Annotated in this window: 53 protein-coding genes and 2 tRNA genes (1 of these 55 only partly in view); 28 read left to right on the forward strand and 27 right to left on the reverse strand. The window is 69.7% G+C overall.

Going from position 1 to position 54,604, the window contains the following annotated elements; translation table 11 throughout:
* From GTY58_RS27105 to GTY58_RS27115, 3 genes are all read left to right on the forward strand, one after another.
* A protein-coding gene (locus GTY58_RS27105; protein WP_010986589.1) for a DUF445 domain-containing protein crosses the window boundary here: on the forward strand, positions 1-530 show its final stretch. Its footprint begins 838 nt before the window's first position; 530 of the gene's 1,368 nt are visible here — the last part of the coding sequence; its start codon lies beyond the left edge, outside the window; it ends in the stop codon at positions 528-530.
* Positions 531-593: 63 nt separating this feature from the next.
* Positions 594-2,099, forward strand: coding sequence for an MFS transporter (locus GTY58_RS27110; protein ID WP_010986590.1), 1,506 nt, complete (start codon positions 594-596; stop codon positions 2,097-2,099).
* A gap of 93 nt (positions 2,100-2,192) precedes the next feature.
* Positions 2,193-2,657 carry a hypothetical protein gene (locus GTY58_RS27115; RefSeq protein ID WP_037649874.1) on the forward strand — a complete coding sequence of 155 codons (465 nt, stop codon included), beginning with the start codon at positions 2,193-2,195 and terminating at the stop codon, positions 2,655-2,657.
* A gap of 84 nt (positions 2,658-2,741) precedes the next feature.
* On the opposite strand, the gene GTY58_RS27120 is transcribed toward GTY58_RS27115, so the two are convergent.
* Together GTY58_RS27120 and GTY58_RS27125 are read right to left on the reverse strand one after the other, a co-directional pair.
* Positions 2,742-3,251: a hypothetical protein gene (locus GTY58_RS27120; RefSeq protein ID WP_010986592.1), complete on the reverse strand. Its 510-nt coding sequence runs from the start codon at positions 3,249-3,251 to the stop codon at positions 2,742-2,744.
* Between the two features lie 10 nt (positions 3,252-3,261).
* Positions 3,262-3,711, reverse strand: a complete 450-nt coding sequence (locus GTY58_RS27125) for a membrane protein (RefSeq protein ID WP_010986593.1) — start codon at positions 3,709-3,711, stop codon at positions 3,262-3,264.
* A gap of 270 nt (positions 3,712-3,981) precedes the next feature.
* On the opposite strand from GTY58_RS27125, the gene GTY58_RS27130 reads away from it, so the two are divergent.
* Entirely contained in the window at positions 3,982-5,007 is a 1,026-nt protein-coding gene (locus GTY58_RS27130) for a helix-turn-helix domain-containing protein (RefSeq protein ID WP_010986594.1), read from the forward strand.
* Positions 5,008-5,083: 76 nt separating this feature from the next.
* On the opposite strand, the gene GTY58_RS27135 is transcribed toward GTY58_RS27130, so the two are convergent.
* The 4 genes from GTY58_RS27135 to GTY58_RS27150 all read right to left on the reverse strand — a co-directional run bounded on the left by GTY58_RS27135 (position 5,084) and on the right by GTY58_RS27150 (position 7,621).
* A complete protein-coding gene (locus GTY58_RS27135) occupies positions 5,084-5,386 on the reverse strand; it encodes a hypothetical protein (RefSeq protein ID WP_037649873.1) in 303 nt (100 codons plus the stop codon).
* 157 nt (positions 5,387-5,543) lie between these two features.
* Positions 5,544-6,488, reverse strand: a complete 945-nt coding sequence (locus GTY58_RS27140; RefSeq protein ID WP_037649872.1) for a hypothetical protein — start codon at positions 6,486-6,488, stop codon at positions 5,544-5,546.
* A complete protein-coding gene (locus GTY58_RS27145; protein ID WP_010986597.1) occupies positions 6,485-6,859 on the reverse strand; it encodes a peptidase inhibitor family I36 protein in 375 nt (124 codons plus the stop codon). The genes GTY58_RS27140 and GTY58_RS27145 overlap by 4 nt, the downstream gene beginning before the upstream one ends.
* 216 nt (positions 6,860-7,075) lie before the next feature.
* Positions 7,076-7,621 carry a helix-turn-helix transcriptional regulator gene (locus GTY58_RS27150; protein WP_048894321.1) on the reverse strand — a complete coding sequence of 182 codons (546 nt, stop codon included), beginning with the start codon at positions 7,619-7,621 and terminating at the stop codon, positions 7,076-7,078.
* Between the two features lie 486 nt (positions 7,622-8,107).
* Here GTY58_RS27150 and GTY58_RS27155 point away from each other — a divergent pair, with 486 nt between their 5' ends.
* The 3 genes from GTY58_RS27155 to GTY58_RS27165 are packed head-to-tail and all read left to right on the forward strand — an operon-like array spanning position 8,108 to position 9,687.
* Positions 8,108-8,302, forward strand: a complete 195-nt coding sequence (locus GTY58_RS27155; RefSeq protein ID WP_010986599.1) for a hypothetical protein — start codon at positions 8,108-8,110, stop codon at positions 8,300-8,302.
* Entirely contained in the window at positions 8,277-8,810 is a 534-nt protein-coding gene (locus GTY58_RS27160) for a DUF6879 family protein (protein WP_010986600.1), read from the forward strand. Before GTY58_RS27155 ends, GTY58_RS27160 begins: the two co-directional genes overlap by 26 nt.
* A gap of 25 nt (positions 8,811-8,835) precedes the next feature.
* A complete protein-coding gene (locus GTY58_RS27165) occupies positions 8,836-9,687 on the forward strand; it encodes a helix-turn-helix transcriptional regulator (RefSeq protein ID WP_010986601.1) in 852 nt (283 codons plus the stop codon).
* 42 nt (positions 9,688-9,729) lie between these two features.
* Here GTY58_RS27165 and GTY58_RS27170 read toward each other — a convergent pair whose 3' ends face one another.
* The 3 genes from GTY58_RS27170 to GTY58_RS27180 form a co-directional block, all read right to left on the reverse strand.
* Complete coding sequence (locus GTY58_RS27170) at positions 9,730-10,206, reverse strand: hypothetical protein (protein WP_010986602.1); 477 nt, start codon at positions 10,204-10,206, stop codon at positions 9,730-9,732.
* Positions 10,207-10,367: 161 nt separating this feature from the next.
* Complete coding sequence (locus tag GTY58_RS27175) at positions 10,368-10,544, reverse strand: DUF397 domain-containing protein (protein ID WP_059198944.1); 177 nt, start codon at positions 10,542-10,544, stop codon at positions 10,368-10,370.
* Between the two features lie 32 nt (positions 10,545-10,576).
* Positions 10,577-11,425 carry a helix-turn-helix transcriptional regulator gene (locus tag GTY58_RS27180; RefSeq protein ID WP_010986604.1) on the reverse strand — a complete coding sequence of 283 codons (849 nt, stop codon included), beginning with the start codon at positions 11,423-11,425 and terminating at the stop codon, positions 10,577-10,579.
* A 224-nt stretch (positions 11,426-11,649) separates the two neighbouring features.
* Here GTY58_RS27180 and GTY58_RS27185 point away from each other — a divergent pair, with 224 nt between their 5' ends.
* Entirely contained in the window at positions 11,650-12,294 is a 645-nt protein-coding gene (locus tag GTY58_RS27185) for an ATP-binding protein (RefSeq protein WP_037649871.1), read from the forward strand.
* A gap of 3 nt (positions 12,295-12,297) precedes the next feature.
* Here GTY58_RS27185 and GTY58_RS27190 read toward each other — a convergent pair whose 3' ends face one another.
* Positions 12,298-15,453 (reverse strand): DEAD/DEAH box helicase, encoded by a 3,156-nt coding sequence (locus GTY58_RS27190; RefSeq protein ID WP_037649949.1) that lies wholly within the window; start codon positions 15,451-15,453, stop codon positions 12,298-12,300.
* Between the two features lie 171 nt (positions 15,454-15,624).
* On the opposite strand from GTY58_RS27190, the gene GTY58_RS41715 reads away from it, so the two are divergent.
* Positions 15,625-16,683: a YDG/SRA domain-containing protein gene (locus GTY58_RS41715; RefSeq protein WP_078234507.1), complete on the forward strand. Its 1,059-nt coding sequence runs from the start codon at positions 15,625-15,627 to the stop codon at positions 16,681-16,683.
* A gap of 47 nt (positions 16,684-16,730) precedes the next feature.
* Here GTY58_RS41715 and GTY58_RS27200 read toward each other — a convergent pair whose 3' ends face one another.
* Together GTY58_RS27200 and GTY58_RS27205 are read right to left on the reverse strand one after the other, a co-directional pair.
* Positions 16,731-17,744, reverse strand: coding sequence for an SEC-C domain-containing protein (locus GTY58_RS27200; protein WP_010986608.1), 1,014 nt, complete (start codon positions 17,742-17,744; stop codon positions 16,731-16,733).
* A 202-nt stretch (positions 17,745-17,946) separates the two neighbouring features.
* Positions 17,947-19,422 carry a glycoside hydrolase gene (locus GTY58_RS27205; RefSeq protein WP_010986609.1) on the reverse strand — a complete coding sequence of 492 codons (1,476 nt, stop codon included), beginning with the start codon at positions 19,420-19,422 and terminating at the stop codon, positions 17,947-17,949.
* A 278-nt stretch (positions 19,423-19,700) separates the two neighbouring features.
* Between GTY58_RS27205 and GTY58_RS27210 the strand changes: the two genes are divergently transcribed.
* From GTY58_RS27210 to GTY58_RS27225, 4 genes are all read left to right on the forward strand, one after another.
* Positions 19,701-20,519: a class E sortase gene (locus tag GTY58_RS27210; RefSeq protein WP_010986610.1), complete on the forward strand. Its 819-nt coding sequence runs from the start codon at positions 19,701-19,703 to the stop codon at positions 20,517-20,519.
* A gap of 193 nt (positions 20,520-20,712) precedes the next feature.
* On the forward strand, positions 20,713-21,021 hold the full coding sequence (locus GTY58_RS27215; RefSeq protein ID WP_037649868.1) for a DUF6412 domain-containing protein: 309 nt from the start codon (positions 20,713-20,715) through the stop codon (positions 21,019-21,021).
* A 112-nt stretch (positions 21,022-21,133) separates the two neighbouring features.
* Positions 21,134-21,865 carry a YidC/Oxa1 family membrane protein insertase gene (locus GTY58_RS27220; protein ID WP_010986612.1) on the forward strand — a complete coding sequence of 244 codons (732 nt, stop codon included), beginning with the start codon at positions 21,134-21,136 and terminating at the stop codon, positions 21,863-21,865.
* A gap of 142 nt (positions 21,866-22,007) precedes the next feature.
* Positions 22,008-22,865, forward strand: coding sequence for a fumarylacetoacetate hydrolase family protein (locus GTY58_RS27225; RefSeq protein WP_010986613.1), 858 nt, complete (start codon positions 22,008-22,010; stop codon positions 22,863-22,865).
* A gap of 159 nt (positions 22,866-23,024) precedes the next feature.
* Here the strand turns inward: GTY58_RS27225 and GTY58_RS27230 are convergent, their stop codons facing one another.
* Positions 23,025-23,534 carry a heme-degrading domain-containing protein gene (locus GTY58_RS27230; RefSeq protein WP_107083048.1) on the reverse strand — a complete coding sequence of 170 codons (510 nt, stop codon included), beginning with the start codon at positions 23,532-23,534 and terminating at the stop codon, positions 23,025-23,027.
* A 50-nt stretch (positions 23,535-23,584) separates the two neighbouring features.
* A complete protein-coding gene (locus GTY58_RS27235; protein WP_010986615.1) occupies positions 23,585-24,679 on the reverse strand; it encodes a Gfo/Idh/MocA family oxidoreductase in 1,095 nt (364 codons plus the stop codon).
* Positions 24,680-24,738: 59 nt separating this feature from the next.
* Here GTY58_RS27235 and GTY58_RS27240 point away from each other — a divergent pair, with 59 nt between their 5' ends.
* The 6 genes from GTY58_RS27240 (at position 24,739) to GTY58_RS27265 (ending at position 31,165) form a co-directional block, all read left to right on the forward strand.
* Positions 24,739-26,025, forward strand: a complete 1,287-nt coding sequence (locus tag GTY58_RS27240; RefSeq protein ID WP_010986616.1) for an ROK family transcriptional regulator — start codon at positions 24,739-24,741, stop codon at positions 26,023-26,025.
* Positions 26,026-26,436: 411 nt separating this feature from the next.
* A complete protein-coding gene (locus tag GTY58_RS27245) occupies positions 26,437-27,306 on the forward strand; it encodes a hypothetical protein (protein ID WP_048894319.1) in 870 nt (289 codons plus the stop codon).
* Positions 27,307-27,407: 101 nt separating this feature from the next.
* Positions 27,408-28,187, forward strand: coding sequence for an HAD-IIA family hydrolase (locus GTY58_RS27250; protein WP_010986618.1), 780 nt, complete (start codon positions 27,408-27,410; stop codon positions 28,185-28,187).
* 205 nt (positions 28,188-28,392) lie between these two features.
* The gene (locus GTY58_RS27255; RefSeq protein ID WP_010986619.1) at positions 28,393-29,040 is read left to right on the forward strand and encodes a hypothetical protein; all 648 of its coding nucleotides are present in this window, start codon (positions 28,393-28,395) and stop codon (positions 29,038-29,040) included.
* Between the two features lie 116 nt (positions 29,041-29,156).
* On the forward strand, positions 29,157-29,822 hold the full coding sequence (locus GTY58_RS27260; protein ID WP_010986620.1) for a class F sortase: 666 nt from the start codon (positions 29,157-29,159) through the stop codon (positions 29,820-29,822).
* Positions 29,823-30,148: 326 nt separating this feature from the next.
* Positions 30,149-31,165 carry a glycoside hydrolase family 6 protein gene (locus tag GTY58_RS27265; RefSeq protein WP_010986621.1) on the forward strand — a complete coding sequence of 339 codons (1,017 nt, stop codon included), beginning with the start codon at positions 30,149-30,151 and terminating at the stop codon, positions 31,163-31,165.
* A gap of 120 nt (positions 31,166-31,285) precedes the next feature.
* Here the strand turns inward: GTY58_RS27265 and GTY58_RS27270 are convergent, their stop codons facing one another.
* From GTY58_RS27270 to GTY58_RS27285, 4 genes are all read right to left on the reverse strand, one after another.
* On the reverse strand, positions 31,286-33,223 hold the full coding sequence (locus GTY58_RS27270) for a kelch motif-containing protein (RefSeq protein WP_010986622.1): 1,938 nt from the start codon (positions 33,221-33,223) through the stop codon (positions 31,286-31,288).
* Complete coding sequence (locus GTY58_RS27275; RefSeq protein WP_010986623.1) at positions 33,220-35,214, reverse strand: cellulose synthase catalytic subunit; 1,995 nt, start codon at positions 35,212-35,214, stop codon at positions 33,220-33,222. Before GTY58_RS27275 ends, GTY58_RS27270 begins: the two co-directional genes overlap by 4 nt.
* A gap of 324 nt (positions 35,215-35,538) precedes the next feature.
* On the reverse strand, positions 35,539-36,240 hold the full coding sequence (locus GTY58_RS27280) for a FadR/GntR family transcriptional regulator (RefSeq protein ID WP_037649864.1): 702 nt from the start codon (positions 36,238-36,240) through the stop codon (positions 35,539-35,541).
* Between the two features lie 64 nt (positions 36,241-36,304).
* A tRNA-Lys gene (locus GTY58_RS27285) sits at positions 36,305-36,378 on the reverse strand.
* 229 nt (positions 36,379-36,607) lie between these two features.
* Between GTY58_RS27285 and GTY58_RS27290 the strand changes: the two genes are divergently transcribed.
* The 5 genes from GTY58_RS27290 to GTY58_RS27310 all read left to right on the forward strand — a co-directional run bounded on the left by GTY58_RS27290 (position 36,608) and on the right by GTY58_RS27310 (position 42,109).
* Positions 36,608-37,807 carry a peptidoglycan-binding protein gene (locus tag GTY58_RS27290; protein ID WP_010986625.1) on the forward strand — a complete coding sequence of 400 codons (1,200 nt, stop codon included), beginning with the start codon at positions 36,608-36,610 and terminating at the stop codon, positions 37,805-37,807.
* Positions 37,808-37,853: 46 nt separating this feature from the next.
* The gene (locus tag GTY58_RS27295; RefSeq protein WP_010986626.1) at positions 37,854-39,050 is read left to right on the forward strand and encodes an SPFH domain-containing protein; all 1,197 of its coding nucleotides are present in this window, start codon (positions 37,854-37,856) and stop codon (positions 39,048-39,050) included.
* Positions 39,051-39,159: 109 nt separating this feature from the next.
* Complete coding sequence (locus GTY58_RS27300) at positions 39,160-39,816, forward strand: lytic polysaccharide monooxygenase (protein WP_010986627.1); 657 nt, start codon at positions 39,160-39,162, stop codon at positions 39,814-39,816.
* A gap of 104 nt (positions 39,817-39,920) precedes the next feature.
* The gene (locus GTY58_RS27305; RefSeq protein ID WP_010986628.1) at positions 39,921-40,391 is read left to right on the forward strand and encodes a DUF3592 domain-containing protein; all 471 of its coding nucleotides are present in this window, start codon (positions 39,921-39,923) and stop codon (positions 40,389-40,391) included.
* 68 nt (positions 40,392-40,459) lie between these two features.
* Entirely contained in the window at positions 40,460-42,109 is a 1,650-nt protein-coding gene (locus tag GTY58_RS27310; protein WP_037649860.1) for a long-chain-fatty-acid--CoA ligase, read from the forward strand.
* Between the two features lie 58 nt (positions 42,110-42,167).
* Here GTY58_RS27310 and GTY58_RS27315 read toward each other — a convergent pair.
* The 6 genes from GTY58_RS27315 to ehuB all read right to left on the reverse strand — a co-directional run bounded on the left by GTY58_RS27315 (position 42,168) and on the right by ehuB (position 46,399).
* Positions 42,168-42,241: transfer RNA gene (locus GTY58_RS27315), tRNA-Lys, on the reverse strand.
* 131 nt (positions 42,242-42,372) lie between these two features.
* Entirely contained in the window at positions 42,373-43,131 is a 759-nt protein-coding gene (locus tag GTY58_RS27320; RefSeq protein WP_037649859.1) for an IclR family transcriptional regulator C-terminal domain-containing protein, read from the reverse strand.
* Between the two features lie 176 nt (positions 43,132-43,307).
* Positions 43,308-44,123: an ectoine/hydroxyectoine ABC transporter ATP-binding protein EhuA gene (gene ehuA / locus GTY58_RS27325; RefSeq protein ID WP_010986631.1), complete on the reverse strand. Its 816-nt coding sequence runs from the start codon at positions 44,121-44,123 to the stop codon at positions 43,308-43,310.
* On the reverse strand, positions 44,113-44,763 hold the full coding sequence (gene ehuD / locus GTY58_RS27330) for an ectoine/hydroxyectoine ABC transporter permease subunit EhuD (protein WP_010986632.1): 651 nt from the start codon (positions 44,761-44,763) through the stop codon (positions 44,113-44,115). Before ehuD ends, ehuA begins: the two co-directional genes overlap by 11 nt.
* Entirely contained in the window at positions 44,760-45,509 is a 750-nt protein-coding gene (gene ehuC / locus GTY58_RS27335) for an ectoine/hydroxyectoine ABC transporter permease subunit EhuC (RefSeq protein ID WP_010986633.1), read from the reverse strand. The genes ehuD and ehuC overlap by 4 nt, the downstream gene beginning before the upstream one ends.
* Positions 45,506-46,399 (reverse strand): ectoine/hydroxyectoine ABC transporter substrate-binding protein EhuB, encoded by an 894-nt coding sequence (gene ehuB / locus GTY58_RS27340; protein ID WP_237528895.1) that lies wholly within the window; start codon positions 46,397-46,399, stop codon positions 45,506-45,508. The genes ehuC and ehuB overlap by 4 nt, the downstream gene beginning before the upstream one ends.
* Before the next feature lie 162 nt (positions 46,400-46,561).
* Between ehuB and GTY58_RS27345 the strand changes: the two genes are divergently transcribed.
* Positions 46,562-47,050, forward strand: coding sequence for a DUF3830 family protein (locus GTY58_RS27345; RefSeq protein ID WP_010986635.1), 489 nt, complete (start codon positions 46,562-46,564; stop codon positions 47,048-47,050).
* Positions 47,051-47,079: 29 nt separating this feature from the next.
* Here GTY58_RS27345 and GTY58_RS27350 read toward each other — a convergent pair whose 3' ends face one another.
* Together GTY58_RS27350 and GTY58_RS27355 are read right to left on the reverse strand one after the other, a co-directional pair.
* Positions 47,080-48,522: an amidase gene (locus tag GTY58_RS27350; RefSeq protein WP_010986636.1), complete on the reverse strand. Its 1,443-nt coding sequence runs from the start codon at positions 48,520-48,522 to the stop codon at positions 47,080-47,082.
* 28 nt (positions 48,523-48,550) lie between these two features.
* Positions 48,551-49,510, reverse strand: a complete 960-nt coding sequence (locus GTY58_RS27355) for a D-2-hydroxyacid dehydrogenase (RefSeq protein ID WP_010986637.1) — start codon at positions 49,508-49,510, stop codon at positions 48,551-48,553.
* Positions 49,511-49,684: 174 nt separating this feature from the next.
* On the opposite strand from GTY58_RS27355, the gene GTY58_RS27360 reads away from it, so the two are divergent.
* The 3 genes from GTY58_RS27360 (at position 49,685) to GTY58_RS27370 (ending at position 52,514) form a co-directional block, all read left to right on the forward strand.
* Positions 49,685-50,488 carry an aspartate/glutamate racemase family protein gene (locus GTY58_RS27360; protein ID WP_010986638.1) on the forward strand — a complete coding sequence of 268 codons (804 nt, stop codon included), beginning with the start codon at positions 49,685-49,687 and terminating at the stop codon, positions 50,486-50,488.
* A complete protein-coding gene (locus GTY58_RS27365) occupies positions 50,485-51,219 on the forward strand; it encodes an aspartate/glutamate racemase family protein (RefSeq protein WP_010986639.1) in 735 nt (244 codons plus the stop codon). Before GTY58_RS27360 ends, GTY58_RS27365 begins: the two co-directional genes overlap by 4 nt.
* Positions 51,220-51,437: 218 nt before the next feature.
* Complete coding sequence (locus GTY58_RS27370; protein WP_037649940.1) at positions 51,438-52,514, forward strand: LLM class flavin-dependent oxidoreductase; 1,077 nt, start codon at positions 51,438-51,440, stop codon at positions 52,512-52,514.
* A 51-nt stretch (positions 52,515-52,565) separates the two neighbouring features.
* Here GTY58_RS27370 and GTY58_RS27375 read toward each other — a convergent pair whose 3' ends face one another.
* Entirely contained in the window at positions 52,566-54,428 is a 1,863-nt protein-coding gene (locus GTY58_RS27375) for an EAL domain-containing protein (RefSeq protein WP_010986641.1), read from the reverse strand.
* Positions 54,429-54,604: the final 176 nt, after the last annotated feature.

Raw genomic sequence — 54,604 nt, forward strand, 5'->3', positions numbered from 1 at the left:
TCGTCACGGAGATGCGCGACGCCCCCGCGCACCCGGCCCGTGGCACCCTCGACCGTTTCCTCACCGACTTCGCCTCCGACCTCCAGTCCGACACGGACACCCGCGTCCGCGTGGAGCGCCTCAAGGGCGAGGTGCTCGGCCGCGGCGAGGTCCAGGACCTGATCGCGTCCGCCTGGACGGCCGTACGCTCCATGATCGTGTCGGCCGCCGAGGACGAGCGCAGCGAGCTGCGGCTGCGCGTGCGGGCCTCGCTGCTGAAGCTGGGTGCCCGGTTGGCCACGGAGTCGAAGTACCAGACCAAGGTGGACGGCTGGCTGGAGGGCGCGGCGGTGTACGTGGTGACGACGTACCGGGACGAGATCACCTCCCTGATCACGGACACGGTCGCGAGCTGGGACGCCGAGCACACGACGAAGAAGATCGAGGCGCACATCGGCCGTGACCTGCAGTTCATCCGGATCAACGGCACGGTGGTGGGATCGCTCGCGGGACTGCTGATCTATACGGTGTCGCGCCTTCTGGGGGCGTGAAATACGCCGTCGAGGGCATCCGGGAGTGCGTCACACAGGAGTGGTCACTCGAGGGAGAGAGCCATGTCGGCTTCAGCGCCACAGGCCCATGGTCCGGCCGCCACCGGAACCGTCACGACGGACGTACCGGCCCGCTTGGACCGGCTGCCGTGGTCCCGCTGGCACTGGATGATCGTCATCGGCCTGGGAACCGTATGGATCCTGGACGGCCTGGAGGTCACCACGGTCGGCAACATCGCGGGCAGGTTGTCCGAGGACGGCAGCGGCCTGTCCATCACCTCGGCCCAGGTCACCGGTGTCGCTGCGGCGCTCTATGTGGCGGGCGCCTGCGCGGGCGCCCTGTTCTTCGGCTGGCTGACCGACCGCTTCGGCCGCAAGAAGCTCTTCATGGTCACTCTCGTGGTCTACCTCTCGGCGACCGCGCTGACCGCGCTGTCCTTCAATTCCTGGTGGTTCTTCACCTTCCGGTTTCTGACCGGCTTCGGCATCGGCGGCGAGTACGCGGCCATCAACTCGGCGATCGACGAACTCATCCCCGCCAAGTACCGCGGCCGCGTCGACCTGATCATCAATGGCAGCTACTGGCTGGGCGCGATCGGCGGAGCGCTGTTGTCCATCGTGATGCTGGACACGTCGATCTTCCCCAAGGACCTCGGCTGGCGGCTCACCTTCGCCCTCGGCGTCGTCCTCGGGCTGGTGATCCTGCTGGTCAGGCGGCATGTGCCGGAGAGCCCGCGGTGGCAGTTCATCCACGGCCGCGGCGAGGACGCCGAGGCGCTGGTGTCCTCCGTGGAGCGGGAGATCGAGCAGGAGAAGGGGGAGCCGCTGCCCCGCGCGGAGAGCGAGATCACCATCGAGCAGCGCAAGAGCATCGGCTTCGGCCTCATCGCGAAGACGGTCTTCGGGCGCTATCCGAAGCGTGCGGTGCTCGGCCTCGCCCTCTTCATCGGACAGGCGTTCCTCTACAACGCGATCACCTTCGGCTTCGGCGCCATCCTCACCACGTTCTACGACGTGCCGACCGGCGGCACCGGCTACTACTTCGCCGTCATCGCGGCCGGCAACTTCATCGGCCCGCTGCTGCTCGGCAAGCTCTTCGACACGGTCGGCCGCCGGATCATGATCGCGTCGACGTACCTGCTCTCCGGTCTCCTCCTGTTCGGCACGGCCTGGCTCTTCGACCGGGGCTCGCTGAGCGCGATGACGCTGACGGCCTGCTGGTGCGCCGTGCTGTTCTTCGCCTCGGCGGGCGCCTCCAGCGCCTATCTGACGGTCTCCGAGGTCTTCCCGATGGAGACCCGCGCGATGGCCATCGCCTTCTTCTACGCGCTCGGCACGGCCGCCGGCGGCATCAGCGGCCCGCTGGTCTTCGCGGACCTCACGGAGTCCGGCGTGGTCGGCGACACGGTGCTCGCCTTCCAGATCGGTGCGGGGCTGATGTGTGCGGCGGGCCTGGTCGCCGCGTTCCTCGCGGTGAACGCGGAACGGCGCTCGCTGGAGGACATCGCGGAGCCGCTGTCGGTGGCGCAGACGACGGCGCCCGCGCCCGCGTCGGCGTCGGGGACCTGAGGGCCTGAGGGCCTGAGGGCCTGAGGTTCTGAGTACGTGAGGTGAGTACGCGTACTCTGTCGGCCCGGCGCCCGCACCGTGACCCTCGTACGTATGACCGAGAAGCTGTTGAGCCCTCTGCACACGCGCCCCTGGCCCGAGCGCTGGCTGACCCGCGTGCTCGGCGCCGCCCTCGCCTCGGCGGCGTATCTTCTCTGCCTGCCATGGGACCTGAACAACCGGGCCCCGTCACCGGGGGCCGTCGAGGAGACGACCCCGGTGACGGGTGTGGGCGTCGTCGCGCTCGCCGTGATCCTGCTGGCCCTGGCGGCCTACTTCGGCCACCGGGACTCGCTGGGCTGGCCGGTGCTGCTGGTGGCCGTACCGCCGGCGGCACTGCTGTACGTCTCCCTGCGCACGCACCCGGGGCCGCCGGACGGGTTCGCGGGTGTGTGGCCGCTGGTCTGGGGGTTCTTCACGCTGCTGATCGGGGTCGGAGTGCTGGTCGCGGCGGCGGTGGCGCGGGAGTTCAGGGCAGACTTGGTGGACGAGGAGCTGAGCCTCGCTCACCGCCGGTGACGGCGGGCTACGGGCCGTAGAAGTACCGGGTTACTGGCCGAGATGTACCGGGCCACGGGCCGAGAGGCACCGCTCCACCGGCGCCTACTGGCCGTAGAAGTACTGCGACCCCTTCTCGATGAAGTGCGAGGCGTAGACGCGTCCGAGGGCCGGCTTGCCGCGGTACATCGCCACGTACCGGCGCGCGCTGTCGACCACGACGGGCCGTGTCATGCAGGCGAACTTGAGGCGCTGCTGCTCCTCCGCCCACTGGACGGCGGCCGGGTCGATCCGGTCGCTGACCAGCACGGGGAAGGCGCCGACCCCGTTCTGCAGGCCGACGGGGAGACCGCCCTTGGTGTCCTTGGCGTACTTCATCACCTGGTCGGTGAAGGTGGAGATGACGGGAACGGTCACCTCCGGGACCGCCGCGGCGACGGTGAACAGGTGCAGCCTCGTCGCCATCCAGCTCAGCCGGAAGTCGGCCCGCCGCCCCACCAGGACGGGCACCCCGGCCCAGTCCTCCCACCGGGTGGTACATCCGTCGGCCGACAACTGGCGCTCCACGAACGTCAGGTAGGCCCCCGGCGTCGACTGCTCTTGCTGTGCGTACATGGGCGGGATCCTATGCGCCCGTGGTGGACCCCGGTCGAATGATCATCAGGATGGTGACGGTGGCCCACAGAAGGTTGAAGATTCCGGTGAACATGGCCAGCTGAACCGTCGCCGCGCGGTCTCCCGCGCCCTCCATGATCGCGCTCTGCCGGGGCAGCACCAGCGCGCCGAGGACCACGGCCGCGAGCGCGGTCAGCGCGATCGAGACGATCAGCCAGGCGTCCCCGAGCACACCCATGCTGCTCGCCGTGGCGAATCCGAAGACGGGGACGACGACGCCGACGGTGGCGTACACGCGGCAGATGCTGTGCAGCAGCCGGGTGGTCGCGAGAGCTTGCGCGTCGTCCGGCGCGGCGAGGGCCTTGCGCGCGGTCGGCGGGAACATGCTCGCGGCGACCGTGACGGGCCCGATGGCGACGATCGCGGCGATGACGTGGACGGCGAGGAGGAACTTGGTCACGGGGTGACGGTAGGGGCGGGGAGGATCTTGCAGAAGTGGCGGTTCTGCCAGTAGTCAACGGATTCCCGCCATGCCGGGCGCGCCAGGCTTTTCCCGACAGGATGCTGCACGCGGTTTGCCGGGATGTCCGGGATTTCTGTTTTTCCGGGGCTCCCGGGGCTCCCGGTGGGGGCGCGCGGGCGCGGGCAGGCGGCTTGCGGGTGCCGGCAGGTGGCTTTTCGAGGGCCTGACCCGGCTGACCGTAATCCGTTGTGCGCCTACGCTTCAGCCATGCACACCGTGGCCGTACTGGCGCTCGACCAGGTCATCCCGTTCGACCTCTCCGCCCCGATCGACACCTTCGGCTGGGCCCGGCTGCCGGACGGCCGGGCGGCGTACCGGATCCGGGTCTGCTCGGCTTCGGCGGACGACGAGGTGAGCGCGGGCCTGTTCGCGCTGCGTGCCCCGTACGGTCTGGAGGCGCTGGCCGAAGCGGACACGATCATCCTGCCGGGCGTCGCCGACCCGACCGTCCCGCTCCCGCCGGGCGTGGCGGAGGCGCTGTGCGCGGCGGCCGCGAACGGCACGCGTATCGCCTCGGTCTGCGTCGGCGCCTTCGTCTTCGCCGCCACCGGCCTGTTGGACGGGCTGCGCGCGACCACCCACTGGGTCGCGGCCCAGGACCTGGCGGCCAGGTACCCCGCCGTGACCGTCGACCCGAACGTCCTCTACGTCGACAACGGCCAGTTCCTCACCTCGGCGGGCGCGGCCGCGGCCCTCGACATGTGTCTGCACATGATCCGCATGGATCACGGTTCCGCCGTCGCCGCGCATGCCGCCCGGATGTCCGTCATGCCGCTCGAACGGGAGGGCGGACAGGCCCAGTTCATCGTCCACGACCAGCCGCCGGTACCGGCCGGCACGACCATGGAGCCGCTCCTCGGCTGGCTGGAGGAGAACGCGGGCCGTGATCTGACCCTGGACGACATCGCCGCCCACGCCGGCATGAGCACCCGTACGCTCAACCGCCGCTTCCGCGAGCAGACCGGCACGACTCCGTTGCAGTGGCTGCACCTGGCGCGGGTGCGGCGGGCGCAGTATCTGCTGGAGGCGACGACGTACCCGGTCGAACGGATCGCGTCGCAGGCGGGGTTCGGCTCACCGACGGCGTTCCGGGAACGGTTCCGGCGGGTGGTGGGGACGAGTCCGTACGCGTACCGCAAGGCCTTCCGGGGAGCCGACGACGGCCGGCCCGGACCGCGGGGCGCGCTCGCGGCCCCCGGCGCCCACTCGTCGTCCGGCAGCTCCTCGACGTAGCCCTGTCGCCGACCTCGGGACACCCTGGCCGGACCCGAGGGGCGTTCCGCACCGGAGGCCAGGAGGGGGCAGGAGGTCAGGCGCGCCGGTCCGCGACGGCCCAGGAGGCCAGCGCCACGGCTCCGGCCACCCCGAACACGGCGGGCCACGCGCCCACCTTCTTGGCGAGCGGGTGGGACCCGGCGAAGGCGGCGACATACGCGGCGGTGAGCGCCCCGGCGGCCTTCCCGCCGGCCTGCCGCCGCCACTGCTGCGCGGCCGCGGCCCCGGCGGTGGCCAGGACGACTCCGCCCAGCTGCCGCTTCTTGGTCCAACGGGCCACCCCGTACCCGCCGACGAGCCCGCTCGCGGCGACCACTGCCGTAGGAACCTTCGCCATCACTGCCTCCTGCTGCCGCGTCGCCGCGCCTGTGCCGGTGTTGTTCGGGACGAACCGAGGCTAACGCGCCGGTTCTGACCTTCCGGCGCGACCCCCGGCGCGACGCTTGAGCCGGAGGTTGTCATCGCGATGACTCACCTCTGTGTACGGAGGTGCGTCATCGGCCTGACCTGGACGCCCCCGATGTCATCGAGGCCTTGAGCACGTCGCGTTTCGCGGCGACATGGCGTGCGACGACACCCCTCTCGGCCGCGCTGAGCACGCGCTTCTCCACCGACCGCTGCACCCTGCCGATGGTCTTCGCGAGCTCCGCCCGCGCCTGGCACCGGGCGTCCGCCGTCGCCGTACGGATCTCCTCGCGGCCGAGTGCCCGCAGCGACGTCGGGTCGGCAGCGGCCTTCGCCAGACGACCGTTCAGCCGGGCCCGCGATGCCTGCGGATCGTCGGCGGGGTGTCCCGTCTCCGCCATGCAGGCGGACCAACGCCGGATCGCCGCACGGTAGTCGGGGTCCTTCTCGACGGCGGCCAGAACCCGGGTCGACAGTGCCGCGACCACAGGTTCGGTCCGGTCCCAGTCCGCGCCGTACACCTCGGCGCGCGCCCGGGCCACGCAGCCGTCCGCGAAGTACTCGACGCGGGAGCCGTCCGGCAGCCGGACCGACACCCGGTGCTTCGCGGTGCCGGTCAGCGCCCGTCGCCACGCGGGGGCGCGGGACTCGTCGCCGGAGGGAGGCGGGGAGGACCGGAGGTACAGGTACTCGCCCACGATGCCGTACCCGTCGGCGGCCGCCTTGCGCGGCCCCAGCAGCCCGTACGGATTCGTCTCCTCGCTCCGCGCGGAGGCGACCCGGGGCTGCGGCGTGTAACGCTGACCGCGCGCCGCCATGCACGGTGCGATGGCCTGTTCCTCCAGGTCGTGGAGGCGTACGGCTTGGGCGTGGCTGAAGGAAGCGGCGCCGGACAGCGGACGTACATCGGGCGGCTCGGACGCGGCCGGCCCGTGACCGGCCGCTCCGTCGAGAGAGCAGCCGGCCAGGACCGAGGCGAACAGCACTGCCAGCGCCGTCGGCACTGCGGCACGCCGCGCGGGGAGTGTGCTCACACGCACCAGTCGTTCGAGGCCACGTTGTGCCAGTACACCGTCCCGGCCAGGGTGGGATTCGTGTAGCCGCGGTCGAGAACGTAGCTGGATCCGGTCTTGTTGAGGCCGGAGAAGATGCGCACGTTGCAGCTGTTGCCGTGGTTGTAGAGCGACTCGGCGTTGTTGAACTTGTTGTACTGGAGGAGGTTGTTGTTGTCGCCGGACACGGTTCCGGGGTCCCCCGAGCCGTTGGTGCCGAGGTAGGCGCACAGCGACCCGGCGGGACAGTCCGACCACGCCGCGTTCGCGGGGCCGGCCGTCGCGAGGGCCCCGACAGCGGCCAGCGCCGCACCTCCGAGGGCAATACCGCTCCGCACGAGAATCCGATGCATAACGAGTTCCTTCCACGTAGGGAAAGCTCTGCGACGACGCCACAGTGGATGGCAGCCATGGGCAGCCGGTGGCAGTCATGGGCAGCCGGCGGCAGCCATGGGCAGCCGGTGGCGGTCGATGGCGGTCGTTCGGCAGCAGACTCGCCCAGAAGCGGATGTCCCATCAGGGGAAGGGCGTGGGATGAGACGTCCTGGGACGCTCGCGCCCCTCCTGCCTCAGACGTGGTACGTACGCGACTGCCAGATCGGGAAGCGGGGGACGGCGGAGGGACAGATACACCCGTCGCACGGTCTGCGCGCCGCGGCACCCCGTTCCGACAGGAGGCCGGTGACAGCCGCGGCCAGCGCGCCCACGGCCACCCCGGCGACGAAGGCGCCGAGCGTGACCGGCCGACCGCGCGCACCGCCGCGGTTGCGTCCGCGGTCGTGGGCGGGGCCCTCGTCGGCGGGGCTGTCGGCGGTGAGGCCGCGCCCGGCCACCGCGGACTCGGGGGCCGCCTCCGGGGCACTGCCTCCGCTCAGCAACAGGCTGCCCGCCTCGTCCCCCAGCGCGGAGGCGAACTGCTCCACCGCCGCGCGGGGCACCGGCTTCTTCCCGTTGAGGAACCGCTCCCACGACGACCGGCTGTAGTGCGTTCTCGCGGCGAGCTTGCTGAAACTGAGGCCGGACACCTCCTTGAGCCGGCGCATCTCCCCGGCGACCCGCTCCCGATCCTGCTCCAGGGCCCACCGTTGCGACGGCAGCCGGTCGACGTCTCTCATACGTCCCCCTGTGTCCTACGTGTCCCGCGTAGTACCGGTCGCGGGGACCGAGGCCCCCGCAGCCAGCAAACAGGGAATGGGACAGAAGGGACAGACGTTTCACGGCCGATTCCACTGGCATATGGAGCTGATCCGGCAAGGCGCCCAGAACGCGTCCATTGCCTGCTGTGTCGCCATTCCCGCCTGCCTCCAACGGAGTTACTCCCTCGACCCATGACGCGGCCTGCGCAGGGACCGAGAGACACGGTGCTTGTCACCGGTCACGACGCTAGAGACACCGAGTCAGCCGCCTCCAGCAGTGTGCATAAATGTGCATGGATTCACTCTCCAGCAAGTGAAGGCCACCTCACGCCTCTTGACGACGCACTCGAAGAGGAGGACTTTGATGCACATCAGTGCACATGCAGAAGAAGAGAGGCAGTCATGGCCTTACGGCTCATCGGTATCGATCCCGAGACAGGATAGAGCGGATCACCCACGGCCTGGGTGGACCTGGCGAACGCCGACATCGTGCTGCAGAGCTACATTGCCGACGACCGGACACGAACCGAGTGCGTGGGGAACACCGCTCCGGGGCACGACAAGGGCATCCCCGAGCACGAGACAGTGATCCGCCTTCCCGTGCATCTGGTGCCGCTGCTGAGGGAGGCCTGCGATGCCGCAGAACGAGCTGCGCTTTGACGATCTCCTCGAAGCGGCCCGGCACTCAGCCGTCCACCTGGAAATGCGAGACGCGTATGGAGTCGGCGATGAGGACGCCGATTTCAACGAGTGGCAGCGCAGCGGCAACCGAGACTCCGACCCCAGCTCCCCATACTGGGCGCCCTGGGTTGACCTGATCTCCCGCGCAAGGGACCGCGGAGTCACCGTCCGCAGGGCGCGTATCGTCTCCGAACCCGTAACGGACTACATCCGTTACGAGCACGCCGGAACCCCCGTCAACATTCAGGCAGGCGAGCAGGTCCGCTGGCTGTCGAGGCGAAACGCCAGCGACCTGATGCTTCCCGGCTGTGACCTATGGATCTTCGACGGCGCGCAGGTGCTGTTCAACCACTTCACCGGCAGCGGAGACTGGGCGGACCCGCCGCTCGAGCTGCGCACCGAGCCAGGCATAGTCAAACAATGCGCGGACGCCTTCGAGGCGGTGTGGGAGCGCGCCATCCCGCACGATCAGTACGAGATCCACTAACAGGAAGCACCGGACAGGCCAGTTCATGCCCATCTCCCCCTCGTCATCGGCTCAAGAGGCTCGCAAGAACGTCGCGAGCCGACTGCGCGAGCTGCGGAAGGAGGCGGGGCTCACGGTCGTAGAGCTGGCCGGCCGGTGCGGCTGGCACCACGCCAAGACGTCACGCATCGAGAACGCCAAGACGCCTCCGTCACCGATGGACATCCGCCGATGGTGCTCCGCCTGCCGAGCCGAGAACCGCGCGGACGACTTGATCGCCGCATCGCGGGACGCGGAGTCCATGTACATGGAGTGGCAGCGGCAGGTCCGTCAGGGGCTGCGGCAACTGCAGGACAGCTACGTAAAGCTGTACCGCTCGACCCACCTCTTCCGTGTCTACTCGCCCACCCTGGTCCCGGGCCTCCTGCAAACCGAGGGATACGCGCAAGCCGTACTCAGCACCAACGCCCAACTGCTCGACGTCCCCAACGACGCCGAGCAGGCCGCAGCCGCCCGCCTCGAACGCTCCCAGATCATCCACGAACCAGGCCGTCGGTTCGTGATGCTGATCGAAGAAGCCGTCCTCTACTACCAGTTGGGCGACGGTGACGCGATGGCGGCCCAGCTCGGCTACCTGCTCACCGCCGGAGCCCTCCCCGCGGTCTCGCTCGGCATCATCCCCAGGGCCACGCCGGCCCGTGCCCTGTGGCCACAGGAACTGTTCCACGTGTACGACGACAGCCTCGTATCCGTGGAACTCCTCTCCGCCCAGGTCAACATCACCCAACCATCCGAAGTCGAGCTGTACTTGAAGGCCTTCGAGCGGCTGCGCGGCATGGCGGTCTACGGAGCAGACGCACGCGCCTTGATCTTGCAGGCGATAGAGGCACTGCAGTAGTCGTGAGTCGCGTCGCGAGGCGAACTCGTCCTCCGGTACCGCTCAGTCGCCGGAGCACCCGAAGATGCCCAAGTGGGTCGGCTTTTCATCGGTGTACAGAACGACGTACACGCCGGTCCACCGCATGCGGCACTCGTCGAGAAGCGTCTCCTCAGAGCTGGACGGACCGGTGAGAGCCGCCTCGGCCTGTTCGAGCAGCTCCTGGAACCGGGCGGGCGACGGCCGGTCGGTCCCGAAGTGATGCACGAGACGTTCGCGCCCCAACGGGCGCAGGGTTCCGTAGTCCTTGTCGCTGTGCTCCGAGGGGGCGGCGGTCGTGTGGACGACGCGGTCGATGTCGAGGATCGAGTGGGTCCCCTCCTCGCCCATGAACTCCTCGTCCTCCCACAACTCCGCAAGGCTCCGGTAATCGTCGTCGTCCCCGTACAGCTCCTCGAAGACCTGCGCGTGCAGAGCCTCCAGAGACTCCTCGACACTGCCTTCGTACGCAGTGACGTACTCCCAACCACTGGCACCCATCGCGCCGCCCCTCCCGGTTTGAGATCCATGAGATCGACGCCACCTTAGGGAGGACCACTGACATCGGCAGCCAGCGCTTGTGTGGCGAGCCCGGCGGGGCAAGCGGTCGACGAGGGGCCCAGCCGTCACGCGGTACGCCACCGGCATGGACCCCCTCTGACTCAGCCCAGCTCCCCCCGCTTCAACGCCCGTACAAAGGCGTGCCAGGCCAGTCCTGGAACACCGACGACCGGCCCTCCGAGGCGCTTTGAGTCGCGTATGAGGGCGTTGTCATCGGAACTGGCACACTCGACGCATTCACCACCGGCGCCGTTGCTGTACGACGACGTGAACCACATCGAGCTGTCGTCGACCTTGGACTCTGCAATGCTCACCTGGCGTATTCCTTCAGAACAGATTTGATCAGCCGGCTGGAACGTTGAGGACTCAGGGCCGCTGCCCGCAGACCGTCGAAGGCCCTGGTGTACTCACGTACATGGTGCTCGCCTTCCAGATAGACGGCATCGGTGATGCCGTCCCGGTACACGATGTCCGGGTCTTCCTGATCAGGGAAGCCAAGCATGGTGAACGAGCCGGTGGCCGGATAGGTGCCCGAGTCGAAGGGGAGTACTTGCAGGGTCACGCTCGGCAAATCAGCTGCATCCAGCACGCGTTCGAGCTGTTCCCGCATGAGAGAGCTGTCCCCGATGACATTGCGCAGCGCGCCCTCGTTCACCACGAACCAGGCGTCCGGGGCGTCTGATCGCGTCAGCATGGCCTGGCGCTCCATGCGTACCCGTACCGCCCGGTCGATGACCTCGGCGGACAGGTGCGCACCGGTCTTGTGGAGTTCACCGGCGTAGGCCGCAGTCTGCATGAGGCCGGGCAGCAACTCGCACTGGTACTGGCGAAACGTGGAAGCGTCCTGCTCCAGGCCGATGTAGATGTTGAACCATTCCGGAACACCGGCACCGTGCACCTGCCACCAGCCGCGCGTCTTGGCCTGTCGGGCCAGCGACATGAGGAATTCGCGCAGCTCGTCACTCGTGTCGTAGAACCGACACAAGGCGTCGATGTCGGACGGTTGGACCCGGCCGCTGCCCGTTTCCATCCGGTTGACCTTGGAGCCGCTCCAGTCCAGCGCCTCGCCGACCTGGGCGCAGGTCAGCGCGCCCTTCTCGCGGAGCTTCTTCAGCTCGATCGAGAGACGGCGACGTCGTGCCGTCGGTGAACCGGCCATCTCAACCCTCTTTCGAGTAACGGGTGTTCAGTCTCGCGCCAAGGGGGATGATTGCCAATCACTCAGAAGTGGGAATCCCGCCGTGCACATTGCATGGCGGGATGCGTTCCCGTCATCCTGCCAGTGACGCAACTCGCTGTGAGTGTGCGTAACGCTCCGCTGATCAGGCTGAGTCAGGGGAGACGACATGCGAGGAAGGGGTCTTCGTGATCCAGGAAGCGTGTATGTCACGAAAGCCGTGGGACTTGGCCTTCACGGCTGAACCTGAGGAAGTAGCCGGCCTGCGCCGCGTCATGCGGCTACACCTGAGGGCCTGGGGCCTGTATGAGCTCATCGACGAGGCTCAACTCTGCGTGAGCGAACTCGTGTCGAACGTCATCACTCACGTCGGCCGCGGCACCCCTGCAACGCTCGCCGTGTCCATGAACGGCACCCACCTGCGCATCGAAGTCCACGACCCAGACACGCGTGCCCTGCCGACCCTCGTCCAGGCCGAAGCCGACTCTGAAGGCGGACGTGGCATGGCTCTCGTTGAGGCTGTCGCGGACCGCTGGGGCGTCCAACTCCAACCCGACCGCAAGGTCACCTGGTGCGAGCTGTCCACCAACCTGAGCTCGCCGCATGGCCATAGTGGGGGTGTTCGCGTGGCAAGAGCAGGAGCGATGCTCGGTCTCTACCGGGCAGCGCAGTTGCCGCGCATCACGGGGTCGAGCGCGTTAGGGGTGGGTGTGGCCGTAGCGGAGGAGACGGCGATCAACGTCATTGCCGACGTCCTCCGCTGGCTTCAAGCTCATGGCCGTGACGTGGATGAGGCGTTGGACCGTGCTCAGATGCACTGTGAGGCTGAGCCGGGCGGGGGCGCAGAGTGAGGCTCATCCAGGAGTAATGGCCGAGTACGTCCACACGTCGGCTGGGAGCTCATGCTGAAGACGCCAGGTGATGGCCATCGGCTTGCTGCCGGTGTGCTCCACGTACGTTGCCGGGCCTAGAAGCATCCATGGCTGAGACTTACCGATATCGGTGCTCTTGTAGCGGCGCATGAACAACAGGACGTGGCTGCCTTGTTGCTCGTGCTGTTGGTAGCGCAATCCCGTGCGGGAGTTCGCGGCGATCGCGTTCTGCGACTCCCAGTGGAAGAGCGTGGGGCTCAATGCGTAATCCTTGTAGCGAATGGTGGGAGAGAAGTCCTTCTCGTTCTTCTCCGAGGTGATCAACAGGGCGTCTGTCTTAATCTCCTCGACCCATTGGACTCCTTGCGCAAACGACCGAGGCATCTGGCCGCCGAAACGCGCAACACCAAGGGCGGCCAGGATCTCCGATCGGTTGTAAGAGCTGTGGACCTTCAGAGGGACGCTGCTGTGCGGACCCGACAGCGGGATCGGGAAGTGGTCGGACTGCTCCATGACGTACGACAGCACCTGTCGGAGCTCGTCGCGGAACACCCGCTGAGCGCGCAACGATTCAAGACCCTGCTGGAAGCTGGTGAAGCCTCCGGCGTTATCCCAGAGGTTGAAGAAGAGCATGGCGGCGTACGTCTGCTCGGTCGGAGTGAGCGACTCGTACGGGGGAGCGTCGTCCGCGAGTAGGCGAAGGTAGGCGCGGGCGCGGTCTGGGTCATCGACATGGAGAAACGAGTGGACGCGCTTGAGTAGCTCCGTCTCGCCAGACGGTGCTGCTGCATCAATCAGGCCTGCCCTGCGGAGAATCGTCGTCCAGGAGTTGTCGCTCTTGTAGAGCTCCTTGATCTCTCGGCGACTCTCGCGAAGGTAATCCGATAGACGGGGCGTGCCGTAGTCCTTCACCTCCTTTACCAGCGTCTTGACAGTCGCGCCCAGCTGGGTGCGGATGTTGTCGAGGACGAGGTCCTTGGACTTGCCCTCCAAGATGATCTGGCAACCGGAGGGGAGCTGTGGAAAGTCGTGCTCGATGTGGTCGACGAGTCGATTGCGGGAGAGGTTCGTCAAGGCCCGGAACTGCTCCTCGAAGCGGAACTCCGCTCTGTGTTGGCCAATGAAGTCGAGGACGGTGAGCACAGGCTTCGACTCGGTGCGGCGGAGGCCCCGCCCCAGCTGCTGTAGGAAGACCGTGGCGCTGCCTGTGGGGCGCAGAAGCAGCAAGGTGTCGACGTCAGGTATGTCGAGACCTTCGTTGAACAGGTCGACGGAGAAGATGACTTGGAGCTTTCCGTTGCGCAGGTCGGACAGAGCCTGCGCCCGCACACCGGCGGGTGAGTCGCTGTCCAGTGCCGCTGCCTGGAAGCCGGCCTCCCGGAAGAAGTCAGCCATGAAGTGCGCGTGAGCCTTGTTCACGCAGAAGCCGAGGGCACGCATCGCCCCCGGGTTGGAGACCTTGTCCTGGATCTGCTTGACCACGATGCGAGCGCGCGCATGGTTGCCCGTATAGAGGTTGCCAAGGTCGCGATCGGCGTACGCGCCCTGCTTCCATCCAATGCTTGTGAGGTCAGTTCCGTCCGGGATGCCGAAGTAGTGGAAGGGGCACAGCAGGTCGTTCTCTAGGGCTTCCCACAGCCGCAGTTCGGCTGCGATGCGCCCTTCAAAGAACTCGTCCTGCACGTTGAGGCCGTCCATCCGCTCAGGGGTGGCAGTAAGGCCCAACAGTTGCTTCGGCTTGAAGTGCTTGATGACCCGCCGGTAGGTGGCCGCCGTAGCGTGGTGGAACTCGTCGATGACGATGATGTCGAAGTGATCGGGAGCGAGCTGCTCCAGCCGCTGGACGTTCAACGACTGGACGCTGGCGAACACATGCTGCCAGCGACGAGGATCCTCGCCTGTGTAGAGCAGCTCTCCGAAGGACGCGTCGTCGAGCACCTCTTGGTACATGCGCAACGACTGATTGAGGATCTCCTTGCGGTGCGCCACGAAGAGCAGCCGCGGGGCGCCGCCGTCGTGTTTCTGGCACAGGGCCCGATAGTCCAGGGCCGCCATGACCGTCTTGCCGGTGCCAGTGGCCGCGACCAAGAGGTTGTGGTTCCGGCCGCGGATTTCACGCTCGACACGCAACCGTTCGAGCATGTCGCGCTGGTGCGGAAACGGGCGTACCTCAAGGCCGGACAGGTTGATCCTCAGGTCCGCCGTGCTGCTGGTACCCCCTGCCTGCGACAGGGCTTGGTCGAGCCGCTCACCGTCGTCATCAGGGTTGTATGCCTCAAACGCACTGTCATTCCAGTACGCATCGAAGGTCGCCTCGAACTTATTGAGTACGGCGGGAGTGGCGACCGACGACAGGCGTACGTTCCACTCCAGGCCATCGAGCAATGCGGCCTTGGAAAGGTTGGAGCTGCCGACATACGCGGTGTCGAAGCCGCTGTTCCGCCGGAAGAGCCACGCCTTCGCATGCAGCCGCGTGGACCGGATTTCGTAGTTGACCTTTACCTCAGCACCGAAGTCACGCACCAGGCGGTCAAGGGCATGCCGATCGGTGGCGCCGATGTACGTGGTCGTGATGACACGGATGGGCACGCCACGTTCTTTGGCAGCGCGGAGCGAATCTTCCAGCACGCGCAGGCCGTACCACTTCACGAAGGCGCAGAGCAGGTCAATCCGGTCGGCCGTAGCCAGTTCAGCGCGCAACTCGCTTCCAAGACTGGGATCCTCCGGCGAGTTGGTGATCAGGGCAGTCTCGGAGAGCGGTGTCAGTGGTCGTACGGCGTAGACACCAGGAGCTTCCTGCTCGGCCACAGCCAGGAGCTGGCGAGGTCCGTCAGCGATGAGCTCGACAGCGTCGCTGGTGTTGGGCCAGGGAGGGGCGGCCGTGTCGGCAGCGAGTGACGCCATGATCTGGTTGGCAAGGGCGACCCGTTGGTCGTGCGGCACTTGCTCAAGTCGTTGCGCTATGGCCTGGCTTAGGTGTCGAGCGATCACATGAGGAGAAGATTCCTCGCTGACATCGGCGTCGATGGTCTTCCAACCAGCCGCACTCAGCTGCTTCATCTGTACCTGCATGCGCTGGGTGATGAGCTCCTCGTACACCCCCGCGACAGGCTGCGACAGATTTCCCGCTTGACTCACGCTGGCCCCCCTGATTGCTGATGCGGCTATGACCAGTTGTAACAGGGGCCACTGACACACGGGTGTCGATCCAACGTCATTACGACGCAAGTCGGTCGGAAGTAGGTAGAGAACCGGTCTGCTCTGGACCAATGAGTGACATGAGTGATCGATCCGCTCCAGTATGGCTGAGTGGGAGAGCGAAGAATCGGTCACATAGAAGGCATCGCCCCGGCGGCGGAGTTTCACAGGCGGAAGCAGGTGAAGCGAAACAATCTGCATCGAGACACCATGAGAGGCATCTCGTGGCTCGCCGATGAGGATGGCAGCGATGTCGCCGACGCCATCGTCCTGCACGGGGGCTACGACGACGACAAGGACGACTGGTCTTGGGTGCGGTACACGGGAGCGTCGCCCGACAAGGAAAAGTACAAGGATGGGGGCGTTCCGAAGCTCCGCTGTAGCCAATCTTGGACGTATCAAGACAATGCTGCACTTAAGCGGAGCTATGAGCGCCGACACCCCATTCGTGTTATTCGTGGCTGGAAAGGGGATTCGCGATACTCCCCGATCGATTGCTATCGATATGACGGATTGTACGAGATTACGGAAATTCGTACGGCGCTATCGAAGTGGCCGGCGCCGGATGGCACGCCCATCGAGATATGTCAGTTTGATCTGAGGCGGCTCCCTGATGAGCTTCAAGACCCGACCTCGGTGGAGCAACAGATCGCCGACTTGTTGGACGAGCAGGAAGAGCTGGACCTGCCGCAAGAGCAACTGGAAGCGGCTGAAGGCGAGTCCGAGGAGGAATCGGAGGAAGAGTCCTCACAAGGGGAGAAGTTCCCCAAGACACGTGCTGCGCGGATCCAGCGACTGGTGCGTGACGCTGCGGTGTCAAGGAACGTCAAGGACCTCTATGGCGGGGAGTGCCAGGCGTGCGGTCTGCGATTGGTGGGTCCGGACGGGCGGCCGTATAGCGAGGGCGCTCATATCCGACCCCTTGGCAAGCCGCACTGTGGCCCTGACGTGGAGCCCAACGTCCTCTGCCTCTGCCCCAACTGCCATGTGCGCCTTGATATCGGGGCCATCATCATCGAAGACGACTGGTCGATCATCGTGCGTGCCGGGGAGCTCGGCGGAAACGTTCTGTCAAAGCTCAAGAGGAAGAAAGAGCACCACGTCCACTTGGACTACGTCCGCTATCACCGCGAGTGGTGGCTGGAGAAGGGTGACCCCAGCCAGGAGTAGGGCTGGGGTCGCGGCCGGCTGAGGGGCACGGGGTCGGAGCGGGTTCTCTACTCCGCCCCGTGACACTCCCCATAAACCCGCCCAGACCCACACCAACACTCACCCGTCCGCTGCGGCGGCCAAGCCACTGCCAGTCCGCGCGCCGCCAGTGTCGTCGCGTACTGCGGTAGGAGTGAGCCGTCTGCCGGGGACGAGGCCTCCGAGGCCGCGAACGCCTCGTACGACGGGACCGTGCCCGTGACGATGCCCAGGTTCGGGGTGCCGGAGGCGGACAGTTCCCTCAGGGACGCTTCTATCGTCGCGAGGTGCTGCTCGTGGGACGGGTACTCGGCGGACAGGGACGGGAACGCCGCCAGCAGTTCCGTGAGTTCCTGGGCCGGCCAGTGCAGGACGGCCACCGGGAACGGGCGGGAGAGGGCCTCCCGGTACACGCCCAGTTCCGCTCGGAGGCGGCTGATCTCCGCCTCCAGTTCCGCCGGGTTGTTCGAGCCCAGGGACCAGATCCGCTTCGGGTCGTGGAGTTCGTCCAGGGAGACCGAGGACGAGTTGAGCGTGTCCGCCCGGGTGTCCCACTCGTCGTGCGGTGCGCCCAGCATGCGGCGGACCCGGTGGCGGCCGAAGAGGAGGGGGAGGGTCGAGTACGGGGGTTCCGGTACGTCCGTCAGCAGGAGGGTCACCCCCTGCGTGAACGTTTCTTGCGCCGCCTCCAGCTCGTCGTGCTGCTCCAGCGCCTCGGCCACGATCACCCACGGGGCCGGGTCCCGCGGGGACGCGGCGCGGATTCCGTCGATGATCGCTCGCGCCTCGGCCTCGTGGCCGTACTCCCACAGGTTCGACGCCTTCAGGGCTCGTACCAGGTGGGGGTTCTCCAGGGGTGTGGAAGAGGAGAGCAGGCTGTCGTACAGCGACGTGGCGCGTGGGCGGTGGCCGGCCAGTTCCAGATGGGCCGCGGCCTGCAACAGCAGGTGTTCCGCGTCCTCGGGATACAGGCCGGCGGTCCGCTCCAGGCGTGCCGCTTCGGCGTGGTGGTCGACGTTCTCGGCAGGCGTGTCGGGGCGCATGGTTGACACCGTACTGCCGTCGGCCCGGGAAGAAGAGAGAAGTGCAGGCCAGTGGGGCCACGGGGGCACGCCTTCACACCGGCTCCGGCGGGGCCAGGGAGCGCACCGTCACTCGTGCCGGGCGGGCTCACGGGTCGCACCGTCACTCCGGAGCGGCGTGACCGTGGGTCGTACCGTCACTCCGGGCCGGCGGGGCCACCGGTCATACCGTCACTCCGTCCACCTCCAGCGTCTGCACCGCGCCCGCCGCGAACGGCACGCTCAGTGACTTTCCGCTCAGGTAGGTGTCCGAGTGCGCGGCGTAGAGGTCGCCACCGCCGCCCGTGACCGTGTTCCAGCGGCGGACCAGGCCGCCCGTGCCGCCCGTCACCGTGCTGAAGCGGGAGAGGTCGAAGGTCAGGGTCTGGGCCGACGTCGAGGTGTTCACGGCCACGATCACCAGGCGTCTGGCCGTCGCGTCGTACGCCGCCGCCGCGTAGCCGACCCCCGTGTCGACGATCGTCATCCCGGCGCGGATGTGGCGGCTGAACTGGGCCATCACGTAGTACTTCGTCTGCACCGCGCCCGGCTGGAGCGTGCTCGCGTCGTACGCGATCATCGCCCAGCCGGAGCTGGGGTCCATCACCTGCCAGTAGACCCAGGCCGTCGGGTGCAGCCAGCGGAAGTCCAGGCACAGGTTGCTCGCCAGGGTCAGGCCGGTCCCGTCGCTGTCGCCCGTCTCCGAGTTCCACAGGGCCTTGCCCGCCGTCGTCACCACGTCCGTGTACAGGAGGTCGCGGCGGCCGCCCGAGCCCTGGTAACCGTGCACGTTGACCCGGTTGACCAGCGCCTTCGTCGACGAGCCGAACGAACCCCAGGTCGTGCGGGCCAGGTCGTAGCTCGTCTCGTCCGATGCCGAGATCTTCGTACCCGTCAGGCCCCGCCTGTCCAACTCGCTGCGCAGATACGGGAGTACGGCCGCCTGGACCGACGCGTCCATGTGGCAGCCCTCCTGGGTGCCGGTCGCCGTCCACCAACTGGAGGAGGGTTCGTTGAAGGGGTCGACCGTCGCGAAGTTCACGCCCCAGTTCGACTTCGCGTACAGGGCCACGGCGGCCAGGTGCGAGGCGTGCTGGCGGTAGTTCCAGGACTGGAGGTTGTTGCCGCCGCCGGACGCGCCCGACGGGTTGTGGTTCAGGCACATCCACCACATCGGGGAGTTCGCGAACAGTTCGGTGGTCGCGCCCCGCGCCGTCGCCTTGACCAGCATGGTGCGTTGCGCCGCGTCCGCCGTCCACTTCCAGGCCGAGGACGTCGGGTCCTCGTTGTTCCAGTCCTGCCAGTAGCCCTCGATCTGCTTGAAGGCCGGGATGTTGGCGGAGGCGACCATGCTTTCGCCGCTCACGCTGTTCCAGCTGCACGCGCCCAGGTTGTAGCGGGCGATGTTCAGGCCGAGGCCCGGGAGCGTCCTGCCGTTGTACGTGACCGACTTGGTGGTGAAGAAGAGGTCGGCGAAGTCGTCCCGCGCCCCGAAGACGTTCGCCCACCACGCCAGCGACGTGCCCCAGCCCTCCCACTTCCCGTACGTCGTCGAGGGGTTGACGGCGATCGTCGCGTCGGCCCGTGCGGTGCCTGTCGCCAGTGCGCTGCCGAGGAACGTACCGCCGGCCGCGGCCAGCAGTGTCCTGCGTCGGATCATGACCTCTCCGTCCTGAATCCGTCCTGAATCCGTGCTGGGTCCGTGCTGGGTCCGTGCTGAGTCCGTCCTGAATCCCGTGAGATCGAAGCCTGGATTCGTCGTGGGCATGACGAAGCATCGGGTGTGCCGGGTGAGGTTGTCGAGGGTTGTGACAGCCCTTTCCCTAACCTGTGTATGAAGAGCCCGTCGACGAAGACATGGGGGGTGCGGAGGCGTACGGGGCTGGTGACTTGAAGGGGCAGCCCTTATCGTGCGGGCCCGGTGAAGGAGGCGTACGCATGCGGGCTCCCGGTGTGCCGGTGGTGCAGCAGCGCACTCGGCGGCGACGTGACCTCCGCCGGCGCACGCTCTGGACCGGCGGGGAACTCCTCGTCACCGTAGGGGTCGTCCTCCTGCTCCTCGTCGTCCACCAGTTGTGGTGGACCAACCGGCAGGCCCAGCGGGACGCCGAGCGCGGGGTGCGGGCGCTGGAGCGGGAGTGGGGCAGTCCGTCGGCACCGGAGTCCGCGAGCACGGCGGCGGCGGACGGCGACAGGTCCGGGCGCGACGGGGGCGACGGGGGCGACGGGTCCGCGAGCGCCGGCCCGTCCCGGGACGGAAACGCGGCCCACGCGACCCCGGCCCCCCAGCCCCGTCCCTCCCAGGCGTACGCCGTCCTCACCATCCCCCGCCTCTCCCTCCGGGTCCCCGTCGCCGAAGGCATCGGCAAGGCGAGCGTGCTCAACCACGGGTACGTCGGCCACTACCCGAAGACGGCGCAGCCGGGCCGGGCCGGGAACTTCGCCCTCGCCGGGCACCGCAACACCCACGGCGAGCCCTTCCGGTATCTCAACCGGCTCCGCCGCGGTGACACCGTCGAGGTGGAGACCAGGACGGCCACCTACACGTACGTCGTCGACCGGACCCTCCCGCAGACCTCGGCGAGCGACGGGGGCGTCATCGCGCGGGTGCCCCGCAGCACCGTCCGGCCCGCGTACGGCTACCGCAGCCCCGGCTACTACCTCACGCTCACCACCTGTACCCCCGAGTTCACCTCCCGCTACCGCCTGGTGGTGTGGGGCAAGCTCGCCTCCATGCGTCCTCGGGCTCCTCGCTAAGTCCCGCTCGTGAACCGGCTGGACCCCGTCGTCCTCGGGCTCCCGAAGCCCCGCCACGCTGAACGCCGCTGCCGCCGGCGCCGACAGCGCCGGCGGAGACGACGACCGGGTGGAGCGGATCCTCTGCCGCGGATCCTGTATAAACGGCAGGGAGCCTCAAAAGGATGTGCGAGCAGGAGGGGAGGGGCAGTTCATGATCCGGACCTGGGTCGCCATGCGCCCCGCCGCCGTGCTGCTCGTGCTCCTCCTCGAGCTGGCCGTCCTCGACGCCGGCAGTCTCTCCGCCGCCGTCGCCTTCGCCGCGACCGCCGCGGCCGGCTCCGCGCTCGCCGCCTGCGCGCTGATCGCCGCGCGCTGCGCGCCCGCCGTCCCGCGTACGCGCGTACGGACGGCCATCCGCGACCGCGAGCAGCGCACGGCGTTCCTGCCCCAACGCGATCCCGACGCATCGGGGCGTACGCGCCCCCGAGCGCCCGGACACGCCCTCCTGACGGCCGCGTAGGGATCCCCTGAATCTCCGGTGACCCCGCGCGGGTCGTCATGCCGCCATGCGTATCCCCGGCACGACGAGGCCCCCGGAGGGCTCACCCATGTTCACCTTCATGTCCACTGTCATGTCCGTTTTCGCCGGCTTGGTCGAGCAACTCGCCGACGTGCTCCAGCCGCTGTTCCACGCCTCCGCCGCGGCGGCCGCGATCGTCCTGTTCACCGCGCTCGTACGGCTCCTGGTGCACCCGCTGTCCCGGGCGTCGGCGCGTGGGCAGCGGGCGCGGGCGAGGCTCCAGCCGCAGGTCGCGGAGCTGCGCAAGAAGCACGGCAAGAACCCCGAGAAGCTCCAGAAGGCGCTGCTGGAACTGCATGCCGAGGAGAAGGTCTCGCCGCTGTCCGGGTGTCTGCCCGGGCTCTTCCAGCTCCCCGCCTTCTTCCTCCTCTACCACCTGTTCTCGAACACGACGATCGGCGGCGAAGGCAACGAACTGCTGACCCACACCCTGTTCACCGCGCCCCTCGGCGACCGCTGGGCGGACGCGCTGGGCGACGGCGGGCCGTTCGGGACGCAGGGGCTGGTCTACCTCGGCCTCTTCGCGATCGTCGCGGCGGTCGCGACCTTCAACTACCGCCGTACGAAGCGGACGATGGCGGCGAACCCGCTCCCGGTGGGCGACGGCGAGCAGCAGGTGCCGGGGCTGGGCGCGATCAACAGGTTCATGCCGCTGATGTCCTTCTTCACGCTCTTCACCGTGGCGTTCGTGCCGCTGGCCGCCGCGCTGTACGTGGTGACCAGCACGACGTGGAGCGCGGTCGAGCGGGCGGCGCTGTACCCGGTACCGGAGCGGTCCTCCTGAAGCGGTTCTCCTGAAGCGGTCCTCCTGAGTCCAGTCCGTGAACAAGGTATTGCGGAGTGCACGTCGGCCTTGGAGGATCGACCAGTCCTCCGATGGCTGCACCCATCGGACCGGGCTGCCGCGATCGAGGGAGATTGTGATCATGAAGCTGCTGCGAGTCGGTACGGCCGGGGCGGAGCGGCCCGCGCTGCTCGACGCCGAGGGGACCCTGCGGGACCTGTCGGGCATCGTCCCGGACATCGACGGTGCGCTGCTCGCCGACGACGCGGCGCTCGGCCGGATCCGGTCCGCCGCACAGGCCGGTGAGCTGCCCGCGCTGGACGCGGCCGGGCTGCGCGTCGGACCGCCGCTCGCCCGGATCGGCAAGGTCGTCTGCATCGGTCTGAACTACCACGACCACGCCCGCGAGACCGGCGCCGAGCCGCCCACCGAGCCGGTGATCTTCTTCAAGGCGGCGGACACGGTGGTCGGCCCGCAGGACACGGTGCTCGTGCCGCGCGGGTCGGCCAAGACCGACTGGGAGGTCGAACTCGCGGTCGTCATCGGACGTACGGCCCGCTACCTGGAGTCGCACGAGGAGGCGCTCGCGCATGTCGCCGGGTACGCGGTGGCGCACGACGTCTCCGAGCGCGCGTTCCAGATCGAGCGCGGCGGTACCTGGGACAAGGGCAAGAACTGCGAGACGTTCAACCCGCTGGGCCCCTGGCTCGTGACGGCGGACGAGGTCCCCGACCCGCAGGACCTCGCGCTCAGGCTCTGGGTCAACGGCGAGCTGAAGCAGGACGGCACGACGGCCGAGCAGATCTTCCCGGTCGCCGAAGTGGTGCGGTACGTCAGCCAGTTCATGACCCTGTACCCGGGTGACGTCATCAACACCGGTACGCCGGCCGGGGTCGCGATGGGACGGCCCGAGCCGAAGCCGTACCTGCGGGCGGGTGACGTGGTCGAGCTGGAGATCGAGGGGCTCGGGCGTCAGCGGCAGGAGTTCAAGGATGCGTAGGCGCTCCGCTGGGTGAGGCAGGGGCGGGGGTGGGGGCGGGGGCTGCGGAGGGTTCGTGAGCCGCGGGTTGTGTGTGGCTGATCGCGCAGTTCCCCGCGCCCCTGAAAAAACAGACCCCCGCGCCCCTGACAGGGTGCGGGGGTCTGTTCCGTCGGGTGTTCAGGAACTGCTCCAGGGCCTGGTCATGAACTGCTCCAGGGCCTCCACCACCAGTGCGTGGTCTTCCACCTGCGGGAGTCCGGAGACCACCACCGTGCCGACGACGCCCGCGCCCTCCACCGTGATCGGGAACGCGCCGCCGTGCGCCGCGTACTTGTCCGGGTCCAGGCGCGAGGATTCCTCGAACGTCGTGCCCTTGGCGCGGAAGCGGCAGCCGACGAGGTAGGACGAACTGCCGTAGCGCTCGACGACGCGGCGTTTGCGGTCGATCCAGGCGTCGTTGTCCGGGGTCGAGCCGGGCAGTGCCGCGTGGAAGAGCTGCTGTCCGCCGCGGCGGATGTCGACGGCCACGGGGGCGCAGCGCCGCCGTGCCAGCTCCACCAGCAGGTTGCCGAATGCCCACGCGTCGTCGTATGTGAAGTGCGGGAGCGTCAAACGGCGCTCCTGGGCTTCGAGTTCGGGGATCGTCGGGGGCTTGGCCGCCTCGGTCACCTCGGTCACCTCGGTCATCTGCATTTCCTCAGTCACCTGGGCCTCCTCGGTCTCGTCGGTCTCCTTGGTCACACGATCACGGTCTCGCCGTCGCGGGCGGAGCGGCGGGCCGCCTCCAGGACGTCCAGGGCGTCCGCGGCCTCGTACGCGGTCACCGGGTTGGGGCCGTCCTCGCGCAGCGCCTTCGCCACGGCGTCGTAGAAGGCGGGGTACGCGCCCGGCAGCGTGGGTACGGGGGTGCCGCCGCCGCTCAGCGGGGACTCGCCGGCGCCGACGCGGCCCCACAGCGACTCGGGCTCGACGCCCCAGTCCCCGTCACCCGTGGGCCGATCGCCCTCACGCAGGGCGGCCTCCTGCGGGTCGAGGCCGTACTTCACGTAACCGGCCTGTGAGCCGAGCACCCGGAAGCGCGGGCCGAGCTGGGCCGCGGTCGCGGAGGCGTAGAGGTGGGAGCGGACGCCGTTCGTGTGCGTGACCGCGATGAACGTGTCGTCGTCGGTCTCCGCGCCGGGGCGGCGGACGTCCGACTCGGCGTACACCGAGGCGGCGGGGCCGAAGAGGGCCAGCGCCTGGTCGACGAGGTGGCTGCCGAGGTCGTAGAGCAGACCTCCGATCTCTGCCGGGTCGCCGGACTCACGCCAGCCGCCCTTGGGCTGCGGGCGCCAGCGCTCGAAACGGGACTCGAAGCGCCAGGCGTCGCCGAGCTCGCCCTCCTCGAGCAGCTTGCGGAGGGTCAGGAAGTCGTTGTCCCAGCGGCGGTTCTGGAAGACGGAGAGCAGCAGGCCGCGTTCGTCGGCGAGGGCGGCCAGCTCGCGTGCCTCGGCCGCCGTGCCCGCGATGGGCTTGTCCACGACGACGGGGAGGCCGGCCTTGAGGGCGGCGGTCGCGATCGGGACGTGCGTCTTGTTCGGGGACGCGATGACGACCAGGTCCAGCTCGTCGGCGCGGGACCAGAGGTCGTCGGGGGTCGCGGCGAACCTGAGGCTGTCGCCGAACTCGGCGCGGGCCTGCTCCTGCCGCTCCGGGCTGGTCGTGACCACCGTGTCGAGCGCGAGGCCCTCGGTGGCGGCGATCAGCGGGGCATGGAAGACGGAGCCCGCGAGCCCGTAGCCGACCAGGGCCACGCGGAGGGGGGTGCCGGAGCCGGAAGCTGTGCCAGTCATGGATCCACTCATGGTTCTACTTTCGCAACGCTGTTGCCAAAGTGCAAGCGCGGGGGAGAATGGCCTACGTGAACAGGAGCAACGAGGAGTCGGGTGGGACGGCGGGCGCGAGGCCCGCAGTGGCGTCGGAGACGGGGGCCGGGGTGAAGCCGGGTGCGAAGTCGGGTGTGAAGGCGGGCGTCAATCTGCTGGGGCTGCGCGGGCACAACGCGGCGCTGGTGCTCGATCTGCTGCGCACCGCCGGGCCGGCCGGCATCAGCCGCCTCGAACTCGCCGAGCGGACCGGGCTGACCCCGCAGGCCGTCAGCAAGATCACCGCCCGGCTGCGGGCGGACGGTCTGGTGGCGGAGGCGGGCCGCCGCGCCTCGACGGGCGGCAAGCCGCGAACCGTGCTGTGCCTGGTGCCCGGCGCCGGACACGCGGTGGGGCTGCATCTGGACCGGGACGAGCTGCGGGCGCTGCTCTGCGATCTGACGGGTGCGGTGGTCGCGGAGCGCCGGGCGCCGCTGGACCTGGGGGCGGGCGCCGAGACCCTGGTGGAAGGGGCGGCGCGGGAGGTGGAGGCGCTGCTGGCGGCCGGGGGCTCGGTCTCGGTGCTCGGTGTCGGCGTCGCGCTGCCCGGACCGCTCGACCACGTGCACGGAGTGCTGCACCGGGTCACCGGGTTCCCCGAGTGGGACGGGTTTCCGCTGCGGGAGGCGCTGGCCCGGCGGCTGGGGGTGCCCGTGGTCATGGACAAGGACACGAACGCGGCGGCGCTGGGGCTGGCTGTGGGCGGGGTGGTCGAGGGCGATCACGAGGCCTACGGGGCGTACGGGGTGAACGGGGTGTACGCCCCGCCGTGGGGTTCCGCCGAATCCTCGGGGCCCGCGAGTTCCTCCGCGTCCTTCGCCTACCTGCACCTCGGGACCGGGCTCGGTGCCGGGCTCGTCATCGGTGGGGCCGTGCACCGGGGGGCCAGGACCGGGGCGGGGGAGTTCGGGCATCAGGTCATCCAGCTGGACGGACCGCCGTGCGGCTGCGGCAACCGCGGCTGCATCGAGGCGCTGTGCCTGGCCGCCGTGGCCCGCGGTGCCGTCGACGAGGCCGCGCGGGTCCTCGGCGCGGGCGCCGCGAATCTGGCCGGACTGCTCGACATCGACCTGGTACTGCTCGGCGGGCGTACCGTCGCCGCCCACCCCAAGGCGTTCGTCCGCGGGGTCGGCGCCGTTCTCGACGAACGCGCCCGCCGTGAGGGCACGACCGCGGCCGTTCCGGTACGCATCGCGCCGGGCGGGGAGCGCGGGGTCGCCGAGGGAGCGGCCCAGCTGCTGCTCGCGCCGCTGTTCGGGCGGGCGGACGGGTAACGGAGGGCGGCCGGAAGAAGGCGAGTTGTTCGGCTGACCGGGGGGAATTCGGACATCGGAAGGGGGGTGCAGGGCGTGGCGAGGCCCCGGAGCCGGGGTCCGATGCATATGGCAGTTCATATGTTCATGCGACTGCGCACGCTTTCGTCTCTGCCACTCGCCCTCGCCGCCGCAGCCCTCCTCGCGCAGGCGCCCACCCCGGCAGCCGCTCTCCCGGCGGTCCCCGTATCCGTGGACCGCGTATCCGTGGACCCCGTATCCGTGGACCCCGAATCGGCTGCCCACGAATCGGCTGCCCGCAGATCGACTGCCCTCGCATCAGCTGGCCCCAGACCGGCTGCCCTCGTATCGGCGGTCTCCAGCCCGGCGCCCTTCAGCCCGGCGGTCACCAACCCGGTGGCCTCCAGCCCGGTGGCCACCAGCCTGGCGGTCCCCCTCCCGGCGGACCGTAGCCCCACCTGCACCACCCCCGTCGTCGGCGCCTTCCCCCTCGCCACCCGCATTCACGGCGGCCCCGGCTCCTACGAGGCCGGTGGCGCCGAGGGCACCTGGTTCATCGACCTCAAGAACACCACCGCCCACCCGTGCGGGAACATCCACCCCGTCGTCGTACTCGTCGACGAGAAGCGCGTGCTGACCGTCACTCAGCCCCGGCTGGAGTTCTTCGAAGGGGCCCGCCCGCACCCCGTCACCTTCGAGCGCACCGACCAGGACGAGCTGGTCGGGGTCTTCGACGACGGTTTCCCCGGTTTCACGGTCGCGCCGGGACGGACGCTCACGGTCAAGGTGCGGCTCACGGTCGCCGCGGGCACCGTGCCCGACGCCGTGGTGGCGAACGCGGCGATCGTGCAGCGGCGGGGCGCCGACGGGGACTGGGTGGGGCAGTCGAACGACTACCGGTTCCAGGTCGTCGTCGACGCCGGCAACGGCGACGGCAACGCGAGCGACGGCAATGAGAGCGAGGGCAACGCGAGCGAGGGCAACGGCGACGGCACCGGGAGCGGTGACGGCACCGAGAACGGTGACGGCAACCTGAGCGGTGACGGCAACACGAGCGGTGACGGCGACACGAGCAGTGACGACAGCAACGCCGGTGACGGCAGCGCCTCCCCCGCGCCGACGGGGTCCCCGCTGCCGCGGGAGGACGGGGCCGAGGAGCTGGCCCGGACGGGGCCGCGGGCACCGCACGGGCTCGGGGCGGTGTTCGGAACCCTGCTGCTGGTCGTGGGCGGCGTCCTGCTGGCCGCGGCCGGCCCACTGCTCCACCGCAACCGCCGCTGACCGCCGCCGACCGCCGCCGACCGTCCCCCACCCTGATCGCTACGCTGGACGTCGACGCTGCTGGGACTCACGCAGCCACCGCGTACGGCAGGAGATCGCACATGGCAGAGCGCAAGCCCATCGAGTCATGGCTCACCGACATGGACGGTGTGCTCATCCACGAGGGCGTCCCGATCCCCGGCGCGGACGCCTTCATAAAGAAGCTGCGCGAGTCCGGCAAGCCCTTCCTCGTCCTCACCAACAACTCGATCTACACCCCGCGCGACCTGCACGCCCGCCTGCGGCGCATGGGCCTGGACGTGCCGGTCGAGAACATCTGGACCTCGGCGCTCGCCACCGCCCAGTTCCTCGGCGACCAGCGGCCCGACGGCACGGCGTACGTCATCGGCGAGGCCGGCCTGACCACGGCGCTGCACGACATCGGGTACGTGCTGACCGACCACGAGCCGGACTACGTGGTGCTCGGCGAGACCCGCACGTACTCCTTCGAGGCGATGACCCAGGCCGTCCGGCTGATCAACAAGGGGGCCCGCTTCATCTGTACCAACCCCGACGAGACCGGGCCGTCCGCCGAGGGCCCGCTGCCCGCCACGGGCGCCGTCGCGGCCCTGATCACCAAGGCGACCGGCAAGAAGCCGTACTTCGCGGGCAAGCCGAACCCGCTGATGATGCGCACCGGCCTGAACACCCTGGGGGCGCACTCCGAGACCAGCGCGATGATCGGCGACCGCATGGACACCGACGTGCTGGCCGGGATGGAGGCCGGGATGCAGACGTTCCTGGTGCTCACGGGCCTGACGGGACCCGACCAGGTCGAAAACTACCCGTACCGGCCCTCGAAGGTCGTCGACTCCATCGCGGACCTCGTCGACTGGATCTGATGGATCTCATGGAGCTCATGGATCTCATTGATCTGGTGGATCTGGTGGATCTGGTGGATCTGATGGATCGGAAACCCTGAACGCCGGGTTCGCAACGCGAGGGCCCGGTCTGAAACCCGAAGCACCCGTACGGAGCAGTCGGCCCCGCTCTGCGGATGCGGGACCGCGCCCCGAGGAGGAGTCTCCAGGTATCTGGAGGTTCACGATGGGTTCATTGCGACTCACTGTCTGTACGGGCGCGGTCGTCGCGGCCGCTCTCACCCCCACGTCGTACGCGGCGGCCTCGACGGGCGTCGGCGTGTCCCCGGCGTCCCCCGCCCCGGGCAGCGACATCAGGCTCGCGGCGCGGGGCTGCGACGGCAGGACCGGCACGGCGGCATCGGACGCGTTCGTGGCGGACACGCCACTCGTCGGCAAGGACGGCGTCCTCGTCGGCGAGAGCCGGGTCCGTACGCTGCTGGCGCCCGGCAGCTACGACGTCCTGATCAGCTGCGACGGCCGTGACGACAAGGTCAGGGCCGCGCTCACCGTCGCCGGGGCGTCCCCGGCGACCCCCGCCGAGGCCCCGACGGCGCCCCTTTCCCCGGCCGCGCCCCTCTCCTCGGCCGTGCCCCCTTCCCCCGCGGCGCCCCTCTCTCCTGTCGAGCCCCTCTCCTCTGTCGCGCCCCTCTCCTCGGCCGCGCCCGCCTCTCCGGTCGCGCCCGTGAACGCGGGCGGCGGCGGCACGGCACACCTCGCGTCCGAGAAAGCCCGGGAGACCGGCGCCGGGAACGTCCTCGTCGGCCTCGCCCTCGCGGGCATCGCCGCGTGCGCGGTACGCGGCGCCGCCCGCCGGAACCGCGGAACGAACTGACCGGAGCGGGCCGGGCTGACCGGAACAGGGAGCGGAACGGACAGAGCGAAACGGGCTGAACGCCATGACCGAGATGACGCGGCCGTACGGCCGTACGGCCGGAAGCGGTGAGTGACATGTCCGACCGGGAGCGTTCCTCCGGTAACGGTCGTCTGCTGATGGGCATCTCCTGGGCGGTGCTGCTGCTCGGACTGTGGCTGTGGGGCCGGCAGGTGACCGACGTACCGCCGGGGATGTCCGCGCGGACCACCGGGGACGTGGCGGCGGTCGGGCGGCCGCTCGAAGTGGAACTGCCGCACTCCGCCGAACCGCTCGGGGAGGCGCTGCCGCAGCGCGTCGACATCCCGGCGATGGGCGTGCAGGCCCCCGTGGTGGCGCGCGGCCTCGACGGGCACGGCGCCGTGCAGCCACCGCCGTTCGACCAGCCGGGAGTCGTCGGCTGGTACGCGGCCGGGGTGAAACCCGGGGCGGCCGGGACCGCCCTCTTCGTGGGGCACGTCGACACCGAGACCCGGCCCGCCATTTTCTACAAGCTCAGCACGCTGCGGCCCGGCGACGCGGTCCGGGTGGTCCGTGACGACGGCCGGGTCGCCGAGTTCACCGTGGACGACGTACAGGTCCTCGCCCGCGACCGCTTCGACGCCCAGCAGGCCTACGGACCGAGAAAGCCGGGCCGGGCCGAACTGCGGATGATCACCTGCGGCGGTTCCTTCGACCGCGACAGCGGCGGCTACACGGCGAACGTGGTGGTCAACGCCTACCTGACGGGCAGCGGACCGTAGCGGCTCGCGCACACGTACCTGGCCCGGCCGACGGCCCGCTCCCCCCGGGGCCGCCGACCGGACCGGTCCTCGACCGCGCGCGCACGGGCTGCGGGAGTAACCCGGCGTCGGCGCGGGAGGTGTGGGGGTCGATCCAGGTGTCGCGGATGGCGCGAACAGGCCGGGGGCCAGGGCTGTCGGGGGCCACTCTAGAACGTATGAGCGCTGCGGCCTAGGGGGCGTTCGGGGCTGTAACAGCTCACCGACAAGGGTTGATTGTCGCCTTCGGTGACGCAACACCTATGTCAGGATTGAGACTTCGGGCAGTACACCCAAGGGGGAGTTGGATGTACGGGAAGAGGGGGGCCGGGGCACTGGCGGCCGTGGCGTTGGCGGGGGCCGCGCTGCTGCTGGCGGGGTGTTCCGCTCCCGAGGACAACAGCAAGAAGGGCGGCGGGGGCGCTGACATCGCGCAGCGGCCGAAAGGCTCGGACCCGTTCTGGGTCAACCCCGAGGGGAACGCGGCCGAGCAGCTCGCCACCTACGCGAGAGCGGGCAGGAAGGACGACGCCGAGCAAATCCGGAAGATAGCGGAGCAGCCGACGGGGGAGTGGATCGGGCCGGAGAACCCGGAAGCGGAGGCGCGCGGTTACACGGAGGCCGCGGAGAAGGCGGACCGCACCGCGCTCCTCGTCCTCTACAACATTCCGCACCGCGACTGCGGGCAGTTCTCGCAGGGCGGCGCCGCGGACGGCGACGCGTACCGGGCCTGGATCGACGGCGTGACCAAGGGCATCGGGGACCGGAACACGACGGTGGTCCTGGAGCCGGACGCGCTGCTGCACATCGTCGACGGCTGCACGCCGGACGAGTTCCACGAGGAGCGCTACGACCTGCTCAAGGGCGCGATCGCCAAGCTCGGAGCGCTGAAGAACACCAAGGTCTACCTGGACGCGGGCAACGCGGGCTGGGGCCACCCCGACCAGATCTTCCAGCCGCTCCAGCGGGCGGGCGTCGACCGGGCCGACGGCTTCGCGGTCAACGTCTCCAACTTCTACACGACGCGGGACTCCATCGCGTACGGCAAGCAGCTGTCGGCGAAGGTCGGCGACAAGCACTTCGTGATCGACACGAGCCGCAACGGCAACGGGCCGTACACGGCGGGCAAGGCGGACGAGAACTGGTGCAACCCGCCGGGGCGGGCGCTGGGCGAGACCCCGTCCACGAAGACGGCCGATCCGCTGGTGGACGCGTATGTGTGGGTCAAACGCCCGGGCGAGTCGGACGGCACGTGCAAGGGCGGCCCGAAGGCGGGCGAGTGGTGGTCCGACTATGCGCTGAAGCTGGCCCGCGCGTCCAAGTAGCCAGTAGGTGACGGGTAGCTCGTACGTGACGGGTTGCCCGTACGAGACGGGAAGCCCGTACGTGACTGGGGGCGCCCTCCGCTGCGGAGGGCGCCCCCAGTCACGTATGAGCGCGGGAGGTCAGGGAACCCGCACCCACTGGGCCTTGCTCGGGGTCCCCTGGTCGTCCGTCACGAACAGCATGTACCAGCCGGATTCGACCAGGTTGCGGTTCTTCGGGACGGTCACCGTGATGCCGTCCTTCGACTTCTTGAAGTCCAGCGCGATCGACCGCTGGTCCACGTCCGTGACGTGCGTGGACGCGCTCGGGCGGATCAGGCGCGCCGTCTTGATGGACGACGCGTGCGCCGACTTGAACGTGCCCGACGCCCCGCGTGCGAGGGTCCCCGGGCCGCCCGAGAGGGAGGGCCGTGAGTCCCGGTAGACGTACGGCGGGGTGTAGATCTCGATGCGCTGCTCGAACACGCCGGGCTTGGTGTTCGCCTTGTCCGCGTACAGCGAGTCGGAGCCGAAGAACATCACCCGGCCGTCGGGCAGCAGGATCGACCCCGAGTGGTAGTTGCGGCCCACCAGCGGGTCGGCGACGCGCTTGAAGCCGTTCGTCTTCGCGTCGTAGATCCGGGCCTGGAGGATGTTCGAGTCGCCGCGTCCGCGGTAGTCCTGCGAGCCGCCGGAGACCAGGACCGTGTCGTCGGGGAGGATCGAGGACTGCGGGTAGCGCGTGCCCTTCTCCAGCGTCGGCCCGTCCACGAAGCGCGGGTTCTTCGCCTTGAGGTCGATGAGCCGCGTCCGGTTGCTGGACAGCTTGGACTCGCCGACCCCGCCGCCCCCGACGACCATGTACTTCTCGTCCTGCGCCGGCGGCAGCAGCACGGTCCCGGCCGTCTCCAGCATGTTCTTGTCGCTCAGCCCGGGGAGCTTGGTGAACTTGTTGCTCGCCAGGTCCCAGACGCCGGGGTCACGGCCCACGTCGTCAGGGCCGTATCCGGCGTTCGCGCCCGAGTAGAACAGCTCGCCGTTCTGCATCAGCGAGATCGCCGGGTACGTCGGGAACTGCCGGACGCCCTTCGTGTACGTCCACTTCTTGGTCTTCGGGTCGAACACCTCGTTCTTGCCCGGCACCAGCTGACCGATCTCGTCCAGGCCGGAGAGGCTGAGGACCCTGCCGTCGGACAGGGTGGTCAGCGTCGGATACCAGCGGGCCTCGTTCATCGGGTCGACCTTGATGTACTTCTCGGCGACCGGGTCGAACTCGAAGGCGTCCCTGATCCCCTGGAAGTCCTTCTTGTCGAGGGCGAGCTTCTGGGCGATGCCGTAGGTGTTGCGGGCGCTCGCGCCGGCCAGGCCCCCGATGCGGTAGTTGTCCTGCGTGCCGGTCTCGTACTTCTGCCCGCTGCGCTGCGCCTCGACGTAGATGCGGCCGAGGCCCGGGTCGTTGCGCAGGAACCTGCCCGTCGCCTTGTCGAAGACCTTCTTCGCGCGCGGTACGAGCACCGGGTCCTTCGACACGAACGTCTTGCCGTTCCGCTTGCCGGTGAACGCGGTGCCCGCGGGCAGGGTGATCGGCTTGTCCGGGTTCTCGTTGTGGACGATCATCAGGCCGCCGGCCCTGGTGACGTCACCCTTCAGCTTCTCGTACCGCTTGGTGCCGCCCGCGATGAGCAGATTGCCGTTCGCGAGCTGTGTGTGGCCCGTGCAGAAGAGGTCCTTCGGCGTCGGGATCTTCTTGATGGTGCGCTTTTCCGGGTCCCAGATCCGGGTGTCGAACTTCTTCGCGTCGAAGTTGTCCTGGTTGTTGCCCGAGCCCGCGATCAGCAGGATCTTGCCCGTGTGCAGGAGCGCGGCGTGGATCGTGTTCAGCCGGTACTCCTCGGGGAAGTCGATGACGTCCCAGTGGCCGTTGGCGGCTTTGTACTCGGGCTTGTTGATCGTGTACTGGTGGTATTTCTCCGTTCCGAAGCGGTACAGCCACGGCCCGTTCATCCCGGCCAGTGCGAGGACCACCGCCCCGCTTATCGCGATGCGACGAGCGCGGCGGCGGCCGGCCTGGTCCTTCATTTCTTGTGTCCCCCAAGGGCGATCTGCATGGTCTGGTCATTCCCCGCGGCCGTGGAGTCCGCGGAGCCGGCGGAGCCCGTGGCGTTCCCCGCGTCCGCGGCCCAGCTGGGCTTGGGCCGCGCGTGCGCCGGAGCGGGCTGCGGCGGTGTCACCGGGGCGTCCGGCGGCTCGGCCGGGTCGGCCACGGCGGCCGGCCGCCGCTTCGCCTGCCGCAGCGTCCAGCGCCACGCGAGGATCGGCGACGCCGTGATCAGCAGGGCGAACGAGGCCCAGGTGATCATCGCCGGGTGGGCGTGGCCGAGGAACAGGCCGGCGGCGATCGAACCGGCGAAGACCAGGATGAAGAACAGATGGATCCGGAAGGTCCCGAACAGCGTGTCCGGGCTCGCCGAATCACCCTTGGGGGTCACCACGAACTTGCTCTTGCGCCGCAGCACGGCGTCCATCAGCGAGCGGGCGTAGACCGGCGCGGAGAGCGCCGACATGATCATGCCCGCCACACCGCCGGAGCCCTCGGGCTCGTGCGGGGAGACGTTGTGCCGGCGGTTCCAGACGTACAGGCCGATCTGCAGCGCGGACGCGTTGCCGTACAGCATCAGCCAGACCGTCGGGTCGATGTTCACGCCCGAGGCGCCCAGGCCCAGGAACAGCGCGCAGCTCAGCGCCGCGAGGATCCAGTTGAGGGCCGACATCGGGTAGAAGATGATCATCATGGTGTAGTTGAAGAGCTTGCTCGGCGGCAGCGAGTAGAAGCCCTTCCAGTACTGCTTGAGGATCGTCTCGTACGTGCCCCGGGACCAGCGCAGCTGCTGGGTGAAGAAGTCCGTCCAGGCGTTCGGACCCTCGCCGACCGCGAGGACGTCCGGGGTGTAGACCGAGCGCCACTTCTTGCCCGTGGCGGGGTTCTTGTGGCGGTGGATCTCGAAGCCGGTCGCCATGTCCTCGGTGATCGAGTCGTACAGACCGCCGATCTGCTTCAGCGCCTTGATGCGTACGGCGTTGGAGGTGCCCACGAACATCGGCGCGCCGTAGGCGTTGCCGGCCCGCTGGATCAGGGCGTGGAAGAGGAACTGCTGGGACTCGGCGGCCTTGGTGATCGGGTTGTCGTAGTTGCCGTACACCTGCGGGCCGATGACGAAGCCGACGTCCGGGTCACGGAAGAAGCCGAGCATCCGCTCCAGATAGTTGGGCAGCGGCACATGGTCGGTGTCGACCGAGGCGAAGTAGTCGTAGTCGTCGCCGTGGGCTTCCAGCCAGGCGTTGTAGTTGCCGTGCTTGGTCTTGGCGCGGTGCGGACCCTTGGCCTGGTTCCACTTGGCGACGCCCTTGCGGGAGAAGTGGTGCACGCCCAGGCGCTCGCAGACCGCCTTCACCTCCGCGTCGTCGCCCTCGTCCAGGAGCCAGATGTGCAGAAGGCCCCGGTGGCGCAGCCGGACGGCCGCCTCCAGGGTCTTCGTCACCATCTCCAGCGGCTCCTTGCCGGGCACGAAGGAGGTCAGGAAGGCCACTCTGGTGCCGGTCTCGGGCACCACCGGGATCGGGTCGCGGGCGACCAGGGTGGCGTGCGCGTTCGACAGCACGTTCATACAGCGGAAGAACTCGATCAGACCGATCGAGACCAGCATCACTATGTCGAGAGCCGGCAGGAAGTCGTAGGCGGGATAGTCCCGTTCGGTCCAGTGTTCGGGCTGGAGCAGCCAGCCGAGCAGGACCAGTGACAGCAGCGGTGCCGCGCCCAGCATGAGCGCGGCGCGCAGGCGGTGCGGCTCCTGCGAGAGCAGCGTGCGGTACTGCACCTTGTACGGCTGGTGCGGGTCGGGCTGGGTGAGCGGACCCGCGAGACGGCTGTAGTGCTCGTAGTCGTATCTCGGCAGGTTCTTCTTGATTCTGCGGAAGCTGCCCGTGTTGCCGGATCTGTGACCCGGCACCCTGAGCTGGGTCGTCTCTGACGGATCGAAGTTCTGTCGGGCGCCCGTCGGCGTCGACGTCATGAGTCATTCCCCCCAACACGCAAGGTCAGATGCGTGTTCGTCGGTCTTTCGCCCGCTTTGGTCCCCCTCGACCGTGGCGGACGGATCAGTGGCAGGTCGGTGTCACCACGTCATCCACACGGGAAAGACATGGAAACGAGACCTTCCGGTTGCATGATTCCCACTCTCGGCATCCGCTCATGGGGCCCCCATCCATCCCCATCGCGCGTCGCAACCGGACCGTGCCCCCAACTGCCGTGCATCGGCAGTCCCTTGGAGCCCAGGGTTCTATGGTGTCCGGCTTGATCGCAAGACGCGAAACGCGGTGTTTACCGGTCATACGCGCTAATTGGGACGCCTTGTGGGTGCGATTGGTTCCGTTGAGGCCAGCCGTGTACGGATGTTGCCGAAGTGCTCCCTTATCGCCTCCTCCGCCCGTATGGAATCCCCCGAGCGGACCGCGTCGAGGATCTCCCGGTGCTGCCGACAGGTGACCCGTGGGTCCTGCGGCACGTCCGCCAGATCGGTGCGTACGCGGTGGAAGGCGTCCCAGAAGGCCTCCAGGACCTCGCTCAGCAATACATTGCCAAGGCCCCGGTAGAGGGTGGCGTGAAAGGCGCGGTCCGTCTCGGCGAGGCCGGCTCCTTCGGCGGCCTCCCTCTCCATACGGTCGACGAGGCCATCCAGTTCAACGAGATCCCGCGGCGCGACCCGGCCGGCGAGCCGCGAGACGAGCCCGGTCTCCATCGCCTCGCGCAGTTCCAGGAGCTGGAGCAGGGAGTCCTCGCCGCGACGGTGCCCGGCGACCGTGCGGAAGGCGAGCCCCTCGATCATCGGGGCCATGGACATCGGCCCGACGTACGTCCCGAAGCCGTGCCGGATCTCGACGATGCCCATCGCCTGGAGCGCCTTGAGGGCCTCGCGCACGGAGTTCCGGCTGGCGCCGAGCAGCTTCATCAGTTCGGGCTCGGTCGGCAGCACGGCCCCCGAGGGCAGCCGCCGGTCGATGATGAGCTTCTTGATCCGCTCTTGCAGGTCGCGCGCCATGGCGAGAGGGTATCCGGCCAAACGGCGGAAGGCCCCTCGCTGCTGCGAGAGGCCTTCCGGTCGGTGCGCCGCCAGGGACTCGAACCCCGGACCCGCTGATTAAGAGTCAGCTGCTCTAACCAACTGAGCTAGCGGCGCCCGCTGACCCGAGAACTCTACCCGACTCCGAGCGGTGCTCCCGACGGCAGGGCGGGCCGGGGCGGCGTCCGGCAGCCGTTCGGGAGACCGGCCGGGAGGCCCTCCGGGAGGGCCCGTACATCATTCGGACCGTCAGCATGCGACATCGGACGACAGTTGAGAAACTGCGACCGTGCAGAAGCGAGGTTACTTCCACCGGGATACCCGCCCGGAGTGTGAGGGGAATCGCATGGCGACTCCGGAATTCGAGGAATTCGATCCCGCGAGCGGCTGCGACTGCCCCGGCTGTGTTCACTGGCATCGCGCCGGGGGTGCCCCCTCGGGAGGTCGTCCGAGGGCGGGGGAGTCCCCTTTCGCGCTGTCGGGACAGCTCGTCCGCCCGGCGGCCCGCGGAGCGCTGGTCCTGGCCGCGGTGGCCGGTGCGGTCCTTGGCGCAAGCCACTCGATGCCGGCCGTCGCCGCCGCTCACGGCCCCGTTCGGCCGGGCGTTCCCGCAGGTGACGAGCCCCAGAACCCACAGGGGGGCAAGGCTCCGCTGCATGGCCCCGGCGGCCGCCCCGCAACCGTGAAAGCGCCCCCGACCACCCGGGCCGCGATCATCGACCGGGCCAGGACATGGACCGCCGCGGAGATCCCGTACAGCATGAGCGCCTACTGGTCCGACGGGTACCGCCAGGACTGCTCGGGCTTTGTCTCGATGGCCTGGAACCTCGGCGACAACGAATGGACGGGCAGCCTGGACAAGTTCGGCGTCCGCATTTCGAAGGAGGAGATCAAGCCCGGCGACATTCTCCTCTTCCATAATCCCGACAACCCGGAGAAGGGCTCGCACGTCGTCCTTTTCGGCGGCTGGACGGACTACACGCACACGGAATACCTCGCCTACGAGGAAACGCCCCCGGTCGCCCGGATGCAGGCCACTCCGTACGCCTACTGGAGCAATTCCGACAGCTATGTGGCGTACCGCTACATGAGCGTGCTGGAGGACGTGGGCGTTTCGGGGTCCCCCGCGGCCGTGCCCCTGGAAGTGGTTCCCGACTACCCGGGCGACGCCTACTTCGGGCCGGGTGCCGACAACCGTTACGTCACCCAGCTCGGCCGGCTCCTCGTCGACCGCGGCGGGGCCCGCTTCTACGCCACCGGGCCGGGCCCGCGCTGGTCGGACGCGGACAGCCGGGCCACCCAGGCGTTCCAGGAGGCGCAGGGCTGGCAAGGGGCGGGGGCGGACGGGCTGCCGGACCCGACGACCTGGGCCTACCTGCTGGAAAGGAAGGGGCGGGACATTCCGCCGGCCGACAGCTCCGGGGTCACGGGCAGCCCGGTGGGGGACCGGCGGAGCGTCGAGGCGTTCCCGCGCGCCAAGGGCCGGCGCGGTGGTGCGGCCGACGGCCACCCGGGGCCCGAGGCCTGGCGGCGGCTGTTCGCCTGACGCGGCTCATGACCACACTTCCACGCGCGGAGGCATGGAGGCACGTATGACTACGACAACGTCGAACACGCCGGAGTCCGAAGGCCCGCCGCACAACGGCGCTCCGCGGCCCGCCCGGCTCATCCACAACGAGTCGACCACCGAGATCCCCGTCCATCTCCTCTTCCGGGACGACCCCGACCCCGACCCCGACCCCGTCTCCGTGCCGCCGGCGCCCGCCGTCGTGGGGCGCCGGCGCGGCACCGGTGAACAGCCGCGCCTACGCCGGTCCGTCCCGGTCAGGGAGCGCCCGGTGCCGGTCGTCGATCCGGAGCTGGTGGAACGCCCCGCACGGGTGCTGCCCGGCGCGGCGGGCGTACTGGCCGGCGTCTGCGGGGTGGCCGGCTGTGTCGTCACCTCGTGGTGGTCGGGCGTCCTGCCGCCGGTCGCGGCACGGGTGCTGCAGAGTCTGTCCGGGGACGTCGCGCACCAGTTGGGCGGCGCGCTGCCCTGGTACGAGGGTGCCGGGCTCGGTCCCGCCCAGTGGGCCGCGTACGCCGGAGCCGGGGCGCTCGGTCTGTTCGGCTTCGGCGGCCTGGCCCGCGGCTGCACCGGACGGGCCTGGGTGCTCGGCCTCTTCGGCCGCTACCGGGGCACCATCCGGCGCACCGGGCTGATGTGGGTGAACCCGCTGCTGCTGCGCCGCCGTGTCGACGTAAGGCTGCGGCACTGGCGCAGCGAGCCGATGCCGGCGGTCGACGCCAACGGGGTGCCGCTGCGGGTGGTCGTCCTGGTCACCTGGCGGGTCAAGGACACCGCGCGGGCCCTGCTCGGCATCGACGACCACCAGACCTATCTGCGCGAGTGCGTGGAGTCGGCGCTCGCTCGGGTGCTCCCGCAGGTTCCGGCCGAGGCGCCCGTCGTGAAGGACACGGTGAGCCTGCGCAACGTCGACGCGGTCGGCGACACGCTCACCCGCCTGGTGGCGGCGGACGCGGCGCCGGTGGGCCTGGAGGTGTTCTCGGCGCAGCCGACGCGGATCGAGTACGCCCCCGAGGTCGCGGCGCGGATGCAGCGCCGCCGGATCGCCGCGCTGGACGCCCAGCACCGGGACACGGTGCTCACCTCGGTCGTCGACTCGGTCCAGGACACGGTGACGCGGCTGACCATGCGCGGCCTGGTCGAGCTCGACGACTACGAGCGCAAGGCACTCGTGAAGGACCTGACGGTGGCGTTCTACACGGGACACAGAGAATCGTCGTGATTGGTATGGACATGTTGAACTCACACCAATAATCTGAGACTTGGTCTAGACCTGAACACCGCGCGCGCAGCTCACGAGAACCTCCCCCACGTCCTCCAGGAGCGTCAGCATGCGCATACGGACGACCAGGAAAGAGCCCCGGCGAGCGACCGGGAAAGCGGCCGGGAAGGCCAAGGTGTACGCGGCCGTCATCGGTCTCGCGACGGCGGGCACCTTCGTGCTCTCCACCGGCCCGGCCGGCGCCCACGGCTACACCGACCAGCCCCTCAGCCGGCAGAAGATGTGCGCGACCGGCGGGTCCGTGGCCAACTGCGGTGACATCCAGTGGGAGCCCCAGAGCGTCGAGGGCCCCAAGGGCTTCCCCGCGGGCGGACCGGCCGACGGACAGATCTGTTCGGCGGGCCACTCCAACTTCGGCCAGCTCAACCAGCCCAAGACCCCCGCGGGCACGGCCTGGCCCACGACCAGGGTGACGGGCGGACAGAGCTACAGCTTCCGCTGGCAGTTCACCGCCTCGCACGCCACGACCGACTTCAAGTACTACGTCACGAAGGCCGGCTGGAACCAGAACCACGCGCTGACCCGCGCGGATCTGAACACCACGCCGTTCCTGACGGTGCCGTACAACAACCAGCGCCCGCCGTCCACGCTCTCCCACAGCGGCACCCTGCCCACCGGGCTGAGCGGTCACCACGTCATCCTCGGGGTCTGGACGATCGCGGACACGGCGAACGCGTTCTACTCGTGCGCCGACGTCACTTTCTGAGCCCTGCTTGAGGCTCTCCCGTGGTCCGGGCGGGTAGGTTCCACGCACGTCGACATGACCATGACGACGTGCGTGGAGCCAGTACCGGCCACCGGGGGAGAACGATGGACGTCATTTTCTATGCCATACCCAGCCTGATCATCGCCGGCGTGCTGGCCATGGCGACCGTGGTCGTCAGGCGCTCGCTCCAGCTCAGGAGCAACTGGAACAGCGGACTGGTCGCCGAGGCGCGCTGTCTGCGGGCGTACACCACGACCAGCGGTGGCGGCGGTGACACCTCCGTGAGCACCACCCAGCACCACGTCTACGAGTTCACCAGCGGCGACGGCCTCACGATCCGCTTCGACGAGGCGAACGGCCCGGGGACGACCGTCCCGGGCGACATCGTCACCGTGCACTACACGGCCGAGCGCCCCGACCGGGCCACCGCCCACGCCCCGGCGCGCGGCCTGGCCCTGGCCGGCACGATCGGCATCCTGGTGTTCCTCGGGGTGGTCGCCGTGTCCTGCGTCGGCTTCATGGTTACGTACACCGAAGTCTTCGCGGGGGACGGCGGGTTCAGCACCATGCCGTAGCGGCGGGGAGAAGGGGCCGCACGCACGCGTCTCCACATCTGACGGTACGTCAATTACCGTGCGCGTCCATGGAGTCCATGAGGCGTACCGTCGCGGAGCTGGTGCGGGAACGGTGGGGCGACCACCGGCCGGGGCTGTGGTTCGAAGGGCGGGTGCTCAGCCATCACCAGATGGCGGCGGGCGCGGCGGCCCGCGCGGAGCTGCTGGCCGGCCTGCTGGCGTCCGGCGCCGAACCGCATGTCGGGGTCCTGCTCGACAACACCCCCGAGTACCCGCTGTGGCTGAGCGCGGCCGCCGTCGCCGGTGCGGCCGTCGCCGGCCTCAACCCCACCCGACGCGGCCCCGAACTGGCCCGCGACATCCGGCACACCGAGTGCCGGGTCGTGGTCACCGAGCGCGCCCACCTGCCGCTCCTCGACGGGCTCGAACTGCCCGGCGTACGCCTGCTGGTGACCGACACGGACGCCTACGAGGAACTGCTCGCGCCCTACGCCGACGCGGAGCCGGACGCGTCCCGGGCCACCCCGGACGACCGCCTCCTGCTGTACTTCACCTCCGGCTCGACGGGCGCCCCCAAGGCCGCGATCTGCTCCCAGGGCCGGCTGGCCGCCGCCGGGCACTCACTCGTCGGTCACTTCGGGGTGCGCCCGGACGACGTGCACTACGTCTGTATGCCGATGTTCCACGGCAACGCGGTGATCGCCGACTGGGCGCCCGCGCTCGCGGCGGGTGCGGGGGTGGCGCTGCGCCGGCGCTTCTCGGCCTCGGGCTTTCTGCCGGACGTACGGGCGTACGGGGCGACGTACTTCACGTATGTGGGGCGTGCCGTCCAGTACATCCTGGCCACCGAGGAGCGGCCCGGCGACCGGGACAACCCGCTGCGGCTCGGCTTCGGCACGGAGGCGGGGGCGGTGGACGCGGCGGCCTTCGAGCGGCGGTTCGGGGTGCGGCTGGTGGAGGGGTACGGCTCCTCGGAGGGCGGCGCGGCGATCCAGTGGCGTCCTGGCACCCCGCCGGGGGCGGTCGGCCGGGCGGCCCCCGGGGACGACCTGGCGGTACTCGACCCGGACACCCGCGAGGAGTGCCCGCCGGCCGAGTTCGACGCGGCCGGCCGGCTCGGCAACGGGGCCGAGGCGATAGGGGAGCTGGTGAACCGCGGGCCCAACCCCTTCGAGGGCTACTGGCGCAATCCCGAGGCGGACGCGGCGAGGCGGCGGGCGGGCTGGTACTGGACGGGTGACCTGTTCTACCGGGACGCCGACGGGTTCCTCTACTTCGCCGGCCGCACGGACGACCGGCTGCGCGTCGACAGCGAGAACCTCGCCGCCGCGACGATCGAGAACATCCTCGCCCGGTACGAGGGTGCCGCCGCCGTCGCCGTGTACGCGGTGCCGGATCCGGTGGCCGGGGACCAGGTGATGGCGACGGTCGCCGGTGACTTCGACCCGCTCGGCTTCGCCGCGTTCCTGCTGGCCCAGCCGGATCTGGGGACGAAGATGGCGCCCCGGTTCGTCCGGGTCGTGGAGCGGATGCCGGTCACGGCCACGAACAAGATCCATCGGGCGGGGCTGCGGCGGGAGGGGTTCCGGTGCGCCGACCCGGTGTGGTGGCGGCCGCCCGGGGAGCGCTGCTACCGGCGGCTCACCGGGGCGGATGTGGCGGGGCTGGTGGACGAGTACCGGGCGCGGGGGCGGGAGGAGCTCCTCACCAGGGCGTAGGTCCGAGGGGCGCGGATCGCAAAGAAGCCCCTCGCTCTCGCGAGGGGCTTCTCATCTGTGCGCCGCCAGGGACTCGAACCCCGGACCCGCTGATTAAGAGTCAGCTGCTCTAACCAACTGAGCTAGCGGCGCATGACTCTCGCCTTCCGCTCTCGCGGTCGGCGACAAAAGAAATACTACCTGGTCCGAAAGGGTGCTGATGACCACCCGGGGGTATACCCGGGGGCACCGGAGGCGGGCCGCCCCCGGTGGCCGGATTCGTTCTAGATCGCCAGCGAGAGCAGGACCGGCGCCGCCCCCTTGTTCAGCGTTTCCGCCGCCTGCCGCAGGCGGTGGGCGTGCTCGATCGGCAGGGACAGGGCGAGGCAGCCCACGGAGGAGCCGGCGGTGATCGGGACGGCCGCGCAGACCGTGCCGACCGCGTATTCCTGGAGGTCGAGCACGGGAACCGTCGGCGGCTGGGCGTCCAGACGGGACAGCAGCACCCGCTCGCTGGTGATCGTCCGCGAGGTGAGGCGGGCCATCTTGTGGCGGGCGAGGTGGTCGCGGCGTCCGTTGAGATCGAGCTGGCCGAGCAGGCTCTTGCCGACCGCGCTGGCGTGGGCGGAGGAGCGGAAGTCGACCCACTCGTGCACGGCGGGCGTGGTCGGGCCCTCCGCGCACTGGGTGACGTGCACCTCGCCGTCTATGTAGCGGCTGATGTAGATCGCGGCACCCACGGAGTCGCGCAGCCGGTCGAGGGTGTGCTGGAGCTTCTCCCGCAGGGCCTGGTCATGGCCGTGCGTGGAACCCAGCCTGCTGAGGGAGGCACCGGGGACGTACTCCCCGTCGGCGACCTGTTCGACGTATCCCTCCCTGCGCAGCATCCGCAGGAGGGCGGTCAGCCGCTCCGTGCCGAGACCGGTCCGACGGGCGAGTTCGGTGTCGGTGACGCCGGTGGAGTGTCGGGCCACCGTCTCCAGGACGCGGAGGGCGTCCTGGGCCGAGTGGTTCGGGGCGGTCGGCTCGTGCTTCAGCGCCACGGTTTCCCCCTGCGCTTTTGTGGGCCGTTTCCGGACAGCCTGGCTGTGTCCACGATAGCCGCCAAGAGGGGTGAAGAGGGCAGGGGTTGACAAGATTGGTGGCGCGTTCCACGCCTCTCAGCAGGAACGCGCCACCCTGGCATATGCCCGAGTCATGGTCTGACGGTTGCTTTCCGTCAGCGGACCGCGCTCAGGAACTCGCGGGTGCGCTCGTGGTCGGGGTCGCCGAAGATCTTCTCCGGCGACCCGGACTCGATCACATGGCCCGCGTCGAACATCAGCACCTGGTCGGAGATGTCCCGGGCGAAGTTCATCTCGTGGGTCACGCAGAGCATCGTGATGTCCGTACTGCGGGCGATGTCGCGCAGGACGTCCAGGACGCCCGCGACGAGCTCGGGGTCCAGCGCCGACGTCACCTCGTCGAGCAGCAGCACCTGGGGGCGCATGGCGAGGGCCCGGGCTATCGCGACCCGCTGCTGTTGCCCGCCCGACAGCTGGGTCGGATAGGCGTCCGCCTTGTCGGCGAGGCCCACCAGGTCGAGCAGTTCACGGGCCCGCTGCTCGGCCTCGTCCTTGGCCAGACCGAGCACGGTGACGGGCGCCTCGGTGACGTTGCGCAGCACCTTCATGTTCGGGAACAGGTTGAACTGCTGGAAGACCATCCCGATGTTCTTGCGGACCTCGCGGACGTGCTTCTCACCGGCCGGGACCAGGGCGCCGTTCTTCTCCTCGTGGGTGAGGTAGTCGCCGTTGACCCTGATCGTGCCCGAGTCGGGCTTCGTCAGCGTCATCAGCAGCCGCAGGATCGTCGTCTTGCCGGAGCCGGACGGGCCGATCAGGGTGACGTGCTTGCCGGAGTCGACGGAGAAGTCCAGCGAGTCCAGCACGGTGTGGGACCCGAAGCTCTTGGTGACCTTCTCGAAGCGGATCAGCTCGTCGCCGTCCACCGTGGGGCCGGCCGTCTGTGTCGAGGGGGTGGTGTCAGCGGGCAAGGCGGCGCTCCAGAGCTCGGAGGAGAAGGGAGGCGGGGTAGGCGATGACGATGAAGGCGACGCCGACGAGCACGATCGGCTCGTTCATGTGGAAGGTCCGCGAACCGAACTGGCGGGCCTCGCCCAGCATCTCCAGCACGCCGATGGTCATGAGCATCGGCGAGTCCTTCAGCATCGCGATGACGTAGTTGCCGAGGGCGGGCACGACGCGGCGCAGGGCCTGCGGCAGGATGACCGCGGTCCAGGTGCGCGAACGGGGCAGGCTGAGCGCCGTGGCCGCCTCCCACTGGCCCACGGGAACGCCGTCGATGCCCGCGCGATAGACCTCCGCGGTGTACGTGGAGTAGTGCAGGCCCAGGCCGATCACGCCGGTGGCCAGCGCGGACAGGGTGATGCCCCACTCGGGCAGGACGTAGAAGAAGAAGAAAAGCTGCACGAGCAGCGGGGTGTTGCGGATGAACTCGGTGACGGCCAGGACGGGCCATCGCACCGCCTTCAGCGACGAGCGCTGGGCGAGGGCCCAGACCAGTCCGAGGGCGAAGGCGATCAGCGAGCCGAGGACCAGGGCCTCGAGCGTCACCAGGACACCGTCCCAGAACCGGGGCATGAAGTCGCCGAGCGTGGACCAGTTCCAGTTCACGAGGCACCTCCGGGGCCGGACCAGCTGCGGGCGAAGTCCTGCTGCGGGCCGAGGCCGGTCTTCTGCGTCACGGCGGCGCCGCCGGCCGGGGACTGCCCGATGCCGGCCTTGGCCCTGCGCTCCACCAGGCGCATCACCCGGGTCAGCAGGAACGCGAGCACGAAGTACATGACCAGGATCACCGTGTACACCGGAGCGCTCTGTCCGGTGGCGTTACGCACCAGCTGGGCGGCGAAGGTGATGTCCCCCACGCCGAGGACGGACACCAGGGCGGTGCCCTTCAGCAGCTCGATGAGCAGGTTGTTGAAGGGGGGCACCATCTCGGGCCAGGCCTGCGGCAGGATGATCTTCCGCAGCCGCTGGGCGGGTGTGAAGCTCAGTGCGATCCCCGCCTCGCGCTGGGCCGGCGCGACGGCCGCGACGGCACCGCGCACGATCTCGGAGCCGTAGGCGCCGTAGGTGCAGCCGAGCGTGAGTACGGCGGCCCACATCGGGACCAGCTGCCAGCCCAGGGTCAGCGGCACCACGAAGAACACCCATAGCATCAGGACCAGCGCGGACGTACCGCGGAACACCTCGAAGTAGGCCCCGGACAGGAAACGTACGACCCACAGCCGATGGGTACGGGCCAGGCCGACGGTGAAGGCGACCACGGCGCCGAGCGCGGCGCTGTAGACGGTCAACTGGACCGTGATCCACACACCCTTGAGGAGCAGCTCCCACAAGCCTGCGCTTATCTCACTCATGGTGTGCACTTCTCCTCGGCCGTGATGGTCGTCATCTGGGCCTTCGTGAAGCCGAAGGGCCGCATGATCTCCAGGAGTTCACCGCTTCGCTTCAGCTTGCGCAGCTCACGGTTGTAGGCGTCGCGCAGGTTCCGCTCCGGCCTGCGGAACGCGAAGGCGCCGACGTCGGTGACCGGTTTGCCGTCCAGATAGGGCGTGACCTCGGCGGTCGCCTCCGCCTTGCTGCTCCCGGTCTCCTTGACCACGTTGCGCACCGTGACCGCGGTGCCGACGAACACGTCGACGCGGCCCTGCTCGACGGCGAGGAGACCGGCCAGCTGGTCCGGCAGGGTGTCGACCTTCCTGACCCCCGCCTCCTTGATGTAGTCGATCTCCGCGTAGCCGATGCCGGTGGCCACGCGGGCCTTCGACCTGCCGAGGTCCGCGTAGGTGCGCAGCTTCAGCGGGTTGCCCTTGCGCACGATGAAGGCGTCCTTCATCTGGTACTCGGGATCGGCGAAGACGACCTGCCCGCAGCGTTCCGGGGTGATGTACATCCCGGCGGCGACCACGTCGAACTGGAGGGAGTTGAGGCCGAAGATCAGCGAGCCGAAGTCGGTGGGGAACGGCTCGACATGGTCGATGCCGAGTTCGTTGAAGATACGGGTGGCGATGACCGGCGCCGACCCCGTCACCCTTCCGTCCTTGCCGATGTAGCCGTAGGGCTGCTCGCCCGCGATGCCGAGCCGTACGGTTCCCCTGGCCCTCAGCTGCTCCAGCAGATGGCCCCCGTCCCCGGTGTCGGCGGTGGCCACCCGGCTGCATCCGCTGGTCGCGCCGACCGTGCCCACCGTGGCGAGGGCCGCCGCTCCCGCGAGGAGGGAGCGGCGGCGGAGTCTGTCTCGGGGCATGCTTCCTGAGGTGTTTCCCTGCGGTGAAGCCATGGGCGCCCGGCTACCCGAACAGTCTGAAGATATTCCAGTCTTTTTTTAGCCCCTCTCCCCTCGGGCCCCACAGGCTTGGCCCGTGCCGGACTGGGCAGGCACGAGCGCAAGAGCATCAGGGAGGCACGAATGGCAGACCGATACCTCGAAGTCGCGCTCGACAAGCGCGCAGTGCGCTGCACCGCCCGACTTCTCGACGACCGCGCGCCCCTCACCTGCCAGGCGGTGTGGGACGCGCTGCCCCTCGGCTCCGACGTCTACCACGCCAAGTACGCGCGCAACGAGGTCTACGCCCTCTTCCCGCCCTTCGCGGCCCAGGAACCGCCCCTGGAGAACCCGACGGTCACGCCCATCCCCGGCGACCTCTGCTACTTCACCTTCTCCGGCGCGGAGCTGGGCACGAAGGCCTACGGCTACGGAAAGGCCCAGCAGGAGACGGTGGTGGACCTCGCCCTCTTCTACGAGCGCAACAACCTGCTGCTCAACGGCGATGTGGGCTGGGTGCCGGGCATCGTCTGGGGCCAGGTGGTCGAGGGCCTGGACGCGATGGCCGAGGCGTGCAACGACCTGTGGCGATCGGGCGCGCAGGGCGAGACCCTGAGCTTCCGCCGCGCCTAGTCGCCGGCCGACCGCCACAACGCCGCCCCCTACACTTCGGTCGGTGCCCCGATACCGGCGACTCCCGCCTCGTACAGCGCGTGCGCGACCCGCAGGACCAGGTCGTCCCGGTGCCGGGCCGCCACCACCTGCATCCCCACCGGGAGTCCGTCCCCGTCCACCCCGACCGGGACCGTGGCCGCCGGCTGCTGCGTCATGTTGAACGGGTACGTGAACGGGGTCCACCCCGTCCAGCGGCGCAGCCCCGAGCCGGCCGGCACCTCCGCGCCCGCCTCGAACGCCGTGATCGGCAGCGTCGGCGTGACCAGCACGTCGTACGACTCGTGGAAGCGGCCCATCCGTCGGCCGAGGTCCATGCGGACGTCCACCGCGGCGAGGTAGTCGAGCGCCGAGAAGCGCGCCCCGATCCCGCAGATCTCCCGCAGCCCCGGATCCAGCACCTCCCGCTGCTGCGGCCCGAAATGCTGCGTCACCCGGGCCGCCCCGCTGAACCACAGCACATGGAACGCGTCCACCGGATCCGTGAGGTCGGGGTCGGCCTCGGACACGTACGCGCCCAGCCCCGCCAGCCCCTGCACCGCCCGCCGTACCGCCGAGGCGACCTCGGGCCGCACCGCGACCTGCCCGCCCAGGGAGGGCGAGTAGGCGACGCGCAGCCCCCGTACCCCGCCCGCCAGCGCCTGAGTGAACGACCCGCCGACCGGCCCGAGCCCCGACCAGTCCCGTGCGTCGGGACCGCTGATCACGTCCATCGCCAACGCCGCGTCGGCCGCGTCCCGCGTCATCGGCCCCACATGCGCGAGCGTGCCGAACGCGCTCGCCGGATACAGCGGCACTCGCCCGTACGTCGGCTTCAGCGCGAAGATCCCGCAGAAACCGGCGGGGATACGGACGCTGCCGCCGCCGTCCGTGCCGAGGGACAGCGGCCCCGCGCCCAGCGCCACGGCCGCCGCGCTTCCGCCACTCGATCCGCCCGCCGTGCGCGAGGTGTCGTACGGATTCCGGGTGACCCCCGTCAGAGGCGAGTCCGTGACCCCCTTCCAGCCGAACTCGGGCGTCGTCGTCCTGCCGATGAAGACGGCACCGTGCTCCCGCAGCCGGGCCACGGACGGCGCGTCCTCGCCCCAAGCCCCCTGCGGATCAACGGCCTTGGAGCCGCGCAGGGTCGGCCTGCCGCGTTGCAGGATGATGTCCTTGACGGTGACCGGGACGCCGTCCAGGAGACCGGCCGGTTCCCCGCGCCGCCATCGGTCCGCCGACTCGGCCGCCCGCGCGAGCGCCTCGTGCGCGGCCGGCGGAAACCGCTCCGCCCGGGCGGAGTCGAGAGCGTGGGGGAGTACGAAGGCGTTCACGGCGGGCTGGATGCGCTCGGCCCGCTCCAGGGTCGCCCGCACCGCGTCCACGGGGCTGAATTCGCCCTTGCGGTAGCCGTCGACGAGTTGTACCGCGGTCAGCTCGGTGAGTTCGGTCATCCGCCCGCCCTCCAGAAGGTTCGGCAGCTCAGTGTCCAGGTACGTACCCACGCTGCTTGTCGACCACGTTCGGCAGCGGCCGGCCCGCCTGCCAGCGCTCGAACAACTCGAGGAACTGCGCGCCGAGTTCATCGCGCCAGCCCACCGTGTCCCCGCTCATGTGCGGGGAGACGATGAGGCCGGGCACCTCCCACAACGGGCTTTCCCGGACCAGCGGTTCGTGCGCGAAGACGTCCAGCGCCGCCCCCGCGATCCACCGCTTCGACAACGCCTCGGCCAGCGCCTCCTCGACGACGAGCTGCCCGCGCCCCACGTTGATGAAGCGGGCCGACGGCTGCATCATCCCGAAGCGCCGGGCGTCGAACATGCCGTGCGTGGCCTTTGTCAGCGGCGCCGCCGACACCACCCAGTCGGCGCGCGCCATCAGCCGGTCGAGGTCGTCCGGACCGTGGATGCCGGTGCGCGGGGTGCGCCCCACCAGGGCCGTCCTGATGCCGAGTGCCTTGAGTGTCCTGGCGATCGCCCGCCCGATCGGGCCGGAGCCCACCACGCACGCGCGCGTGCCCGCCACCCGCTGCGACTCGCGGTGGCGCCACTCGTGCTGCCGCTGGAGGTCCCAGGTTCGCGGCAGGTCCTTCGCCATCGCCAGGACCAGCGCCGCGACGTACTCGGCGATCGGCTGGTCGAAGACGCCCCGCGCGTTCGTCACCACCGTGTCGGACGCGGCGAGTTCGGGGCACATCAGATGGTCCACGCCCGCGCTCGCCGTGTGCACCCAGCGCGGCCGCGGGCCCTCACCCGGCCAGGCCCGGCGCACCGCGTGCGAGGTGAAGTCCCAGACCAGCAGCACATCCGCGGACGGCAGCCGCTCGGCGAGCGTGGACTCGTCGGCGTGCTCGATCCGTACCCGCCCGGTGAGTGTGCCGAGCCGGGGCGGCGGCTCGGCATCCAGGACGAGAAGGGTCGCTTCGGACGGGGGACCGGACATCGTCGGGAAACCGTTTCGCAATGCGCGTCCGCTTTTCTGGGGAAATGAAGGTGGGCCGTGGCCGTCTGAGATGCGCGGATTGACCACGCTCGCACCCGAACCTACCTTCGTCAACACGGACCCGCACACGGTCCGTTGCCCACCCGTTTCCCTTCGTGAGACTGGGGTCTGCCGATGGACGTCTCCTTCCTGGGCGGGCCGCGCCCGCAGCGCGGTGTCGGTGTTGTCGCCCCCTTCGACTTCGCGCTCGACCGTGAGCTGTGGCGCTGGGTGCCGGACGACGTCTCGCTGCACCTCACGCGGACCCCGTTCGTGCCGGTCGAGGTGAGCCTGGACCTCGCCCGGCTGGTCTCCGAGCACGAGACGCTCGGCGAGGCGGTGCGCGCGCTGAACGCGGTCGCGCCCGAGGTCGTCGCGTACGCCTGCACCTCGGGCAGCTTCGTCGGCGGCATCGCGGGGGAGCGGGCCATGTGCGAGGCGATGACGCGCGCGGGCGCCGTGCCGTCGCTGACGACCTCGGGCGCGCTGCTCGCCGCGCTGGCGGAGCTGCGCGCCCGGCGCATCGCGCTGGTGACGCCGTACACCGTCTCGGTGACCCAGTCCCTGGAGGACTACCTCGTGGGGGGCGGGGTACGGGTGACGGGACGTGCCTTCATGGGCCTCACCCGGCACATCTGGAAGGTGCCGTACCGCGACGTGGTGGACATGGCGCGGCAGGCGGTCGGCGGGCGCCTGCCGGCGGGCGGCACGGCCGACGCGCTGTTCATCTCGTGCACCAACCTGCCGACGTACGACGTCATCCCCCAGCTGGAGGCGGAGCTGCGCATCCCGGTGATCTCGGCCAACCAAGTGACGATGTGGGCCGCACTGCGTCACCTGGGTACCCGTGCGGTGGGTCCCTATCAGGCGCTGCTCGACGAGTCCGCCCGTCCGGTGCCGGGGCCCGTACTGCCGGAAGAACAGGAAGGTTGGGCATGACCGCACTCGGATTCCTCTACCCGGGCCACTCCGCGGAGGACGACTATCCGCGCATCGAGCAACTGCTGGGCAGTGACATCCGCCTTCCCCTGGTCCACACGGACATCGGCGAGGACGCGCACCGGGTGGACGCGCTCCTCGAGATGGGTTCGGCGGCACGGCTGGCCGCGGGCGTCGAGGAGCTGCGGCTGTCGGGTGCCGAGGCGGTGGTGTGGGCCTGCACCAGCGGCAGCTTCGTGTACGGCTGGCAGGGCGCCCACGACCAGGTCCGCAGCCTCGCCCGCACGGCCGGCCTGCCGGCCTCCTCGACCTCCTTCGCCTTCGCGCACGCGGCGCGCGAGCTGGGCGTCCGGCGGGTCGCGATCGGGGCGACCTACCCGGACGACGTGGCGGCCCTGTTCGCCGCGTTCCTGAAGGACGCGGGCGTGGAGGTGGTCGCGGTCCGCGGCTCCGGGATCATCACGGCCGCGGAGGTGGCGACGTGGGACGAGGAGCAGGTCCTCGCGCTGGCCCGGGCGGCCGACCACCCCGAAGCGGAGGCGGTCCTCCTCCCGGACACGGCCCTGCACACGGCGTCGCACATCCAGGCCCTGGAAGCGGCCCTGGGCAAGCCGGTCCTCACCGCCAACCAGGTCACGGTCTGGGAGGCGCTGCGCCTGGCGGACCGCCGGGTGAACGCCCCGCGACTCGGCACCCTCTTCACGAAGGAGCCGCTCGTGCAGGTCCACTAGGGGCTGTCGCCCGGGAGCGGGGCCTGCCCAGGGAGAAGGCGCGCCCAGGCCGCGCCCGGGAGAAGGCGCGCCGGGAATAAGCGGGGACTGCCTCCTGTTAGTGCGCGGTGGAGACGCAACGCACCAAACAGGAGGCATCCACCGTGACGGCAGACGAGACGGCAGGCGACACGACGGCCAAGACGGCGGACGAGACGGCGGCCGAGACGGCGGACGAGATCCGGGGCACGGCACAGGGCACCGCCCCCGTCCCCCTCTCCGTACTGGACCTGGTCACCGTGGGCGCGGGCCGCACCGCCACCGACGCCCTGCGCACCAGCGTCCGGATCTCCCGCCTCGCGGAGTCCCGCGGCTTCCACCGCTACTGGGTCGCCGAGCACCACTCGATGCCGGGTGTGGCCTCGTCCTCGCCCGCCGTGATCCTGGCCCACCTCGCCGCCCACACGGACCGTATCCGGCTCGGCTCGGGCGGCGTGATGCTCCCGAACCACGCGCCCCTCGTCATCGCGGAGCAGTTCGGCACCCTGGAGGCCATGGCCCCGGGCCGCGTCGACCTCGGCCTCGGCCGCGCGCCCGGCACGGACGGCGCGACGGCCGCCGCCCTCCGCCGCACCGACCGGCTGAACGAGGGCGCCGACGACTTCCCCGAGCAGCTCGCCGAACTCACCCGTTTCCTGGACGACGACTTCCCCGACGGCCACCCCTACGCCCGTATCCACGCGGTCCCGGGCCCGATCCAGTCGACCTCGCCCGGCGGCGTCCAGTCCCCGCACCGCCCCCCGATCTGGCTGCTCGGGTCCTCCGGCTTCAGCGCCCGCCTCGCCGGCATCCTCGGACTCCCGTTCGCCTTCGCGCACCACTTCTCGGCGCAGAACACCGTCCCCGCGCTGGACCTCTACCGCGAGTCGTTCCGGCCGAGCGAGGTGCTGGACGCCCCGTACGCCCTGATCGGCGTCTCGGCCCTGGCGACCGACGACGAGAAGGAGGCCCGCCGCCAGGTCCTGGCCGCGGCCCTCAACATGGTCCGCCTGCGCACCGGCCGCCCCGGCCTGGTCCCGACCCCGGAGGAGGCGGAGGCGTACGAGTTCAGTCCCATGGAGCGCGAGTTCGTCGCCACCTGGAACTCCAACGTCATCCACGGCACCGCGGACGAGGTCCGCGCCGGCCTCGACGACCTCCAGAAGCGCACCGGCGCCGACGAGTTGATGATCACGGGCAACGCCCACAGCGGCGACGTACGCCTGCGCTCGTACGAACTGATCGCGGACGCCTACGGGCTGCCCACGGCCGGCTGAGGCGACGCGGCTCAGGCCGGCCAAGGACCGGTCTGACCGGGTCTGACCAGGTCAGATCGGTTCGGATCTGCTCCGGCGGGCCGGTGTCCGCAGCAGTTCGGAGATACGATCCGGCGCCACCGGACGGGAGTACAGCCAGCCCTGGCCGGTGTCGCAGCCGATGCCGCGCAGACGGGACGCCTGGGCCGAGGTCTCCACGCACTCGGCCGTGACCGTCAGCCCCAGCCGGTGGGCGAGCTGGATCATGGCCTCGACGACGACCTCGTCGGCCGGGTTCGGGCGGGCGTCGGTCCCGTCGTGCTTCTCGGAGGTGTCGTACTGGAAGCCGCGTACGAAGGAGCCGTCCAGCTTCAGCACCGAGACCGGTAGCCGGCTGAGATAGGCCAGGTTCGAGTAGCCCGTACCGAAGTCGTCGATCGCGATGTGCACGCCCATGTCGCTGAGCGCCTGGAGGGCCTGGAGCGGGCGGCCGGCCGAGCCCATGACGGCCGATTCCGTGAGCTCCAGCTGGAGGAGGTGCGGGGCCAGGCCCGTCTCCGCGAGGATCTCCGCCACGTCCGTGACCAGGTCGGAGTCCCACACCTGGCGCACGGCCACGTTCACGCTGACGAACAGCGGCGGTGCGTCCGGGTGTTCCAGCTGCCAGCGGCGGGCCTGCCGGCAGGCGGTCGCCAGCACCCAGCGGCCGAGCTGCACGATCGAGCCGTCCTCCTCGGCCAGTCCGATGAACCGATTCGGCGTCAGCATCCCGAACTGCGGATGGTTCCAGCGGACGAGGGCTTCGACCCCGCGGAGGCGGCCGTCCTCCATGCCCACCAACGGCTGGTACTCCAGTACGAATTCACCGTGCTCGATCGCCGGACGCAGACCGGAGGAGAGGGCCTGGCGGGTCATACGGTGTGCGTTGCGCTCCGGGTCGAAGAGCGTCCAGCGGGACTTGCCGTCGGCCTTAGCCCAGTACAGCGTCGTGTCGGCGGCCTGCATCAGACCGGTGGCGGTGGTGCCCGCCGCGTGCCGCTCCACCACGCCGATCGACGCGGAGACCGACAGTCGCTGGCCGGAGAGGTCGAAGGGGGCCTGGAGCGCCTTCAGCACCGACTCGGCCAGGTCGGCGAGTTGGTCGGTGCCCGTCGAGTCCTCCACGAGCAGCGCGAACTCGTCGCCGCCGAGTCGGGCCACCAGCGGGGCGCTCGGCCTGGCGTATCCCGCCTCTTCCGCGCAGCGCGTCAGCCGTTCGGCGACGGCGGCGAGCAGCCGGTCGCCGATCCGGTGGCCGAGCGTGTCGTTGACCGCCTTGAAGCCGTCGAGGTCCAGATAGCACAGCCCGATGCGGCCGGTGCCACTCTCCTCGTACGCCTCCGCCTCCAGTGCGGCCGACAGGCGTTCGAAGAACAGCGTGCGGTTGGGCAGGCGGGTCACCGGGTCGTGCATCTGCAAGTGCCGCAGCCGCGCCTGGAGTTCACGGCCGGCGCTGATGTCGGCGACCGACAGCAGTATCGCCCGCTCCTCCTCGGGCAGCGGGGAGACCGTCACCTGGACCCAGAACGAGCGCCCGTCGGGGTGCTTGAGCCGGCGGGTGCAGCGCAGCCGGGCCTGCCGGCCGCGCAGCACTTCGCGGTACGCGTGCCAGGCGCGGGGGTCGGAGGAGAGGTCCACCAGGTCGGCGGCGGTCTTCCCGGCCAGCGCGTCCGCGTCGGTGCCCAGCAGCGTGCCCAGCGTCTCGTTGGCCGTGACGACGAGCCCCTCGCGGTCGACGACCGCCATGGCGAGGGGGGCCGCGGCGAAGGCGGCGCCGGTGGAGGAGGGGGACGCGCTGGTCGTGGTCGTACGAGGAGGTGTGTCGATGTGACGCTCTGTGACGGCCGGCCGGATGAGGTCTGCCGTGGGCGCCGGCCCTTCGGACGTTCCGCTCACCGCTCGCTCCCGCAGTGCACTCGTTCTTCGTACGGATCTCGGGGTCTCGCCGGGGTGGTCGGCCGCGTGGTGGGCGGTCGCACAAGCCGTGTCCGTGCAGGAAAGTGTGCCGATCATAGAGGCTGACCCAAGGGCCTTCCAGCCACTGTCCCAGTGTCGCGGAACGAGCCCACGTT

The sequence above is a fragment of the Streptomyces sp. SID5469 genome, assembly GCF_009862865.1.
In the GTDB taxonomy this organism is placed as follows: Bacteria; Actinomycetota; Actinomycetes; order Streptomycetales; family Streptomycetaceae; genus Streptomyces; species Streptomyces avermitilis.

What these genes read in the sequence shown, in the direction of transcription:
- GTY58_RS27110 (WP_010986590.1), top strand. Translation starts at nt 594, where the DNA reads ATGTCGGCTTCAGCGCCACAGGCCCATGGTCCGGCCGCCACCGGAACC.
- GTY58_RS27115 (WP_037649874.1), top strand. Translation starts at nt 2,193, where the DNA reads ATGACCGAGAAGCTGTTGAGCCCTCTGCACACGCGCCCCTGGCCCGAG.
- GTY58_RS27120 (WP_010986592.1), bottom strand. Translation starts at nt 3,251, where the DNA reads ATGTACGCACAGCAAGAGCAGTCGACGCCGGGGGCCTACCTGACGTTC.
- GTY58_RS27130 (WP_010986594.1), top strand. Translation starts at nt 3,982, where the DNA reads ATGCACACCGTGGCCGTACTGGCGCTCGACCAGGTCATCCCGTTCGAC.
- GTY58_RS27135 (WP_037649873.1), bottom strand. Translation starts at nt 5,386, where the DNA reads ATGGCGAAGGTTCCTACGGCAGTGGTCGCCGCGAGCGGGCTCGTCGGC.
- GTY58_RS27145 (WP_010986597.1), bottom strand. Translation starts at nt 6,859, where the DNA reads ATGCATCGGATTCTCGTGCGGAGCGGTATTGCCCTCGGAGGTGCGGCG.
- GTY58_RS27150 (WP_048894321.1), bottom strand. Translation starts at nt 7,621, where the DNA reads ATGAGAGACGTCGACCGGCTGCCGTCGCAACGGTGGGCCCTGGAGCAG.
- GTY58_RS27160 (WP_010986600.1), top strand. Translation starts at nt 8,277, where the DNA reads ATGCCGCAGAACGAGCTGCGCTTTGACGATCTCCTCGAAGCGGCCCGG.
- GTY58_RS27165 (WP_010986601.1), top strand. Translation starts at nt 8,836, where the DNA reads ATGCCCATCTCCCCCTCGTCATCGGCTCAAGAGGCTCGCAAGAACGTC.
- GTY58_RS27170 (WP_010986602.1), bottom strand. Translation starts at nt 10,206, where the DNA reads ATGGGTGCCAGTGGTTGGGAGTACGTCACTGCGTACGAAGGCAGTGTC.
- GTY58_RS27175 (WP_059198944.1), bottom strand. Translation starts at nt 10,544, where the DNA reads ATGTGGTTCACGTCGTCGTACAGCAACGGCGCCGGTGGTGAATGCGTC.
- GTY58_RS27180 (WP_010986604.1), bottom strand. Translation starts at nt 11,425, where the DNA reads ATGGCCGGTTCACCGACGGCACGACGTCGCCGTCTCTCGATCGAGCTG.
- GTY58_RS27185 (WP_037649871.1), top strand. Translation starts at nt 11,650, where the DNA reads ATGTCACGAAAGCCGTGGGACTTGGCCTTCACGGCTGAACCTGAGGAA.
- GTY58_RS27200 (WP_010986608.1), bottom strand. Translation starts at nt 17,744, where the DNA reads ATGCGCCCCGACACGCCTGCCGAGAACGTCGACCACCACGCCGAAGCG.
- GTY58_RS27205 (WP_010986609.1), bottom strand. Translation starts at nt 19,422, where the DNA reads ATGATCCGACGCAGGACACTGCTGGCCGCGGCCGGCGGTACGTTCCTC.
- GTY58_RS27210 (WP_010986610.1), top strand. Translation starts at nt 19,701, where the DNA reads ATGCGGGCTCCCGGTGTGCCGGTGGTGCAGCAGCGCACTCGGCGGCGA.
- GTY58_RS27215 (WP_037649868.1), top strand. Translation starts at nt 20,713, where the DNA reads ATGATCCGGACCTGGGTCGCCATGCGCCCCGCCGCCGTGCTGCTCGTG.
- GTY58_RS27220 (WP_010986612.1), top strand. Translation starts at nt 21,134, where the DNA reads ATGTCCGTTTTCGCCGGCTTGGTCGAGCAACTCGCCGACGTGCTCCAG.
- GTY58_RS27225 (WP_010986613.1), top strand. Translation starts at nt 22,008, where the DNA reads ATGAAGCTGCTGCGAGTCGGTACGGCCGGGGCGGAGCGGCCCGCGCTG.
- GTY58_RS27230 (WP_107083048.1), bottom strand. Translation starts at nt 23,534, where the DNA reads ATGACCGAGGTGACCGAGGTGACCGAGGCGGCCAAGCCCCCGACGATC.
- GTY58_RS27235 (WP_010986615.1), bottom strand. Translation starts at nt 24,679, where the DNA reads ATGACTGGCACAGCTTCCGGCTCCGGCACCCCCCTCCGCGTGGCCCTG.
- GTY58_RS27240 (WP_010986616.1), top strand. Translation starts at nt 24,739, where the DNA reads ATGGCCTACGTGAACAGGAGCAACGAGGAGTCGGGTGGGACGGCGGGC.
- GTY58_RS27250 (WP_010986618.1), top strand. Translation starts at nt 27,408, where the DNA reads ATGGCAGAGCGCAAGCCCATCGAGTCATGGCTCACCGACATGGACGGT.
- GTY58_RS27255 (WP_010986619.1), top strand. Translation starts at nt 28,393, where the DNA reads ATGGGTTCATTGCGACTCACTGTCTGTACGGGCGCGGTCGTCGCGGCC.
- GTY58_RS27260 (WP_010986620.1), top strand. Translation starts at nt 29,157, where the DNA reads ATGTCCGACCGGGAGCGTTCCTCCGGTAACGGTCGTCTGCTGATGGGC.
- GTY58_RS27265 (WP_010986621.1), top strand. Translation starts at nt 30,149, where the DNA reads ATGTACGGGAAGAGGGGGGCCGGGGCACTGGCGGCCGTGGCGTTGGCG.
- GTY58_RS27270 (WP_010986622.1), bottom strand. Translation starts at nt 33,223, where the DNA reads ATGAAGGACCAGGCCGGCCGCCGCCGCGCTCGTCGCATCGCGATAAGC.
- GTY58_RS27275 (WP_010986623.1), bottom strand. Translation starts at nt 35,214, where the DNA reads ATGACGTCGACGCCGACGGGCGCCCGACAGAACTTCGATCCGTCAGAG.
- GTY58_RS27280 (WP_037649864.1), bottom strand. Translation starts at nt 36,240, where the DNA reads ATGGCGCGCGACCTGCAAGAGCGGATCAAGAAGCTCATCATCGACCGG.
- GTY58_RS27290 (WP_010986625.1), top strand. Translation starts at nt 36,608, where the DNA reads ATGGCGACTCCGGAATTCGAGGAATTCGATCCCGCGAGCGGCTGCGAC.
- GTY58_RS27295 (WP_010986626.1), top strand. Translation starts at nt 37,854, where the DNA reads ATGACTACGACAACGTCGAACACGCCGGAGTCCGAAGGCCCGCCGCAC.
- GTY58_RS27300 (WP_010986627.1), top strand. Translation starts at nt 39,160, where the DNA reads ATGCGCATACGGACGACCAGGAAAGAGCCCCGGCGAGCGACCGGGAAA.
- GTY58_RS27305 (WP_010986628.1), top strand. Translation starts at nt 39,921, where the DNA reads ATGGACGTCATTTTCTATGCCATACCCAGCCTGATCATCGCCGGCGTG.
- GTY58_RS27310 (WP_037649860.1), top strand. Translation starts at nt 40,460, where the DNA reads ATGGAGTCCATGAGGCGTACCGTCGCGGAGCTGGTGCGGGAACGGTGG.
- ehuC (WP_010986633.1), bottom strand. Translation starts at nt 45,509, where the DNA reads ATGAGTGAGATAAGCGCAGGCTTGTGGGAGCTGCTCCTCAAGGGTGTG.
- ehuB (WP_237528895.1), bottom strand. Translation starts at nt 46,399, where the DNA reads ATGCCCCGAGACAGACTCCGCCGCCGCTCCCTCCTCGCGGGAGCGGCG.
- GTY58_RS27345 (WP_010986635.1), top strand. Translation starts at nt 46,562, where the DNA reads ATGGCAGACCGATACCTCGAAGTCGCGCTCGACAAGCGCGCAGTGCGC.
- GTY58_RS27350 (WP_010986636.1), bottom strand. Translation starts at nt 48,522, where the DNA reads ATGACCGAACTCACCGAGCTGACCGCGGTACAACTCGTCGACGGCTAC.
- GTY58_RS27355 (WP_010986637.1), bottom strand. Translation starts at nt 49,510, where the DNA reads ATGTCCGGTCCCCCGTCCGAAGCGACCCTTCTCGTCCTGGATGCCGAG.
- GTY58_RS27360 (WP_010986638.1), top strand. Translation starts at nt 49,685, where the DNA reads ATGGACGTCTCCTTCCTGGGCGGGCCGCGCCCGCAGCGCGGTGTCGGT.
- GTY58_RS27365 (WP_010986639.1), top strand. Translation starts at nt 50,485, where the DNA reads ATGACCGCACTCGGATTCCTCTACCCGGGCCACTCCGCGGAGGACGAC.